The sequence below is a fragment of the Cyanobium sp. Morenito 9A2 genome (genome assembly GCF_024345575.1).
In the GTDB taxonomy this organism is placed as follows: Bacteria; Cyanobacteriota; Cyanobacteriia; order PCC-6307; family Cyanobiaceae; genus ATX-6F1.
On the sequence record NZ_JAGQBJ010000003.1, the window covers coordinates 165323 to 220944 of the forward strand.

The 55622-nt window shown below is 66.9% G+C and carries 56 protein-coding genes (2 of these 56 running past the window's edge); 25 read left to right on the top strand and 31 right to left on the bottom strand.

The features are described 5' to 3' along the window. The 5 genes from KBY88_RS05975 to KBY88_RS05995 form a co-directional block, all read left to right on the top strand. Window positions 1-15, top strand: the end of a protein-coding gene (locus tag KBY88_RS05975; RefSeq protein WP_254939000.1) for an ArnT family glycosyltransferase. It extends 1758 nt beyond the left edge of the window; 15 of the gene's 1773 nt are visible here — the last part of the coding sequence; its start codon lies beyond the left edge, outside the window; the stop codon is at window positions 13-15. Next, window positions 12-707, top strand: a complete 696-nt coding sequence (locus KBY88_RS05980; protein ID WP_254939001.1) for a phosphatase PAP2 family protein — start codon at window positions 12-14, stop codon at window positions 705-707. The genes KBY88_RS05975 and KBY88_RS05980 overlap by 4 nt, the downstream gene beginning before the upstream one ends. Further along, window positions 704-1111: a DUF1824 family protein gene (locus KBY88_RS05985; RefSeq protein ID WP_315858108.1), complete on the top strand. Its 408-nt coding sequence runs from the start codon at window positions 704-706 to the stop codon at window positions 1109-1111. Before KBY88_RS05980 ends, KBY88_RS05985 begins: the two co-directional genes overlap by 4 nt. A 71-nt stretch (window positions 1112-1182) precedes the next feature. Beyond that, a complete protein-coding gene (gene hemC / locus KBY88_RS05990; protein WP_254939002.1) occupies window positions 1183-2136 on the top strand; it encodes a hydroxymethylbilane synthase in 954 nt (317 codons plus the stop codon). Window positions 2137-2302: 166 nt separating this feature from the next. Next, window positions 2303-4219, top strand: coding sequence for a chloride channel protein (locus KBY88_RS05995; RefSeq protein WP_396102695.1), 1917 nt, complete (start codon window positions 2303-2305; stop codon window positions 4217-4219). Here the strand turns inward: KBY88_RS05995 and KBY88_RS06000 are convergent. The 4 genes from KBY88_RS06000 to KBY88_RS06015 all read right to left on the bottom strand — a co-directional run bounded on the left by KBY88_RS06000 (window position 4195) and on the right by KBY88_RS06015 (window position 7368). Continuing rightward, window positions 4195-4434, bottom strand: coding sequence for a DUF8633 family putative protein (locus KBY88_RS06000; protein ID WP_254939004.1), 240 nt, complete (start codon window positions 4432-4434; stop codon window positions 4195-4197). The genes KBY88_RS05995 and KBY88_RS06000 overlap by 25 nt on opposite strands. An 85-nt stretch (window positions 4435-4519) precedes the next feature. After that, on the bottom strand, window positions 4520-4909 hold the full coding sequence (locus KBY88_RS06005) for a L,D-transpeptidase (RefSeq protein ID WP_254939005.1): 390 nt from the start codon (window positions 4907-4909) through the stop codon (window positions 4520-4522). Between the two features lie 254 nt (window positions 4910-5163). Next, on the bottom strand, window positions 5164-5754 hold the full coding sequence (locus tag KBY88_RS06010) for an inorganic diphosphatase (protein WP_254939006.1): 591 nt from the start codon (window positions 5752-5754) through the stop codon (window positions 5164-5166). A 51-nt stretch (window positions 5755-5805) separates the two neighbouring features. After that, the gene (locus KBY88_RS06015; RefSeq protein WP_254939007.1) at window positions 5806-7368 is read right to left on the bottom strand and encodes a carboxypeptidase M32; all 1563 of its coding nucleotides are present in this window, start codon (window positions 7366-7368) and stop codon (window positions 5806-5808) included. Between KBY88_RS06015 and KBY88_RS06020 the strand changes: the two genes are divergently transcribed. After that, window positions 7367-7768 (top strand): hypothetical protein, encoded by a 402-nt coding sequence (locus KBY88_RS06020; protein ID WP_254939008.1) that lies wholly within the window; start codon window positions 7367-7369, stop codon window positions 7766-7768. The genes KBY88_RS06015 and KBY88_RS06020 overlap by 2 nt on opposite strands. Here the strand turns inward: KBY88_RS06020 and KBY88_RS06025 are convergent. After that, complete coding sequence (locus KBY88_RS06025) at window positions 7758-8168, bottom strand: OsmC family protein (protein WP_254939009.1); 411 nt, start codon at window positions 8166-8168, stop codon at window positions 7758-7760. The two genes, KBY88_RS06020 and KBY88_RS06025, sit on opposite strands and share 11 nt — an antisense overlap. Before the next feature lie 53 nt (window positions 8169-8221). On the opposite strand from KBY88_RS06025, the gene KBY88_RS06030 reads away from it, so the two are divergent. Next, entirely contained in the window at window positions 8222-8668 is a 447-nt protein-coding gene (locus tag KBY88_RS06030) for a DUF2721 domain-containing protein (protein ID WP_254939010.1), read from the top strand. Between the two features lie 13 nt (window positions 8669-8681). Here KBY88_RS06030 and KBY88_RS06035 read toward each other — a convergent pair whose 3' ends face one another. After that, on the bottom strand, window positions 8682-9428 hold the full coding sequence (locus KBY88_RS06035; protein ID WP_254939011.1) for a type 1 glutamine amidotransferase: 747 nt from the start codon (window positions 9426-9428) through the stop codon (window positions 8682-8684). A gap of 16 nt (window positions 9429-9444) precedes the next feature. Further along, window positions 9445-9684 (bottom strand): hypothetical protein, encoded by a 240-nt coding sequence (locus KBY88_RS06040; RefSeq protein WP_254939012.1) that lies wholly within the window; start codon window positions 9682-9684, stop codon window positions 9445-9447. 444 nt (window positions 9685-10128) lie between these two features. Here KBY88_RS06040 and KBY88_RS06045 point away from each other — a divergent pair, with 444 nt between their 5' ends. Both KBY88_RS06045 and KBY88_RS06050 read left to right on the top strand, forming a co-directional pair. Beyond that, window positions 10129-10434, top strand: a complete 306-nt coding sequence (locus KBY88_RS06045) for a hypothetical protein (RefSeq protein WP_254939013.1) — start codon at window positions 10129-10131, stop codon at window positions 10432-10434. Between the two features lie 12 nt (window positions 10435-10446). Beyond that, on the top strand, window positions 10447-10749 hold the full coding sequence (locus tag KBY88_RS06050; protein WP_254939014.1) for a 4a-hydroxytetrahydrobiopterin dehydratase: 303 nt from the start codon (window positions 10447-10449) through the stop codon (window positions 10747-10749). Here the strand turns inward: KBY88_RS06050 and KBY88_RS16165 are convergent. Both KBY88_RS16165 and clpB read right to left on the bottom strand, forming a co-directional pair. Continuing rightward, window positions 10715-12229 (bottom strand): bifunctional aminoglycoside phosphotransferase/ATP-binding protein, encoded by a 1515-nt coding sequence (locus KBY88_RS16165; RefSeq protein ID WP_254939015.1) that lies wholly within the window; start codon window positions 12227-12229, stop codon window positions 10715-10717. The genes KBY88_RS06050 and KBY88_RS16165 overlap by 35 nt on opposite strands. Before the next feature lie 4 nt (window positions 12230-12233). After that, window positions 12234-14852, bottom strand: a complete 2619-nt coding sequence (clpB, locus tag KBY88_RS06060; RefSeq protein WP_254939016.1) for an ATP-dependent chaperone ClpB — start codon at window positions 14850-14852, stop codon at window positions 12234-12236. A 145-nt stretch (window positions 14853-14997) separates the two neighbouring features. Between clpB and KBY88_RS06065 the strand changes: the two genes are divergently transcribed. Next, window positions 14998-15516 carry a hypothetical protein gene (locus KBY88_RS06065; protein ID WP_254939017.1) on the top strand — a complete coding sequence of 173 codons (519 nt, stop codon included), beginning with the start codon at window positions 14998-15000 and terminating at the stop codon, window positions 15514-15516. A 75-nt stretch (window positions 15517-15591) separates the two neighbouring features. Here the strand turns inward: KBY88_RS06065 and KBY88_RS06070 are convergent, their stop codons facing one another. Further along, window positions 15592-15870, bottom strand: coding sequence for a hypothetical protein (locus KBY88_RS06070; protein ID WP_396102653.1), 279 nt, complete (start codon window positions 15868-15870; stop codon window positions 15592-15594). A 56-nt stretch (window positions 15871-15926) separates the two neighbouring features. Between KBY88_RS06070 and KBY88_RS06075 the strand changes: the two genes are divergently transcribed. Further along, window positions 15927-16133: a DUF8662 family protein gene (locus KBY88_RS06075; protein ID WP_254939018.1), complete on the top strand. Its 207-nt coding sequence runs from the start codon at window positions 15927-15929 to the stop codon at window positions 16131-16133. A gap of 93 nt (window positions 16134-16226) precedes the next feature. Here KBY88_RS06075 and KBY88_RS06080 read toward each other — a convergent pair whose 3' ends face one another. From KBY88_RS06080 to KBY88_RS06120, 9 genes are all read right to left on the bottom strand, one after another. Beyond that, window positions 16227-16568, bottom strand: coding sequence for a c-type cytochrome (locus KBY88_RS06080; protein WP_254939019.1), 342 nt, complete (start codon window positions 16566-16568; stop codon window positions 16227-16229). Between the two features lie 116 nt (window positions 16569-16684). Then, a complete protein-coding gene (locus tag KBY88_RS06085) occupies window positions 16685-17692 on the bottom strand; it encodes an NAD-dependent epimerase/dehydratase family protein (protein WP_254939020.1) in 1008 nt (335 codons plus the stop codon). Between the two features lie 14 nt (window positions 17693-17706). Continuing rightward, window positions 17707-18765 (bottom strand): uroporphyrinogen decarboxylase, encoded by a 1059-nt coding sequence (gene hemE / locus KBY88_RS06090; protein WP_254939021.1) that lies wholly within the window; start codon window positions 18763-18765, stop codon window positions 17707-17709. Between the two features lie 37 nt (window positions 18766-18802). Beyond that, on the bottom strand, window positions 18803-21103 hold the full coding sequence (glgB, locus tag KBY88_RS06095; RefSeq protein ID WP_254939022.1) for a 1,4-alpha-glucan branching protein GlgB: 2301 nt from the start codon (window positions 21101-21103) through the stop codon (window positions 18803-18805). Between the two features lie 46 nt (window positions 21104-21149). Continuing rightward, window positions 21150-21887: a DUF3887 domain-containing protein gene (locus KBY88_RS06100; protein WP_254939023.1), complete on the bottom strand. Its 738-nt coding sequence runs from the start codon at window positions 21885-21887 to the stop codon at window positions 21150-21152. After that, a complete protein-coding gene (locus tag KBY88_RS06105; RefSeq protein WP_254939024.1) occupies window positions 21884-23482 on the bottom strand; it encodes a CocE/NonD family hydrolase in 1599 nt (532 codons plus the stop codon). Before KBY88_RS06105 ends, KBY88_RS06100 begins: the two co-directional genes overlap by 4 nt. Further along, window positions 23483-23719 (bottom strand): DUF8664 family protein, encoded by a 237-nt coding sequence (locus KBY88_RS06110; protein WP_254939025.1) that lies wholly within the window; start codon window positions 23717-23719, stop codon window positions 23483-23485. Between the two features lie 157 nt (window positions 23720-23876). Further along, window positions 23877-24269 (bottom strand): DUF4332 domain-containing protein, encoded by a 393-nt coding sequence (locus tag KBY88_RS06115; protein ID WP_254939026.1) that lies wholly within the window; start codon window positions 24267-24269, stop codon window positions 23877-23879. Between the two features lie 15 nt (window positions 24270-24284). Beyond that, a complete protein-coding gene (locus tag KBY88_RS06120; RefSeq protein WP_254939027.1) occupies window positions 24285-24767 on the bottom strand; it encodes a Ycf51 family protein in 483 nt (160 codons plus the stop codon). Window positions 24768-24922: 155 nt separating this feature from the next. Between KBY88_RS06120 and KBY88_RS06125 the strand changes: the two genes are divergently transcribed. The 7 genes from KBY88_RS06125 (at window position 24923) to KBY88_RS06155 (ending at window position 34292) form a co-directional block, all read left to right on the top strand. After that, the gene (locus KBY88_RS06125; protein WP_254939028.1) at window positions 24923-29329 is read left to right on the top strand and encodes a translocation/assembly module TamB domain-containing protein; all 4407 of its coding nucleotides are present in this window, start codon (window positions 24923-24925) and stop codon (window positions 29327-29329) included. A gap of 50 nt (window positions 29330-29379) precedes the next feature. Further along, on the top strand, window positions 29380-30282 hold the full coding sequence (locus KBY88_RS06130) for an ROK family protein (protein WP_254939029.1): 903 nt from the start codon (window positions 29380-29382) through the stop codon (window positions 30280-30282). A gap of 13 nt (window positions 30283-30295) precedes the next feature. Then, complete coding sequence (locus KBY88_RS06135; protein ID WP_254939030.1) at window positions 30296-31612, top strand: glutamate-5-semialdehyde dehydrogenase; 1317 nt, start codon at window positions 30296-30298, stop codon at window positions 31610-31612. Next, window positions 31609-32007, top strand: coding sequence for a dihydroneopterin aldolase (locus tag KBY88_RS06140; RefSeq protein ID WP_254939031.1), 399 nt, complete (start codon window positions 31609-31611; stop codon window positions 32005-32007). Before KBY88_RS06135 ends, KBY88_RS06140 begins: the two co-directional genes overlap by 4 nt. Beyond that, complete coding sequence (locus KBY88_RS06145; RefSeq protein WP_254939032.1) at window positions 32004-32600, top strand: esterase/lipase family protein; 597 nt, start codon at window positions 32004-32006, stop codon at window positions 32598-32600. Before KBY88_RS06140 ends, KBY88_RS06145 begins: the two co-directional genes overlap by 4 nt. A gap of 58 nt (window positions 32601-32658) precedes the next feature. Continuing rightward, on the top strand, window positions 32659-33195 hold the full coding sequence (locus KBY88_RS06150) for a hypothetical protein (RefSeq protein ID WP_254939033.1): 537 nt from the start codon (window positions 32659-32661) through the stop codon (window positions 33193-33195). A 77-nt stretch (window positions 33196-33272) separates the two neighbouring features. After that, window positions 33273-34292 carry an alpha/beta hydrolase gene (locus tag KBY88_RS06155; RefSeq protein WP_254939034.1) on the top strand — a complete coding sequence of 340 codons (1020 nt, stop codon included), beginning with the start codon at window positions 33273-33275 and terminating at the stop codon, window positions 34290-34292. Here KBY88_RS06155 and KBY88_RS06160 read toward each other — a convergent pair. The 3 genes from KBY88_RS06160 to KBY88_RS06170 are packed head-to-tail and all read right to left on the bottom strand — an operon-like array spanning window position 34270 to window position 37422. Beyond that, on the bottom strand, window positions 34270-35496 hold the full coding sequence (locus KBY88_RS06160; RefSeq protein WP_254939035.1) for an MFS transporter: 1227 nt from the start codon (window positions 35494-35496) through the stop codon (window positions 34270-34272). The two genes, KBY88_RS06155 and KBY88_RS06160, sit on opposite strands and share 23 nt — an antisense overlap. 45 nt (window positions 35497-35541) lie before the next feature. Then, window positions 35542-36213 carry a Coq4 family protein gene (locus tag KBY88_RS06165; protein ID WP_254939036.1) on the bottom strand — a complete coding sequence of 224 codons (672 nt, stop codon included), beginning with the start codon at window positions 36211-36213 and terminating at the stop codon, window positions 35542-35544. Between the two features lie 15 nt (window positions 36214-36228). Then, entirely contained in the window at window positions 36229-37422 is a 1194-nt protein-coding gene (locus KBY88_RS06170) for an ATP-grasp domain-containing protein (protein ID WP_254939037.1), read from the bottom strand. Window positions 37423-37583: 161 nt separating this feature from the next. On the opposite strand from KBY88_RS06170, the gene KBY88_RS06175 reads away from it, so the two are divergent. After that, complete coding sequence (locus KBY88_RS06175; RefSeq protein ID WP_254939038.1) at window positions 37584-39200, top strand: flavin monoamine oxidase family protein; 1617 nt, start codon at window positions 37584-37586, stop codon at window positions 39198-39200. A gap of 1 nt (window position 39201) precedes the next feature. On the opposite strand, the gene KBY88_RS06180 is transcribed toward KBY88_RS06175, so the two are convergent. The 5 genes from KBY88_RS06180 to thrS all read right to left on the bottom strand — a co-directional run bounded on the left by KBY88_RS06180 (window position 39202) and on the right by thrS (window position 47070). After that, window positions 39202-41364 (bottom strand): M3 family metallopeptidase, encoded by a 2163-nt coding sequence (locus tag KBY88_RS06180; RefSeq protein WP_254939039.1) that lies wholly within the window; start codon window positions 41362-41364, stop codon window positions 39202-39204. An 86-nt stretch (window positions 41365-41450) separates the two neighbouring features. Then, window positions 41451-43028: an NAD(P)H-quinone oxidoreductase subunit 4 gene (locus KBY88_RS06185; protein ID WP_254939040.1), complete on the bottom strand. Its 1578-nt coding sequence runs from the start codon at window positions 43026-43028 to the stop codon at window positions 41451-41453. Window positions 43029-43143: 115 nt separating this feature from the next. Further along, complete coding sequence (gene thrB / locus KBY88_RS06190) at window positions 43144-44109, bottom strand: homoserine kinase (RefSeq protein WP_254939041.1); 966 nt, start codon at window positions 44107-44109, stop codon at window positions 43144-43146. A 53-nt stretch (window positions 44110-44162) separates the two neighbouring features. Beyond that, window positions 44163-45179 carry a glucokinase gene (glk, locus tag KBY88_RS06195; RefSeq protein WP_254939042.1) on the bottom strand — a complete coding sequence of 339 codons (1017 nt, stop codon included), beginning with the start codon at window positions 45177-45179 and terminating at the stop codon, window positions 44163-44165. A gap of 49 nt (window positions 45180-45228) precedes the next feature. After that, window positions 45229-47070, bottom strand: a complete 1842-nt coding sequence (thrS, locus tag KBY88_RS06200; RefSeq protein ID WP_396102660.1) for a threonine--tRNA ligase — start codon at window positions 47068-47070, stop codon at window positions 45229-45231. 71 nt (window positions 47071-47141) lie between these two features. Between thrS and KBY88_RS06205 the strand changes: the two genes are divergently transcribed. Continuing rightward, on the top strand, window positions 47142-47564 hold the full coding sequence (locus KBY88_RS06205; RefSeq protein ID WP_254939043.1) for a DUF2752 domain-containing protein: 423 nt from the start codon (window positions 47142-47144) through the stop codon (window positions 47562-47564). A gap of 43 nt (window positions 47565-47607) precedes the next feature. Here the strand turns inward: KBY88_RS06205 and KBY88_RS06210 are convergent, their stop codons facing one another. The 4 genes from KBY88_RS06210 to KBY88_RS06225 all read right to left on the bottom strand — a co-directional run bounded on the left by KBY88_RS06210 (window position 47608) and on the right by KBY88_RS06225 (window position 50757). Then, window positions 47608-48252 (bottom strand): lysozyme family protein, encoded by a 645-nt coding sequence (locus KBY88_RS06210; RefSeq protein WP_254939044.1) that lies wholly within the window; start codon window positions 48250-48252, stop codon window positions 47608-47610. Window positions 48253-48551: 299 nt separating this feature from the next. Beyond that, window positions 48552-49565, bottom strand: a complete 1014-nt coding sequence (gene trpS, locus KBY88_RS06215) for a tryptophan--tRNA ligase (protein WP_254939045.1) — start codon at window positions 49563-49565, stop codon at window positions 48552-48554. A 4-nt stretch (window positions 49566-49569) separates the two neighbouring features. Next, window positions 49570-50202: a DUF8668 family protein gene (locus tag KBY88_RS06220; protein WP_254939046.1), complete on the bottom strand. Its 633-nt coding sequence runs from the start codon at window positions 50200-50202 to the stop codon at window positions 49570-49572. Window positions 50203-50229: 27 nt separating this feature from the next. Beyond that, a complete protein-coding gene (locus KBY88_RS06225) occupies window positions 50230-50757 on the bottom strand; it encodes a hypothetical protein (protein ID WP_254939047.1) in 528 nt (175 codons plus the stop codon). Between the two features lie 296 nt (window positions 50758-51053). Between KBY88_RS06225 and KBY88_RS06230 the strand changes: the two genes are divergently transcribed. From KBY88_RS06230 to KBY88_RS06250, 5 genes are all read left to right on the top strand, one after another. After that, the gene (locus tag KBY88_RS06230; protein ID WP_254939048.1) at window positions 51054-52385 is read left to right on the top strand and encodes a YcjF family protein; all 1332 of its coding nucleotides are present in this window, start codon (window positions 51054-51056) and stop codon (window positions 52383-52385) included. A 192-nt stretch (window positions 52386-52577) separates the two neighbouring features. Further along, the gene (gene psbA, locus KBY88_RS06235; RefSeq protein WP_254939049.1) at window positions 52578-53654 is read left to right on the top strand and encodes a photosystem II reaction center subunit D1; all 1077 of its coding nucleotides are present in this window, start codon (window positions 52578-52580) and stop codon (window positions 53652-53654) included. Between the two features lie 87 nt (window positions 53655-53741). After that, window positions 53742-54695: a metal ABC transporter substrate-binding protein gene (locus tag KBY88_RS06240; protein ID WP_254939050.1), complete on the top strand. Its 954-nt coding sequence runs from the start codon at window positions 53742-53744 to the stop codon at window positions 54693-54695. A gap of 4 nt (window positions 54696-54699) precedes the next feature. Then, window positions 54700-55491: a metal ABC transporter ATP-binding protein gene (locus KBY88_RS06245; RefSeq protein ID WP_254939051.1), complete on the top strand. Its 792-nt coding sequence runs from the start codon at window positions 54700-54702 to the stop codon at window positions 55489-55491. Next, window positions 55491-55622: the start of a metal ABC transporter permease gene (locus KBY88_RS06250; RefSeq protein ID WP_254939052.1), read on the top strand. The gene runs 720 nt beyond the window's last position; only the first 132 of its 852 coding nucleotides appear in the window; its start codon is at window positions 55491-55493; its stop codon lies off the right edge, out of view. Before KBY88_RS06245 ends, KBY88_RS06250 begins: the two co-directional genes overlap by 1 nt.

Here is a 55622-nt window from a genome sequence, read left to right on the forward strand (position 1 = left end):
GGTTCATGGCCATGAAGCTTCCGACATTCCCCCAGCTGGTCGGTGAGTTCAGGGACTGGATGCGCATGTTCGGTCTCTGGCGTCTTCTGGCCTGTTTGGTGGCCCTGGCGCTGCTGCTGGTGATTGAGCTGACGGTGGTGCCGCTGGAGCATCCTCCCCTCGACAGTGCTCTGCTCAGCTGGCTTGGTCTGGTGATCCCCGATGGCATGGGCCGGGTGCTGATTCGGGTCTACAAGGTGAGTGGCATTCAGTTCACCGGGGTGCTGGTGATGGCCTCCCTGATCTATCTGGCCTGGAAGCGTTGGTGGAATGAACTGCGCTGGCTGGCCGTGGGCACGGCGGGCATCCTGTTGATTGTTGATCGCTGGCTCAAGCCCCACTTTGACCGCCAACGCCCTGACGAGAAGTTGGTTGAGGTGTTCGGCCGCAGTTTCCCCAGCGGACATGCCGCAGGGGCTGTGGTGTTCTATTTCCTCATGTGTTCAATCCTTGTGGCCCGCTATCCCCAGTTGCGGCGCCCGCTCTACCTGGGCTCGGCCCTCTGGGTCGCCCTGATCTGGCTGAGCACGCTCTATTGCCGGGTGCACTGGCCCAGCGACATCGTCGGTGGAGCTTGCGTCGGCTTCATCTGGTTGAGCATCTGTGCGATCAGTCTTCGCTTCTGCGCGACCCGGCAAACTGGCCCATCCCCGGAGGGATCCCCTTGAGCACCCCCGCCTCGCTGCCTTCGCTCCAGATGCTTTGCGGCCTGCGCAGCGCCCCCACCCTGGACGCAGAGGCGCGTGAGCTCCTTCGCACAGAACTTGATCCACGGCTGGCCGCCTGCGAGTGGTTCACCATCGGCGTGATGGCCGCCGATTCCGCCGCCGCCCTGGCTGCCCTCCGCCAACTGGAGTCGGCCCTTGGTTGGCAGCCTCTGCAGGTTGATCCAAGCGAAGCGGGCGAGCCCCGCTCCGGTGGTGTGTTCCTCAAGGGGAACCAGACCTCCGGCCGCGTGCGCCTGCGCCAGGAGTCGGGGCTGGGCGTTGGTCTGTTGATCACAGGCCACAGCAGCGTGAATCCCGATGCCGAGGACACCTGGGGCCCTTTCCCGCTGGATTTCTTTGCCTGAAAGCTGGTCCCGCCAGTGCCTAGGCTGGGCGGCTGTGTCGGGCAGTTTCTGCCGGGTTGAGGGTTGATTTGATGGCTGGCTCCCTGTTGCGCATCGCCTCCCGCCGCAGTCAGTTGGCGATGGTCCAGACCCATTGGGTGCGCGATGAGCTGGCCAGGTCCCATGGGGGCCTGGAAATCAGCATCGAGGCGATGGCCACCCAGGGGGACAAGATCCTTGATGTGGCCCTGGCCAAGATCGGCGACAAGGGGCTCTTCACCAAGGAACTGGAGGCGCAGATGCTGCTGGATCGCGCCGATATCGCCGTCCATAGCCTCAAGGATCTGCCCACGAATCTGCCCGAGGGACTCATCCTCGGCTGCATCACGGAGCGGGAGGATCCCGCTGACGCCCTGGTGGTGCACGTGAAGCACACCGATCAAACCCTGGCCACCCTCCCCGCCGGAGCGGTCGTGGGCACCAGTTCCCTACGCCGCCTGGCGCAGCTGCGTCACCACTATCCCCAGCTCAGCTTCAAGGATGTGCGCGGCAATGTGATCACCCGCTTGGAGAAGCTCGATGCGGGCGAGTACGACTGCCTGATCCTGGCGGCGGCGGGCCTGGGGCGGCTCGGCCTTGGCGACCGGATCCATGAGCTGATCGATCCTTCCGTGTCATTGCATGCGGTGGGTCAGGGGGCCCTGGGCATCGAGTGCCGTGCAGGCGATGCCACGGTGCTTGCGTGCATCAAGGTGCTCGAGCATCGGCCCACGGCCCTGCGCTGCCTGGCGGAACGCGCCTTCCTGCGCGAACTGGAGGGGGGCTGTCAGGTGCCGATCGGAGTGAACACCCGCTTCGATGGGGAGGAACTGGTGCTCACAGGCATGGTGGCCAGTCTCGATGGCCTGCGCCTGATCCGTGATGAGGCGCGCGGTCACCAGGATGATCCTGAGGCCATCGGCATCGCCCTGGCCCGCACCCTCAAGAGCCAGGGAGCGGGAGAGATTCTGGAGGAGATCTTTGCCACCGTCCGACCCGTGGCCTGAGGCCGCCTTCCCTCTGCCTAAGGCGGTCCCCGAGGCGGGTCCAGAGCCCTCAGCGGCTTTCGTGCCCGAAGCCGAGGTCATCGCGGAGATCGAAGCAGCTGACGACAATTCTGCTGCTTCGCTGCAGGAGGGCGAGGCGTTTCAGCTGCCGTTCCAGTGGAGCCTGCTGGCCTGGGCTGCCCTGGTGGGGGTGCTCACAGGAGCCGCCGTGGTGGGCTTCCACGAGTTGCTGGGCTTCATCAATAACTTCCTCTTCGGCCCTGTGGTGGACCTGCTGCTGGGCTTCGCGGGCCACCCCGAGCCTCCGCCCTCACCCCTGGTGGAGATCCAGGTGCCCCTGGACAACGGCACCCCCCTGAAGGCCCTGCTGCAGCTGGGCCTGGGTGGTCTTGGTTTTCTTCCTCCACCTCCCCCCCCTCCGGAGCCACTGCCCCTGCCGCCGCTTGGGCCGCTCGATTGGCTCGCGACCTGGCCGGTGGTCGTCGTTCCCATGATCGGCGGGTTGGCGGTGGGGCTGCTGCGCCAGGTGAGCGGCAACCTGGGACCGAGCCTGCCGAGCCTGATGGCGATGGCCGATGGGGCGGTGAAGGCGGCGCCGCGGCTGCCGCTGCTGCGGCTCGTGGCCGCGTCCTTGAGCCTGGGGAGCGGAGCTTCCCTGGGGCCGGAGGGTCCGAGCGTGGAGAGCGGCGGCAATCTGGGGCTATGGGTGGGCCTGAAGGGAGCCCTCTCACCCCAATCCCAGAAGGCCCTGGTGGCGGCGGGTGTGGCAGCGGGTCTGGCGGCGGGCTTCAAGGCACCGATCGCTGGCGTGTTTTTCGCCTTTGAAGGCTCCTACAGCTCCATCCCAGGGCGTCCCAGTCTCCGGGCTGTGCTGGTGGCGGCGATCGCCAGCACCTTGGTCACCCAATTGGCCCTGGGCGATGATCCGATCTTCCGGCTGCCTGCCTACGAGGTGCGCTCGCTGCTGGAGCTTCCCCTCTACCTGGGTCTGGGGGTGGTGGCCAGTTTGGTCTCCTGGGCCCTGATGGGCCTGCTGGCAGCTGGCCGCAGTGAGAAGGTCCAGCGCCTGCTCAGCCGCCTGCCCAGTTGGTTGCTCACCACCCTCGGGGGCCTGGGGGTCGGGCTGATGGCCCTTGGCTTTCCCCAGGTGCTAGGGGTGGGCTACGACACGATTGAGGCACTGCTCGGCAACCAGGGAGGCATTGCCCTCACCACGCTTTTGGCCTTGCTGGCGGTGAAGCTGTTGGCCACTGGCTTGAGCAACGCCACGGGGTTCGTGGGAGGTGGTTTCGCCCCGTCGTTGTTTCTAGGGGCGGTGCTGGGGAACTGTTACGGCCAGATCCTCGGCGACAGTGGCCTGCATTGGCCCGTGGCCGAACCGCCGGCCTACGCCATGGTCGGCATGGCGGCGGTGCTGGCGGGCAGTGCCCGGGCTCCACTCACCGCTTTGCTGCTGCTGTTCGAGCTCACGCGAGACATCCGGATTGTGTTGCCGCTGATGGCGGCCGCTGGCCTGAGCGCGCTGCTGGTGGAGCGTTGGCAGGGTCTGGCGGATCCAGGCTTGCTCGGCCCCGATCCGATGGAGGAGGCACGACGCCAGCGGCTCAGAGCCGTGCCGGTGGAGGAGGCCTTTGATCCGGAGGCTCCCCTGGTGCTCGCCTTTGACACAACGGTCCAGGAGGCCCTCGCTCAACTGGTGGCGGCCCACGGCCATTGCCTGATCGTGGAACGGGAGGGCCTGGTGATCGGGCTCGTGACGCTGAGCGATCTGCAGCGGGGGCTCAGCACCGGTGACCCGAGCCTCAAGTTGGAGGCGTGCCGGCGCTCCGATCTGGTCTGGCTGCCCCAGACAGCCAACCTGGCCGAGCTTGAGGATCAGCTGCTACCGGAAGATCTTCGCCAGGTTCCTGTCTTTGGCCTTGAGAACGGCCACAAGGGAACCCAGTTGCCCCACGGCTTACCCAATCTTGGTCTGCCCCTGACAGCCCTGAAGGGATTGGCAAACCGCGATGGCATGGCCCAGGCATTGGCACGGCAGGAGATCAGCCGGGCTGGCCTTCAGGTACGCCCCCTGCCGAATTGATCAAGCAACAGATTGGCCACGGGATCGACGGCGCTGAGCAATTCCAGCAGCCTGTCGCGATCCACGCTTGAAAGCTCCCCATCCTGTCCCCATTTGAGGCTCGTGCTCACGACCATGTCGGAGGGCGTGTGACGGCTGTCTTGATTCATGGGCACCATCCAGCCTGAAACGTGTGTTGGACCATCAAAAAAAGGGTCGATGAAGACCCCTTGCATGTGGTTCAGACTATCGAGCGGGAAGGGGCTTGATCCGTGTTTCGAGACATTCCTGGGCCCAAATCCAACGAATTGCAGATTTGCTTCAGGGTTTGATCACCACCGGCGTGCCGATCTCCACCTGATCGAACAGCACTCGCACGTGCTCATTCTTCATCCGCACGCATCCATGGCTGACCGCGGCTCTGGCATCAACCCACCAGGGCCAGGGGGTGCCGTGAATGCCGTAATCGTTTTTTCCCAGGGAATGGAAACCGATCCAGCGGTCGCCGAGGGGTCCGGAGGCACCCGTGGTGTGGTTGATCTTGCCGCTCACCGTGCTCTGGTACTTGGGGTTGATCACCTTGGTCTGAACCTTGTAGTGGCCCTTGGGGGTTGGGGTTGCCGGGGCGCCGATCACCACCGGCCAACTGCGGACGACCTTGCCGTTGTCCTGGAGGCTGATCTCCCGGCGCCCCAGAGAAAGCACGATCACCTTGGTGCTCGTGACGGCTGCTACAGGCGGCGAGGCCACCGGCGCAGGGGCCCGGGGGGCGCTTCCCGCGGCCGGGAGGGCTGGTGGTGGTTGGACGGAGCTTGCGGTAGGCGAGGTGGCGGGCTCGGCCGCCTGTAGGGAGGGAGCCATGAAGGTCCCCAGGGCGGCGGCCAGGCCGGCGGAGGCACCGAGTCCAAGAACCCGTGATTGCGTCCAACGCCATGGGCGGTGGGGGGTAGGGGGGGGGAGAGGAGTCATCCGTTCACCAGCTGGGGTTCGATCTGCTCGAGGTAGCGCGTTTCGCATTCTTTGATGATTTTGACAGCTTCCTCAGGCCCAAAGAAGCCGTTCACGCGGCAGGTGCCGGGCTTTTTGAGATCTTTGTAGTGCTCCCAGTAGTAGGTGGTTTCCTTGAGCCAGTGCTCGCCGAGTTGTTCGTAGCTCGTGATGTGATCGACGCGCTTGTCATCGGCCAGCACCGCGATCACCTTGTCGTCCACTTCACCGCCATCATCGAATTTCATGATGCCGATGATCCGCGCCTCCACGAGGCTCCCCGGCACCAGCGGCTCGGTGACGTTGACGATTTCGATGTCCAGGGGATCGCCGTCCTCGTCCCAGGTGCGGGGGAGGCAGCCATAGGCGAAGGGGTAGGCCAGGGAGGAGAAACCCACCCGATCGAGCTTGAGCTGGCCGGTTTCCGTGATCAGTTCGTACTTGTTGATCGTGTTGGAGTTGAGCTCCACGATCGCGTTCAAGCGCCCTGAGGCTTCATCGGCAAAGGCCGGCAGCACATGCAGGAGATTGAGCTGAAAGCGGCTGGGGGGATGGTCGATATTGGCCATGGAAAAACGCGTTGGGCGCCGGCCGGCATCCTACGGAGCGCGATGGCACACTCAGGTGGCTTCCAACCGATTCAGCTTGTCTTCCAGATAACTCAGGAAAGGCACGGCGCTCAGCGGTGCTCCGCTCACGCGTTCCACCAGTTCGGCCCCATCCACGCTGCGGCCCAGGGGATGCACGTGCTCCCGCAGCCAGACCAGCAACGCCTGATCATCGCCAGCGGCCAGCCGCCTCTCGATCGGCCCCCCATCGCGCTCCATCGCCTGGCTGAGCTGGGCAGAGATCAGATGCCCCAGCAGATAGGAGGGGAAATAGCCGAACAGCCCTTCGCTCCAATGCACATCTTGAAGGCAACCTTCGGCATCGTTGGCGGGAGTGAGCCCCAGCAGCTCACCCATCAGCCGGTTCCACTCGCCGGGCAGCGCCTCCACCGGCAGATCTCCCTCCAGCAGGGCCAATTCCAGCTCGTAGCGCAGAAGAATGTGCAGGCCGTAGCTGAGCTCGTCGGCCTCGACGCGGTTGAGGCCAGGGTTCAGCGGGTTCAAGGCGCGCCACAGGCCCGCGGCTGAACCCCAGGGGTCGGAGCCGAGGGCCGCCTTGAACCGCGGATGCCAGCGCCGGGCAAAGGCTTCGCTACGTGCGATCCGGCATTCCCAGAACAGCGACTGGCTTTCATGCACGCCCATGGAGGTGGCATCCCCCAGGGGCCAGGCGAACCATTGGTCGCTGCGGCGGGGCAAACCCTGCTCGTAGAGCGAGTGGCCCCATTCGTGGGCCGTCGCCAGAAAGGCGGAGTAGGGGGAACCGGGCACGATCCGGGTGGTGAGCCGGAAATCAGAAGGTCCCAGGGTGCAGGAGAAGGGATGGGGGGAGCGGGCCAGCACGGCGATGCGGCCATCGAAGCCCCAATCGTCCAGGAGGGTTTGGCAGAGCTCAAGTTGCAACGCCTCCGGCAGCTCCAGGGCGTCGGGTGCCTCGGCGCCCTCGCTGCGGCGCGCTTCCACCCGGGCCAGCAGCTCCGGCAGGCGTTGACGCAGGGGGGTGAACAGGGTTCCCAGCGTTTGCTGGCTGATCTCCGGCTCAAAGGGTTGGGCCAGCGTCTCCCAGCAGCTGCGGGGCTGGCCATCAGCTCCTGTTTCACCGACCGCCAATTGGCTGGCTTGCTCGCGGCGCAGGGCGATGAGCTCGTTGAGCGCCGGCGCGAACATGGCGAAATCGGAGCGGGTGCGCGCCTCCTGCCAGAGGCTGTACCCCCGCGACTGGGCCTGCACCAGATGGCCCACCAAGGCTGGGTCCTGGTTCCGTTGACGTCGCAGGTCCTGGCGCAACAGCTCCAGGTTGCGCGGCCAGCCTGGGTGGGGCTCGCCATCGCCCCCTGGACCGGCCGGGTGGGCGAGCGCCAGCTCCTGCGCGGCGGCTTCGATCAGATCGGCGTAGGCCTCGTTGCTCTGGCGGCCATGGAGCTGGCGGGCCAGCAGGGCCAGCTGCGCCCCCCGCCAGGCGGAGCCCTCCGCCGGCATCAGGGTGTTCTGGTCAAAGTAAAGCGTGCTGGCGATGCTCCCCAGCAACCGGGTGCCATGAAGATGGGAGCGGAGTTGATCGATGGCTTGGCCCATGGCGCTCAACCTGCCACAGACGATCCTTCGGCGGGGCTTCCTGCGAACACCAACCCTGGCCAGTGCGGCGATCCTTGCGGCCCTGGCTCTGGCGGCCTGTCCGGGGGGCGCCTCACCTCTGCAGCCGACGGCCCAGGAGCTTGGCGCTTTCGCGATGGCGCGGGCGCTGACCCTTTGCTATTCCACGCGGTTGGGCATGGGCTTGAACCGCTCCCGTAGCCTGGCCCGGGAGATCCTGAACAAGACAGGCTTTGATCCCGACGGGGCCTGGGTGGCGGTGGCAGCGTCAACCGAGAGCCTGGCCGATGACCTCTACAAGGGCCTGAGCCCCTCCTGTGAGATCAGTGAGGCCTACGTGCAGGGGGCCTCAAAGCGGGCAGCGGAGACCTTCAAGCCCTGAAATCCCAGTGCAACTCCATGGCGATGGCGCCCTCCAGGCTGCGCTTGACGGGGCAGCCTTCACCGGCCGCCCGCAGCCGCCGCTGGGCGTCGTGCTCCCATGCCCCCGGCACAGTGATCCACACCTTGAGGGTCTCGATCCGGCGCACTCCCGTGCTGGTCATGAGTTTCTCCACCCGGGCGCTGCTGCCGTCGAGGCTCCAGCCATGGCGATCGGCCGTGATGCCCATGATCGTGAGGATGCAGCTGGCCAGAGCCGTGGCCACCAGATCGGTGGGTGAGAAGCGCTCCCCCTGGCCCTGGTTGTCGCTGGGGGCGTCGGTTTCGAGGGCTGAACCCGAGGGTTCGTGCAGAGCATGGCAGCGCAGGTGGCCGTCGTAGCGGCAGTGGATCGTGGTCATGGGTGGCCTCGGCTTGCCCATAGGCTGACAGTTGGAGTTGAGCGAGCCCTGTGGTGGTCTTGACCGCACCGGATGCCCCCGTGATCGGCCTGGCCAAGGCGATCCACCTCTCGGTGGCGCCGGTGTTCCTGCTCACGGGCATTTCCGGCTTGCTCGGCGTGCTCAGCAACCGCCTGGCCCGGATCATCGACCGCGCCAACGTGCTTCAAGAAGCCGAGGAACTCAGCGATATCTCGGGTAGCCGCCGCCTGAGGCTGGAGTTGGGAGTGCAGAAACAACGCATTGGTCTGATCAACCGCGCGATCACCTGCTGCACGCTGACGGCGCTGCTGGTCTCGCTGGTGGTGGCGGTGGTGTTCATCAGTGCGGTGGCCTGGATCGATCTGGCGCCGATCGTGGTGCCCCTGTTCGTGGTGGCGATGCTGTCGTTGATGGGGGCGCTGTTGCTGTTGCTGCGGGAGGTGCAGCTGGCCACCAACCAGGTGCGCCGCCGCTTCTAGGGCACCGGTCGCCTCAGGCCAGGTCCGCCTCGATCCGATCGAAGATGTTGTGGATCAGGCGACGCCCGCTGCGGGCCACCGCTCCCCCCCAGCGCCGTTGCCCGTCTCGCACGCGGTCAGCACCACCTGAGCCCAGGGCTGCAAGCACGTAGTCGTGGTCTTCAACGAGCCAGCGCTCGAGCGCCTCGCCGCCCACCTCCACGTGGAACTGCAGGCCCCAGCCGTGCTGCCCCAGGCGAAAGAACTGCTCCGGGCAATGGAGGCTGGAGCCCAGGAGGGTGGCCCCCGGCGGCAACTGGATGCGGTCGCCGTGCCAATGAAGCACCAGCTCACTGGGGGCCAACCCCTCGAGGACGGGCTCTGCCTGGGCGTCCGCCATCCAGTGGATTGCCCCCCAGCCCAGTTCCCGCAGGGGTGAGGGCGGATCGCCGGCGCTGAGCGGCACCACACCACCGCCGGCCGCATGGGCGAGGAGCTGGGCCCCGAGGCAGATGCCGAGCACCGGCTGGCGGGCGGCCAGCCGGGTGGCGATCAGGTTCGATTCCCGTGCCAGCCAGGTGAAATCGGGGTCATCCAGGTCGCCCACCCCCATCGGTCCCCCTAGGACAACCAGCAGAGCGGGATCAGCGTGGGTCGTGCTTGGCAACGGTTCGCCCTGGTCGTGGCGAATCACGCTGGTGTCCCAGCCGCGGTCGGCGGCGCAGGCGGCGATCAGGCCGGGCCCTTCCCGATCAAGGTGTTGCAGGATCTCAAGCTTCATGGCCGCGGGCACTCGATCACTTGCGGCGGCAGTAGCCACCGCCCACGTTCATCCAACCAGCCAGGCAGGCCTTGCCATTGGTGGGCGCCACGGTGTAGCTGGCCAGGCCCAGGGTGGAGCACGTGCCGTTCAGGGTGTCCACGTAGCCCAGGGGGCAGATGTTGCCCAGCTTGGGAACCACCTTCTGGGCCATCGCCGGGGTGGAGCTCAGGGGGAGAGCCAGGGCGGCCAACAGGAGCAGGGTGGGGCGTGCCATGGCTGGGGAGAGGACGACAGCAAGATTAATCAAGCTCTGGGTCCTTGCCGTCAAGGTGGTCCGCAGCCTGGGGGCTGCGACTCCCCGTGAGCTGTGCCAGCGCCCTTCGCCTGCGGCCCCAGCCGTTTCGAGCGAGGGAGGATGCGCCATCGCTCCTTCCTGATGGTCGGCAGGGCCGGGGCGCTGATCAGCCGGCCGCCGGCTGAGGCCGGGTTCTGGCGCCGTGGCGATGACCGCCGCTGGGGGTGGCTGGCTGCATGGGTGGCTGCGGATCGGGGACTGGTTGGCCACGCCGTGGCCCCCAAGTCAGCGGTCGGGTCAGGTGAGCGGCCAGGACCCGGCCCCGTCGCCCCTGACCTGGGACGCGGTTCAGCGGCAGGGGGATCGGATGGTGGAGCGGATGGCGCGGGCGGCAAGGATTGGTGGGCTGTCAGGACAGGGACCATGGGCGAGGGCTTGGAACAGGAACTGGTGGCCCTGCGGGTTGAGATCATGGAGCTGCGCCAGGTGCTCGCAGCGCTCCTCAAGGTTTTGACAGCCGAGGGGGGTTCGCTTGCAACGGCTTCCCTCGCGGGTCAGCTCGGCCAGGCGTTGCCCACTGATGCCACCGCCACACTGCTGGCCCACCGCCGTGGCCAACGCCTCAATGAAGAAGTTCTGCGGCGCACCGTCGCCGGGATCGATCCGGAGGGGGACACGACCGTCGATCTGCTGATCGATCGTCTCCATGATCTGGTGGATCCCCTTTGAACCCAGCCGGCCATGGCCGCCCAACCCCTGAGCGCTGAAGCGATCGCCAACCTGCCCCAGACCCTGCCGCTCTGGAGCGTGGTGGAGGGCAAGCTGCACCGGGAATGGCGCTTCGCCTCGTTTGTTGAGGCGTTCGGCTTCATCAGCCGCGTGGCCCTGCTGGCGGAGTCGCTCCACCACCACCCGGAACTGTTCAACGTCTATGGGCGCGTGGTGATCGAGCTCACCACCCATGACACGGGCGGTCTCTCCAACCTCGATGTGGCCCTGGCCGAGCGGATCAATGCGCTCGAAGCGACGCCGGCCCAAAGCTGAGCGCCCCCCAGATCGCCAGCAGCAGCTGGGAGCTCTCCTCACCGGGGTGGTGCTCAAGGGCATGGGCCCGTTCTTCGCCCTCCAGCGGTTCGGCCCATGCCAGCTGCTGGCGGGCGATCGCCAGGTCCGCGTCACTGGGGTCGTCATTGCTGCGCTGGCGCCGCTCCAGCCGCGCCGCCATCTGCGCCTCGGGAATCTGCAGATCGAGGATCAGCCAGGGTGAGCCGCGCTCTTCGGCGGTCTGAACGGCCCGCTGCCGGCTGGCCTGGCGTAGGTGGGTGGCATCCAGCAGCACGGTGCGGCCTTGCTCCAGGCTGCGTCGGGCCGCCGCCAGCAACGCTGCCTCGGTGCGAATGTTCGCTTCGCTCGAATAGAGCTGATTGCGCACGGCTGCGCTGGGCCTTTGCAGCGGCGCAAAGCCGTGCTCCTGTTTGCGGATCACATCGCTGCGGTGGTGGTCCGCCAGCAGCCAGGGGGCCAGTTCCCTGCCCAGGTGACTCTTGCCTGAACCCGAGCGGCCCCGCAGCAGGATCAGGGCCGGCGGCCCCGGGTGGGCGTACGCCAGGGCCAGGCTGAGGTGCGCTCGAGCCGAGACCGCCGCCTGCTGCCGCTGCTGGGCCGGCAGCTCCGGTTCGCCGCTGGTCACCGCCGCCACCTTGGCGCGCACGTGGGCCCGGTAGGCAGCAAACAACGCCAGCACATCTGGATCGATCGGCCGGCCATACCCCTCCAGCAACGCGGGCACCAGATCACCATGGCCACGGGCCTGGAGCTCCATCACCAGGAAGGCCAGATCGGAGAGTCCATCCACCTGCCGCAGAGCCGGGTTGAACTCCACCCCATCGACGATCGACAGCCGTGATCGTTCTCCGTTCCCTGGGCTGTCCTCAAGCACCACATGCTCCAGGCGCAGATCGCCGTGGCCGTCCACCCCCCAGCCGGCGGCGATCCGCCGCACCAGCTCCCGCCGCTGCCCCCTCAAGCGCCGCGCCAGGGTCCGCTCCAGCAGCCTGTGCACCGAGGTGGGAAACAGCCCCGGGCAGAAGTTGGCCGTGGCGCGCAGATTGCCGTGCAGCACCCGGGCGAAGGCACGGGCCATGGGGCGGGGGGCCGCGTCGACCAGGGGATGCTCCCGATGGAAGCGCTCGATCCGCTCCCCCAGCCGTCGCAGGTCCACGGCTCCAGCCCGGCCGCTGGCGAGCCGGGCTTCAAGGGTGTCAGTGGCGGCGAAGCGGCGCATCACCACCACCGGCTCCCGGCAGGGGCCGAGCCGTGCCACCCGCAGGTAGAGGTCGCTGGCCAGACGGCGGTTGAGCCGCAACTCCTCCTGGCACCAGTGCAGGCGCCGCTCGGGCGTGGAGTAATCGAGCAGGCCCCAGAGCGCCAGGGGCTTCTTGCGCTTGAAGGCGTGCTGCGGGGTGAGGGTGACGACGCTGATGTGGGTCTGGATCACCTCCCGGGGCCTGGGCTGCGCCGTCACCGGCTCAGACCAGGGCAGGCAGCCGGGCCGGTTCGGCCGCATCGAAGCGCAAGCGCTCGTTCTCCACCTTGACCTGAATCACGCTGCCCTCGGGGAAGGTGCCGGCCAAAATGGCCTTGGCGATCGGCGTTTCCAGTTCGCGCTGGATCGCGCGCTTTAGGGGCCGGGCTCCATACACCGGGTCGTAGCCGACGTTGGCGAGCCAATCGAGGGCGGTCTCCTCCAGTTGGAGCCCCAGCTTGCGGCTTTCCATCCGCCCCAGCAGGCGCTTCACCTGCAGCTCCACGATCTGGCGCAGTTCATCGCTGCGCAGGCTGTGGAAGATGATCGATTCATCCAGGCGGTTGAGGAACTCGGGCCGGAAGTGGCTGCGCAGGGCTTCATTCACGCGTTTCTCCATCTCGCCGTGGCGGGCCGGATCGCCGGCCAGATCGAGGATCGAGGCACTGCCGATGTTGCTGGTGAGGATCAGCACGGTGTTGGTGAAATCCACCGTGCGCCCCTGGCCATCGGTGACGCGGCCGTCATCAAGCACCTGCAGCAGCACATTGAACACATCCGGGTGGGCCTTCTCCACCTCGTCGAAGAGGATGACGGCGTAGGGGCGCCGCCGCACCGCCTCGGTGAGCTGGCCGCCTTCCTCGTAGCCCACATAGCCCGGAGGGGCGCCGATCAGCCGGGATACGGCGTGCTTCTCCATGTATTCGGACATGTCGATGCGCACCATCGCTTCCTCGGAATCGAACAGCTGGGCGGCCAGGGCCTTGGAGAGTTCCGTCTTGCCCACGCCGGTGGGGCCGAGGAACAGGAAGCTGGCGATCGGTCGGTTGGGATCGCTCAGGCCGGCCCGGGAGCGCTGGATCGCATCGGCCACCGCCGTCACCGCCTGACCCTGGCCGATAACCCGCTGGTGCAGGTCAGCTTCCAGGTGCAGCAGTTTCTCCATCTCCGACTGCACCAGCCGGGCCACGGGGATGCCGGTCCACTTGGCGATCACCTCGGCGATGTCTTCCTCGGTGACCTCCTCACGCAGCAGGGATTTCTCGCCGTCGCCCGCATTCAGTTCGACCTCCTTGGCGCTCAGCTTCTTGTTGAGCTCGGCCAGGGTGCCGTATTCCAGCTCGGCGGCCTTGTTGAGGTCGTAGCTGCGCTTGGCCTGCTCGATCTGCAGCTGCACCTGCTCGATCTCTTCTTTGATCGCCGAGAGCTCATCAATCGAGCCCTTCTCCTTCTGCCACTGGGCATTGAGGCTGCTCTGCTGCTCCCCCAACTCCGCCAGTTCCCGCTCGATCCGCTCCAGCCGGTCCTTGCTGGCCGTGTCGGATTCACGGCCAAGCGAGAGCTTCTCCATCTCCAGCTGCAGGATGCGGCGATCGAGTTCATCGATCTCCTCGGGCTTGGAGGTGATCACCATCTTCAGCCGCGCGGCCGATTCATCCATCAGATCGATTGCCTTGTCGGGCAGGAAGCGATCGGCGATGTAACGGCTGGAGAGCACGGCGGCGGCCACCAAGGCGTTGTCGGCGATGCGCACGCCGTGGTGCACCTCGTAGCGCTCCTTGAGGCCGCGCAGGATCGAGATCGTGTCCTCCACCGTGGGCTGATCCACGAACACCTGCTGGAAGCGGCGTTCCAGGGCCGGATCCTTTTCGATGTGCTGGCGGTGCTCATCGAGGGTGGTGGCGCCGATGCAGCGCAGTTCGCCCCGCGCCAGCATCGGCTTGAGCAGATTGCTGGCATCCATGGAGCCGCCGGTGGCGCCGGCCCCCACCACGGTGTGGATCTCATCGATGAACAGCACGATCTGGCCCTCGCTGGAGGTGACCTCCTTGAGCACCGCCTTGAGCCGCTCTTCGAACTCGCCGCGGTACTTGGCGCCGGCGATCAGGGCCCCCATGTCCAGGGAGATCAGCTGACGGTTCTGCAGGGCCTGGGGCACATCGCCGTTGACGATGCGCTGGGCCAGGCCCTCCACGATCGCCGTCTTGCCCACGCCCGGTTCACCGATCAAGACCGGGTTGTTCTTGGTGCGGCGCGAGAGAATCTGGATCGTGCGCCGGATTTCCTCGTCGCGGCCAATCACGGGGTCGAGCTTCCCGTCGCGGGCGGCCTTGGTGAGATCGCGGCCGTATTTCTCGAGTGATTCGTAGGTGCCCTCGGGGTTCTGGTCGGTCACCTTCTGGCTGCCCCGCACGGTTTCGATCGCTGCGCGCAGTTTGGTTGCATCGCTGCCGGCCTGGGAGAGCAGCTGGCGTCCGCAGCGCTGATCGCTGGCCAGGGCCAGCAGCAGGTGCTCGATCGAGATGAAGCTGTCACCGAAACTGGTCTTGAGGCCATCGGCGCTATCGAGGGTGGCGTTGAGCGCCTTGCCCATGTACACGCTCTCGGCCGGCGTGCTCAGGCTGGGTTGGCCATTGATGAAGGCCTCCACCCGGCCCGAGAGGTCCTGGGGATCAACCCCTGCTTTCTCCAGAACCCTGCCGGCTAAGCCGTCCTGACTGAGCAGGGCGGCCAGCAGATGTTCGGTTTCCATCTGCTGCTGGCGCTTCTGCTGCGCCAGCTGCTGGGCCGCCACGATCGAACCCCAGGCCTTTTCGGTGAACAGTTCAGCGGTGGGATGCATGGCGGCCACTCCTGCAAAGGGCAATGGTTGAACGCTATGGGGAAACGCCCCTTCTGCCGGTTGGGCAGACCGCAAAGAAATGGAGAGGGAACCGGCCCTTCGCGTTCATGGGCCGTAGCTTTGCGGTCATCGTTTGTTCGCCGCCATGCGCTCGAACCCCTTGCCGCCGCAAACCCTGATCTCTTTGGTGCGTTTGTGGCCGGTGGCGCTTGGTGCCCTGGCGCTCAGCTTGTCGCCCCTGGGGATGGGTGCAGCCGGAGCGCTGGCGGCGGACTGTCAGGCGTTGAAGGCTGTGGGTGGTGGCACGAGTGTCAGCAAGACGATTCAGTTGGATGGTCCGCTGGTTTTTCCCTTTGGACGCACCAACTTCAACACAGATTTCAGCGTCAATCGTACCAATTCCAGTTATAAGATTCATTTCCGCTCCACCTCCAAAAAGCCAGGCCCCTATCCGATCGTGGCTTTCTTGAAGTTCAGCGACGGCAGCAATCTGCAGGTCTTGAACCAGACCCTCAACGCCGCCCCCGGCCAGGCCAAGCTTTTTGGCCCCTTTTATCCGCCTCCCGGCAAGCTTGTCACCCAGGTGAACCTCAAGGTGGGCTCCGGCCTCAATGCCAACGCCACGGGCTTCAGCTATGTGATCGCCGTGGATGGCTGCCGTTAGGCCTGGCCCAGGGGGCTTCCCCCAGCACAGCCTTCGGGCCTTGGAGTGGGCCGATTCCCAGCGGTCGCCTCTCGGTCACAGGCTCAGGCCCTTGGGGTTTGGGCAGAGCTTGGTGGGGCAGCCATCGCGTCCGTAGACCGCATCGGCGGGGGAAAGGCAGCCGGCTGCATTTTTGAGTGCCACCTCATCCGGTTTCAGGCGTTTGGGTTGCAGGTAGGGGGCATCGACCGGCACCAGCAGGGGGCAGCTCTTGGCATAGCGATCGGGGAGCAAGGTCTGGGCCTGGGCCGCCGCCGCCGTGACCAGCAAGGCGCTGACCAGCACGGCCTGACGCAGGTGGGGAGTCATGGTCACGCAATCGGCGGGGCAGCCCTTAGTGTGCCGTCTCCAGCAGCGTTGGGCCGCAGACGATGGGCACGCTTTATCCGCTTGAATTGCTGGAACGACTGGGGGGTGAGGCCCGCCAGCTCGAGGCCAGCAGCCGCGATCTAGAGCGGAATGCATGGATGGTCGCCCACCGCCATGTGCATGGGGTGCTCCCCAGTGAGTACGACATCCGTGAGGTTCCCGAGGATCTGTTTCTGGCGGTGCTGGAGTGGAGCCGATGTCGCGAATGAGCTTCAGCTGGAACACAGCAAAAAGCCCCCTGCCAGGGCAGGAGGCTTGATGGAGCCACCTCGAGAAGAAGGCTGCCGCTGAGCCCGTTGGACTCAGGCCCAGCCTTTGCCGGCCTGGGCTTCGACATAGGCGGCGACGTCGGCGATGTCACCGGCGCTCAGCTTCCCTCCGAAGGCGGGCATGGCGTTTTTGCCGTTGGTGATCTGGGATTGGATGGCCTCTTCATGGCCGCTGGAGTAGTTGGCCAGGTACGACTCCAAAGCCGCTTGCTTGAGGGTGCGTTCGGCGTTCACCACGTTGCCGCCACCGATGTGGCAGGCCGCGCAGTTGGCGGAGAAAATTTGGGCGCCATGGGCGGCGTCAGCGGCGAAACTCGGAGCGGCACCGAGAACCAGCGCGAGACAGAGGGCGAAAAGGGAGAGAAGACGGCGCATCGATGCTCGTTCAACCCGCCAAAAATAGGACTTCTGCCGCCCCGAGCGTTGGCAGGCGGTGAGGGATCGAAACAGTTGTTGGGATTCGCGTTCGAGGGGCCTGGGCCCTGGGAGACTTAGCGACCCCGCTGGGGCAACCCCGCGGTTTCGAAGAGCGCTTCAAGGCTCGGAGCGTGGCTCACCAGGCCGAAGCGTTCCGGCGGGCTGATCGTGTCGTGCACGAAATGGCGGTAGCGGATCGAGAAGCGGTCCCAGGGGGTCATCTCGATGCGCAGAAGCCGAATCAGGGCATCCATGAGCCAGGGGCTCAGGTCGATGCCGAAGCCTGCTTGCCAGCTCCGGCGCCAGCGGCAGAGGCTGGAAACGGTCTGGTTCACTGTGACGGCGTTCTGGGCCAGCACCAGGCGGCGCACGGACCCCTGGCCAGGCTCCGGGTTGATCCCGTGGGGGGTGGTGGCCAGGTGCACGCAGACCCGGGCAATGTCCTCGGCGTGGATGAAGTGGTAACTGGCTTCGGTGCGCAGCCACTTGGCCAGCCACAGCCAGCGCAGCGCTTCCTTGAATCCGGCGGTGGCATAGCTGGTTGGGTGGGGATCGCCCGCTTGGATCGAGCCGCCGAACACCACCGTGGGGAACACGGCCACGATCCGGTCCGCCAGCCCATGGCGCTCCAGTTGCTGCAGGCACTGGGCCTTGGTCTGGATGTACTCGGTGCCGTGCACCAAGGCCTCCGGCAGCAGCTTCAGTTGGCGATCGAGCAGGCTGGCGGTGGAGAAATAAATCAGCTGCTGCAGCCGCTGGGGGTCCACCCGCCCCAGCAGTTCCTTGACGGCCACCACGTTCACCGCATGGGCGCGCTGGGGGTCGCCCCAGGCGGTGGCGGTGTGGATGATCCGGTCGGCTGAAGCGATGGCAGAGGCGTGGGGCTCCTGATCGCGCAGATCACCCACGAGCAGGGTGATGCGGGGGTCGTTGGCGGGCACGGTGGCCAGCTTGGCGGGGTTCCTCAGCCACAGCAGAAGCTCGGCGTCGCTGTGGCGGTAGAGCTGCTCGGCAATCGTCTGGCCGACACAGCCTGCGGCCCCCGTGATCAGGATCCGTTGCGGCCCCTGCGAGGCCCCCATCGGAGCCGCGGCGCTCAAACAGCCGCTCCGATCAGTTCATTCACCGATTTGCCCGCCTCGAAGAACACCCGGGCGTTCTCCTCGGGCGTGCCGGGCAGGATGCCGTGGCCGAGGTTGAGGATGTGACGGCGCCCACGGGCCTTGACCACGGTGTCGATGATCCGGGCGCGGATCGCCTCAGGCGTGCCGAACAGCAGACCAGGATCCACATTTCCCTGCACCCCCAGGTGCTGGGGCAGGCGGGCACAGCCATCGGCCATGTCGACGGTCCAGTCGAGGGAGATGAAATCCACACCGGTGGTGGCCATGCGTTCGAGCACGCCTGCGCTGCCGGAGATGTACAGGATCAGAGGGGTGTCGGGGTTAACGGCTTTCACCTGGTCGATCACCCGCTTTTGATAGGGAGCGGCAAAAATGTCGTAGTCGATCGGGCTCAGCTGGCCGGCCCAGGAATCGAAGAGCTGCACCACCTGGGCGCCGCTCTCAATCTGGTAATTCATGTAGGTGGCGATGGAATCAGCCAGGTGGCCCAGCAACTGGTGGAGCAGCGCCGGCTGCTGGAACGCCATTGCCTTGATCACGGCGTAGTTCTTGCTGCTCTTGCCCTCCACCGCGTAGGCGGCCAGGGTCCAGGGGGCACCGACGAATCCGAGCACCGCCGCCTGAGGGCCGACGCTCTGGCGCAGCCGTCCCAGCACTTCGCCCACGAAAGGCACCGATTCCGCAGGGTTCAGGGGGCGAAGGGCCTCCACCTGGGCCTGGCTGCGGATCGCAGGCTCAATGATCGGGCCCTTGCTCTCGATGATGTCGAAATCAATTCCGATTCCTGGCAGCGGCGTGAGGATGTCGGAGAAGAGGATCACTCCATCGGGCTCGAAGGCCCGGAAGGGTTGCATCGAGATCTCGTAGGAGAGATCGGGGTTCTCCGAGCGCTCCCGGAAGCCGGGATGGCGGTCACGCAGGTCCCGGTAGACCTTCATGTAGCGGCCCGCCTGGCGCATCATCCACACCGGTGGACGCTCCACCTGCTCGCCTCGGGCGGCGCGCAGCAGCAGGGGGAGGGTGTCGGCCATGGGGGAGTGCAATGCCAGCGGGCAACCTACCTGACGGCTAGGCCGGTTCGGCTCCGACTCCCGCGAGGCTCTGGCTGCGTCGTTCGTCGCGGCGTAACACCAGAACGCTCAGGGGTGGGAGGCACAGATCGAGGCTGTGGGGATAGCCGTGGAGCGCCCATTCCTGGCTGTATTTGCCCCCCAGGTTGCCCAGGTTGCTGCCGCCGTAGCGGCTGCTGTCGGTGTTGAAGGCTTCCTCATAGAAGCCTTCCAGAGGCACCCCCACACGGTAGTGGGAGTGGCTCTGGGGCGTGAAGTTACAGATCACGACCACCCAATGGCCCGTGGTGCTCTCCCGCCGCATGAAACTGATGACCGAATGGCGGTTGTCATTGCAGTCGATCCATTGGAAGCCGTACTGATCGAAGTCGTCGCGCCAGAGGGCTGGCTCGGCGCGGTAAAAACGGTTGAGGTCGTCCACCAGCAACTGCAGACCCTTGTGCGGGGCATGCTGCAGGAGGTCCCATTCGAGGTCGCCCCAGACGTTCCATTCGGAGCGCTGCCCGAACTCCATGCCCATGAAGATCGTCTTTTTGCCCGGGTGGGTCCACATGTAAGCCAGCAGGGCGCGCACGTTGGCGAACTTTTGCCAGTCGTCTCCCGGCATCTTGTGCAGGAGATGGCTCTTGCCATGCACCACTTCATCGTGGCTGAGGGCCAGCATGAAGTTCTCGGTGTAGGTGTACCAGATCGAAAAGGTAACGTTGTTTTGGTGGAACTGGCGGAACCAGGGATCGAGCTCGAAGTAATCGAGCATGTCGTGCATCCAGCCCATGTTCCACTTGAGGTTGAACCCCAGGCCGCCGATGGAGGTGGGCTGGGTGACCATCGGCCAGGTGGTGGATTCCTCGGCGATTGAAAGGGCTCCTGGGAAGTGCTCGAACAGCACATGGTTCGCCTGCTGCAGGAAGCGCACCGCCTCGGTGTTCTCGCGGCCGCCATGGTCATTGGCGACCCATTCGCCATCGGGCCGCAGGTAGTCGCGGTAGAGCATCGAGGCCACCGCATCGACGCGGATGCCATCGATGTGGAACTGCTCAAACCAATAGACAAGATTGGCCACGAGGAAGTTGCGCACCTCGTTGCGGCTGTAATTGAAGATCAGCGTGCCCCATTCCTTGTGCTCGCCGATGCGCGGATCGGCGTGCTCGTAGAGGTGCACCCCATCGAAGAAGGCCAGGCCATGGCTGTCCTTGGGGAAGTGGCCCGGCACCCAGTCGAGGATCACACCGATGCCCTCGGCATGGGCGCGGTCGACGAAGGCGCGGAATTCGTCCGGGGTACCGAAGCGGCTGGTGGGGGCGTACCAGCCGGTCACCTGATAGCCCCAGGAGCCATCGAAAGGGTGCTCGCTGATCGGCATCAGCTCGATGTGGGTGAAGCCCCGGGCCTTCACATAGGAAATGAGTTTGTCGGCCAGCTCGGGATAGGTGAGCAGGCGGGCGCCGGGCTTGAGGTCGGCGGCGGGCACCACCGGCCGGGCGCGACCATCGACCTCGATGAAGGGCGCATCGGCGGCGGCATGCATCCAGCTTCCCAGGTGCAGTTCGTAGACCGAAATCGGTTGATCGAGCGGATCGCGCTGGTCACGCTCCTCCATCCAGCCCAGGTCGTTCCAGTTGTATCCCTCCAGGGAGGCGACCACCGAACCTGTGCTGGGACGCACCTCGTGCTGGAAGCCGTAGGGATCGGCCTTCTGGTAACAGTGCCCCTCTGGGCTGCGGATTTCGTACTTGTAGACATCGCCAGGCTTGAGCCCCGGCACGAACAGTTCCCAGCAGCCCCCCAGTCGCTTCTGAAAGGGGTGATGGCGGCCGTCCCAGCCGTTGAGGTCACCGAGCAGCGCGACGCTGCGGGCATGGGGTGCCCAAAGGCAGAACTGCACCCCGCTGACGCCATCGCGCTCGAGCGTGTGGGCACCCATGCGCCGCCAGATGTGGTGATGGTTGCCCTCGCTGAACAGGTGGTGATCCACCTCGCCCATCCATTCCTGCCTGAAGGCCCAGGGGTCGTGCTGCTCGTGCTCGATGCCACCACGCCGCACCCAGAGCCGGTAGGTGCTGCCGGGATCGGCCTCCAGAGCGGTTTCGAAGAGCCAGGGGTGGCTCGGATTGGCGAGGGGCAGCCGCTGGCCGGCCAGCAGGAGCTCCACCCGTTCGGCCTCGGGCATCCAGACGCGCACCACCCAGGAACCATCCCCCAAGGGGTGGGGGCCCAGGAGGGCGAACGGGTCATCGTGGCGGCACTCCGCCAGCCGCTGTGCCTCCTCCGCGATCGAATCGAGCCGGCTGAGGACCATGGAGGGGAGATTGTCGATGGTTGAGGTTAGGTGCAGGTGGTGGGCCTCACGGCGTGTCGATGGGGAAATCGATGCCCACGATTCGGTTTTGCCCGTCGAAGATCACGAACAGGTTGTCGGTGAGCTTGGCGAAGCGGGTGGTGACCAGCACCAGCTGCTGATCACCACCCGCATGGGCCACCACCGTTCCCTTGATCTGCTGGAACGGGCCCACCCGCCGCTCCAATCCCCGCCAGCGGGCCTGGATCACGGCCGGGGTCAGTTCCTCCTGCAGGCGGATCGAGAGGCGGCTGCGGGCGGTCACCACTTGTCCCTCGGCCAGTTCGGCGACAAAGCTTCGGGCCAGTTGTTCGATCGGCAACTGGGTGCTGTCGAAGCGCCAGGCCACCAGTTGGCCCTCAGCGTCGATCACCAGGGTGAGCGGCCGGCGTTGGTCACCGGCCAACAGTTCGGCCCTGATGGTGCTGTCATCGGCGCCGCTGAACACTTCAAGGATTCGAACGCTCCGAATGGGCGGCACCTGGTTCAGCCGCGCCTGGATCGCCGGCAGGGAGGTGAATCGGCGCACATCAGGCGCCAGACTGGCAAACACCGCCTCGCCGTTGCGCTGGCGCAGGGCCTCCAGCAAGATTTCAGCGCGCGTTCGCGAGGCCGCTTCTCCGAGGGCCGTTGGCCCGCCTTGGGCACCGGAAGGTGGCGCCATCGCGAGCAGCGCTCCACCGCCCAGGCTCAACCCCAGCGCCAGGGTCAGAACGGGACGAACCAGGGCAGCGGGGCGGATCACAGCGGGGCGGCATTGCTTGGGGCCAGTGTGCCGGAACCCATGGCTTCGATCATCAGCTGCGCCGAATCCAGCCTCAGCACGAGGGTGATCACACGGTGCGTCGGACCGCCCCACCCCCTGGGAAGCTCTGCTGTGCCGGGGTTGACAGCGATCTGGGGCCAGGCGGCGGCGGCCAGTGACAGCCGCAACCGATCGCCGGCGGCCAGGGTGAGCAGCAGGGGCTGAAGCTCCAAGCGCCGCCGCTCGCGCCGTAGGCACGCGGGCCCCAGGAAGCGGCCCACTCCCGTGGACAGTTGCTCCACCGCTGCACCGCCGCCGCGCAGCACCGAGAGGGCAGCGCAGAGATCGAAGCCGGGCTGATCGGCCTCCAGTTCCAGCTCCAGCACCGGTCGGCCCAGCAGCTCCAACGGCTCTTCAAGCGGTGCGCTCGTGAAGCAGGCCCCATCGCTGCGCTGGTCCAGTTCGCGGCGGTCCACGGCCCCGGCGTCCAGGCCGAGGTGGCCGCCCCGGCCGGGGCGCGGGCGCCAGGGGTCGTGGACAAAGCACACCTCCCCGCCACCGCTGGTCTGGCTGATCAAACAGCCCTCCTCTGGATCGATCGCCGCCCGACCGTTGGAGCTCAGGCCCCAGGGACCGCCACGGGCCTGGGCCGGTTCGCGCTCCCGCCAGAGCCCAACGCCCAGATCGAACAGGCGTTCGCGGGGTTCCTTCGGCGGCGGCCGATCGCGCAGGTGCCGATCGAAAAAGGCCAGCTGCAGGGCATCGATGCCGCCACCCCAGTCCAGGTGGGTCCAGGGGCCGAGGCGTAACCATGGCGTGCCCCCCAGCGCCCGGGAGCGGGACCAGAGGTCGAGCACGCCTTCGAGGTAGGGATCGTGCCAACCGCCGGCCAGCAACATCGGTCGCTGCAGCAGAGCGGCCGGAGGGCTGTGGACCCTCCAGCCCTTGGCGGTGAGCGGGTCCTGGCGGAACCACTCCAGCACCATCGATCCAGGGTCGAGGCGCGCCAGCAGCTCCAGGCCCTCGTGGAGAAAACGTCCCGATTCCAGGCTGCGACGGATCTCCCACCAACCCGCCCCATCCCCGCATCGGCGGCAGTGCTCGGCCGCCAGTTGCAGACCCCAGCCCAGCCCCAATCCCCAGCGATGGGCTCCACCGGAGCTGGCCCAGTGCAGCCGCTCGTCGAGGCCCGCCATCGCCGGGGCAAGGCAATCGGCCTGCGCGGCAGCCCCACGGCCCAGGAGCTGTGTCAGGCCTTGGTAGGAGAAGCCGTAGCTGCCGAGGCGCCCGTCGGCATAGGGAAGAGTGCGCGCCCAGGCCAGGGTCCAGCTGCTGTCGGCCTCCTCCTGGGCAAAGCCCCCAAACGTGCCGCCCGACTCGCCACAGCCGCGCACATCCTGGACTACCACGGCGTAGCCCTGGGCGGCGTACCAGCGGGGGTGGGCGTAGGTGGGGGTGGAGGCGATCGCGCGGCCGTAGGGCTGGCGCATCAGCAACACGGGCCAGCGGCCAGGGGCGTCGGGCTTCCAGACCCGAGCGACCAGTTCAACCCCGTCGGGGCAGGTCAGCCGTTCCTCAACGGCGCTGACCTCCACTCAGCGCACGTCGGGGCAGTGAAGACCAACCACGTAGGTGGTGAGGATTTCGGCTTCGGTGGCGTTCAGACCCTGGCTCTTCGACACCATCGACACCGCCTGGGGAGACGTGGAGGCCACTCCCTTGGCATTGAGGGCCCGCAGTTCCCCGCAGATGTTGCGGGCGATCTGAGGGTTCTGCTTGACCCTTTCGAGCAAGGGAGAGGCGGCCAGGGCCTGGGGGGCAAGGTCGAGCATGAGCACGAGCAGGCTGACAAAGCCCAAGCGGTGGCCAAGGGTCGATCCCGGAGTCCTTCCCCCAGGAGTAAGACGTTTGACGGTTGACATCGGCCCTCCCTCCAAGGCTGATGGTTCCATTTGAAAGACCTGGCTACCGGCTTCGTGGTGTTTGGGGTCAGTTCCCCGGGCGACCGGTGATTCGGCGGGCCCGTTGGATCCAACCCAGCACCGTGGCTCGTGTGAGGCCCGTTGCGCCCTGGCCGAGCAGACTTCGCTCCAGGCGCCCCAGTTGCACCAGCAACCGCTCCGGTGTTGCTTCCGCCAGGGCCTGGCCCGTGGCGATCCCCCCGTGCAACAGCAGGGCCGCCTCGGCGGGGGCCAACTCCAGCTCCACCACCAGCCGCGCCTGGCCGCGCAGGCGCCGGAGCCGTTGCTCCGAGGCGGAGCCGGAGGCCGCCAGTCCCCGCAGCTGAGCGTCGCTGAGTGCAGCGATGGCAGGCCAATCATCAATTCCCGCCGCACTGAGGCGCAAGGCTTCAGAGCGGAAATGGGCTGGCAGTTTCAGCATGGAACACCGTTACGTTCAGGCTCCATGGGGGGTGAGTGTCACCTCCACCGTGCCATCGGCGAGCTGCCGGACCGCCTCGGCGAGCACCACCGGACGGCCCAGGCCTGGCTCCACGGCTTCGATGCGACGTAACCGCACGCGCACCAGGCCAGTGCCGTTGTTGCGGGCGTTGCCGTGCAGGTTGCGGGCCACCTGCTCCACGGTCGGGGCGAACGCGGCGGGCTCCAGCTGATCCGGTGCCGTTGCCACCACCAAATCGGTGCCGTTGTCGAACACCACGGGCACGGAGACGGCTCCGGGAATGGCCACCCGGGGGCTGTAGCTGATCGCGAAGGCGACACACGAGAACGCCAAGAGCAGGGTGAAGCTGGTAACCCCCACCAGGCGGAAGCGGATCCCCCAGCGGGCGACGAAGGAGCCCACGGTGAGCAGCGTCAGCCCCCCTCCGGCGACCCCCAGCCACTGGCCTGCGGTGATCAGCAGTGGGTCGGCTTGCATGGGCTGGCGCAGCGGAGTGAGCCCCTTATATTGCGCCCACCTCAGACGCTGATCGCCACGGTCCGATGGGGTTGAAGGGGGACGGATCGTCTGGGGACGCAGCGAGTCGGGCTTCCCGTCGCCTCCTGCTCCCTCTGGTCCTCGCCGCCGCCGGCTTGGGTGCGGCCTGGTGGGGTGCCGATCTCCTGGCCTCCCGCCTCTACAACTTCTGGCGCCCGAGGATCGAGCGCCCGGTGAGCCGCGCCCTGGGGCATCCGCTGGTCCTGGGGCCCTACGAAGGGATCCGCCCCTGGGGTCTTGTGGTGGGCCCGAGCCGCGTTCTACCGGGCGCCAACGATGCCTCCAGTGTCCAGGCCCAGCGGCTGATTGTTCGTTTTGAGCCCTTCGAAAGCCTGCGCCAGGGGCTGCCGGTGCTGGCCTTGCGCCTCGAGGGCGCCTCGGCGGACCTGCGGCGTAACGCCCGGGGGCGCTACTGGGTGCTCGGCCCTACGGACCCACACCAGTCGCCCCCTCCCCTGGCCCTGGCCCTGGCCCTGGCCGAACCGGCGGCCGTGCGGGTGGAGCCTGCCGGTGTGTCTGCCCGTCTGGGCGGTCAACTCGATCTGAACCTCCACCGGCGCAGTCTCGACATCCGTGGCCGTGCGGCCCTCTCGGATCGCGGTGTTCTGCAGTTCGCTGGCGGTGGTTCCTGGGCGCGCCGCGACTGGCGCGCCCGCCTGCGCTTCCAGCGGATCGCTCTGCCAGCGGTCGCTCGCCTGCTGCCCTGGACCCAGGTCCGTTCATTGACGGGCGGATTGAGTGGTCGTCTGGGCGGGGAGCTTGTCCTGAGCGGCCGTGGGATGGAGCCCCGGTGCGCTGGCCAGGCCCGCATCGACGATCTGGTGCTTCGGGCCCCGGCCCTGGGGCCGGAAGGCTTGCGCGCGGCTCCGATGGATCTGAGCTGCGCCGGCGCCACCATCAGCGTGGCGCGCACTCCCTGGCGCCTAGGGGACTGGACCGGCTCCGCGGATTTGACCGGCCCCTGGCGGCACCCCAGCGTGCGCCTCGAGGCCCAGCAGGCTCCATCGGCTCCACGGCCCCTGGCCCCACATCCCATCAAGCTCCGCGCCCAGCTCGATCTCGATGGACGTCGGGGTTTCCGCCTGGCCCTGCGGCAGTTGCAGGTGCGCTCCGGCGCTGCTTCAGCCCTGGCCCGGGGCGAGCTGTTGCCTAGGCTCAACGTCAGAACCCAACAGCTGGCGCTCAGCCCTGATCTCTGGCGGCGCAGCGGCTGGGGCCCGGTGCTCCTGGGCACGGGGACCACGGTTTCAGGATCGGCGACGGCCACGGGCCGGCTGGCTCAACCCCAGCTGCGTGCGCAGTTGCTGCACCCGCGCACGCCTCTGCTGGATCGGGTGGCCCTTGATCTGGCCTGGAGCAACGGCTTGCTCAGGATCGTTGAGCTGCGCGGCACGGGCTTGCGCGCCCACGGCACGTTGCCCCTGGGCTGGGGCCGTGGGTCCCAGCGCCCGGTAGCGCCCAGGGGCGCCGGGGGGCTGAGGCTGGGGCAGGTGGATCTGTCGGTGGATCTGCGACGGTTTGCCCTCTCCCGGCTGAGTCCGCTTCTGGGAACCGGTCTCAAGGGGCAACTGCGGGCCTCGGGCCACCTTCGTGGCCCGTTGAACCAGCTGCGTCCGGATCTGGCCCTGCGGGTGGAGGCGCCCGGCGCGGGTCCCTTACGGGTGTGGCAGACCTGGGCCGGCACACTCAGTTCACACGCCGGCGGCGGCGGTGCCCTCGCCCTCACCCAGGAAGGCTCGGGTGGTGCGGCGCGGATTTCGGCCCTCCTTGATCCCCGCTGGCTGCCGGGGGATGTGCAGCTCTTGCGTGGTGCCGGTCGCCTGCGCTTCCTGGGCCGTCCCCGTCGCTACCGCTGGGATGCCCAGGCTTTTCCTTTGGAGGGGCTCAATCTCGCCCTGGGCCCGAGGGCGCGCCTCCAGCCTCTGGGCGGCCAACTGTCGGGTCAGGGGGTGCTGGAGCTGCAGCCGCTGCTGATGGAAGGTCGTGTCCGGGTGGCCTCCCCGTCGGTGGCGGGCCTCGCCCTTCAGCGGCTCACCGCCACGGGGCGTTTCCACGATCGTCGCTACACCCTCACGGGTCAGGCTCTGCCCGTGGGGGGGGGGAATGTGGATGTGCAGATCCGCGGCGAACGCGGTGGGTCCTTCTGGAGCCGTTTCGAGGGGCGCCAGTTGGCGGACCCCTTCTTCGTTCAGCTGGCCGAGGCCTGGCCGGTCTGGCGCGGGGAGCCCGAGGCGGAGCGCGGCCGTGCCAGCGATCTGGGCGACCTGATGATCGACACCTTGGGCGGCACGATCGCCGATCAGTTGACGGCCCTCGATCAGGCCAAGAATCAGTTGGCGCTGGTTGAGCAGCGGCTGGGGGGACGGCCGCGGGGCGCCAGCCTGGAACGGCTCAAGGGTCTGGTGGACGCTGATCTCACCCTCTCAGGGGCGTCGATTCAGCAGCTCAGCCTCGACCTGGCCGCCAAGGGGCACCTCTGGCTCGATGGGGCTGACCAGGACAAGGCCTTGGGCCTGGAGCCCTTCGTGGCGCGCCTGCAGGGTCCGTTGGCCGCCGGCCCCGGTCGCTTCAGCCTGGAGCACCTGCCCCTCAGCCTGTTGGTGCTGGCCACCCCGGTGCCGGCGGAACTCAGCGGCGGCCTCAGCTTGAAGGGTCGCTACCGCCTGGGGGGCGCTGCGCCCAGCCTCGATCTCGACCTGGCCCTGGACAACGCCCGCTACCGCGGCCAGGCCCTGCGCCTGAACCGCGGACAGGTGCTGTTGGCCACCGACGCCTTGAACGTGGACCTCTCGCTCACCGTCGGTGCGGCGCGCAACAGCGTCGATCTGGGTGGCCGCGTCCCTCTCGATCCCACCGCCCAGGGACTGCAGCTGCGCCTGGCCAGCCGTGGCGATGGCATCACCTTTCTGAGCGCTCTGGGCGGCGAAGCGCTCCAGTGGCGCCAGGGCAGCGCCGATCTGCAGTTGCTCGTGCGTGGCAGCCTGCTCAATCCGCTGGCCAATGGCTTCGTGCGACTGCAGGACGGGGAGCTGGCGCTGGCGGGCCAGCTCGTACGTGATCTGGAGGCCACGGTGCTCTTCGACTTCCAGGAGCTCGACGTTCAGCAGTTCCAGGCACGGGTGGGGGAAACGGGCACCCTGAGCGCCGCCGGCAGGCTCAGCCTGTTCTCCCCTGAGGAGCAGGCGAATCCGCTGAAGCTCAAGCTGAACAAGGCTCGTTTCAGTCAGCCTCGGATCACGGCCCAGGCCGACGGTGACCTCAGGATCGCCGGCAGCCTCTTGCGGCCGGTCTTCAGTGGCGAGATTCAGCTGAGCAAGGGCTCGGTGAACATTCGCCCTGGCCAACTGGCGACGGTGGCTTCCGACCCCGGCGCCTCTGGATCTCGGTCGCCAGCCACGGCCACGGGGTCCGTCACAGCCCCGGGCTCTGCAACAGGAACGGCCCCGGCTACGGCCGCCGGTGCTGTGCTTGCCGGCTCGACCCTGGCGGGTGGCGCGGCGGTGCGCCCGGTGAGCGTCAGTCAGTTGCTGGAGGAGAAGTGGAACTTCCAACAGCCCCTGGTGCTGCTCGGTCCGGAGGTGCCCAGCGCCGGAGCCGAGGCGGCGAGTGCCAGTGTGCCCAACCTGCCCTTCCTCGAGCTCGATCGTCTGCGGGTGCGCCTCGGGCCCGACCTGCGGGTGGTGGTTCCCAACGTGCTCAACTTCAACACCGCTGGCCTGCTCACTCTCAATGGCCCTGTGGATGCCTCCCTGCGGGCCACCGGTGTGGTGCGTCTCAAGAGCGGACGGCTGGGGCTGTTCACCACCAACTTCAGCCTCGATCCCGATGCCCCGAACGTGGCCGTGTTCACGCCATCGTTGGGGCTGGTTCCCTACCTCGACATCGCCCTGCGCACACGCGTCTCCGACAGTCTTGGCGGGTCATTCGGGAGGGATCGCACCTCCATCTATGACTTCAACCAGACCGCCCCCACCTCCGCCCTCGATCAACTCAACCTGGTGAAAGTGGTGGTCAAGGTGAGCGGTCCTGCCGACCGGATCGGCGAATCGATCGAGCTGCGCAGCACCCCGCCGCTCTCGCGCGAACGGCTGGTGGCCCTGATCGGTGGCAACTCCCTGGCCGGCCTCGCCGGGGGCAACGCAGGCGCCGCCCTGGCCACGGTGCTCGGCCAGTCGCTGCTGTCTCCGATCGTGGGATCCCTCTCCGATGCCTTTGGTCAGCGGTTCAGTTTCGCCCTCTATCCCACCTTCGTGGCTCCGACTGCGGAGCAGCCCGATCCCAGCCGCACCAGACGGGTGCCCTCCCAACTGGTGCTCGGCTCCGAGATCGGCCTCGATCTCAGTGAGCGCTTCAACCTCTCGGTGCTGGCGGCCCCCAACCGCAGCGATGTGCCCCCCCAGGTGACCCTTCGCTACCAGGCCAGTGAGAAGCTTGGTCTGCAGGGGTCGGTGGACACTGAAGGCCGTTGGAAGACCCAGGTGCAGTTGTTCCTGCGCTTCTGATTGGCTCAGCCGATGTTGCCCCGCCCCGGTCCTGTGATTCGGACGGCCCCATGAACCAGCTGATCGGTGTTGACCTGGGGGGCACGGCGATCAAGTTCGGCCGCTTCGACAGCTGCGGCCATGGCCTGGCTCAAGTGGAGCTCCCCACCCCGCAGCCCTCGGTGCCCGGTGCCGTCACCATGGCGATCGCCGCAGGGGTGGAGAAGATTGATCCGGAACATCTGGCGCCCTGGGTGGGCATTGGCCTGCCGGGGCCGACGGATCGTGAGGGCCGGGTGGCGCGGATCGCCATCAACCTGGAGGGTTGGCGGGAGGTCCCCCTGGCGGCCTGGCTGGAGCCGCGCCTGGGGCGCCGGGTCACCCTGGCCAATGACGCCAACTGTGCCCTGCTGGGGGAGGCCTGGCTCGGCGCCGCCCACGGGGTGGCGAGCGTGCTGCTGCTCACCCTGGGTACGGGGGTGGGCGGTGGTGTGTTGATCGAGGGGAAGCTGTACACCGGTCCGGGGGGCGCGGCGGCCGAGCCGGGGCTGATCAGCGTTGATCCCGATGGCCCCCCCTGCCGCAGCGGCAACCGGGGTTCCCTGGAGCAGTTCTGCAGCATCGCTGGCCTGGCGCGGCTCAGCCCTTTCGGTCCCGAAGAACTCAGCCGCCGTGCCGCCGCCGGCGATCCGGAGGCCCTGGAGGTGTGGTGCCAGTACGGCCGTTGGCTGGGCATTGGCCTGAGCTCCCTCCTCTATGTCCTTACTCCGGAGCTGGTGCTCCTGGGGGGGGGGCTGAGCGCGGCCAGTCGCCATTTCCTGCCGAGTGTCTGGGCGGAGGTGGAGCGGCGGGTGCTGGCGGTCAGCCGCGAGGGTCTGCGCATCGAGCCCTGCGCCCTTGGCAACGGTGCCGGACGGCTGGGGGCCGCCTGGCTGGCGCGTGATCGCTTCGGGGCCATCGGTGGCTTGGGATGATGAAGCCTGAGCAATGGACCAGGCTTTGAGTGTTCCAGATCCGACCCCTGAGCTGCTGCAACGGGCCGCGGCCGTGCGCCGTGCGGCGCTTGAGCTGGGCCGCTTGGACAACGGGGCACGGCGGCGGGCGGTGGAGGCCATGGCCGAGGCCCTGGAGGCGGAATCCGAGGTGATTGTGGCCGCGAATCGCCAGGATCTCGAGAGCGCTGAAGCAGAGGGGCTGGCCCCTGCCCTGGCGGCCCGCCTCAGGTTGGATGGCCCCAAAGTGGCGAGCGCCGTCGAGGGTGTGCGCCAGGTGGCTCAGCTGGAAGACCCGCTGGGGCGCCGCCAGCTGCACACCGAGCTTGATCGCGGCCTTGAGCTTGAGCGGATCACCGTGCCCCTGGGGGTCGTGGGGGTGATCTTCGAGGCCCGACCCGATGCGGTGATCCAGATCGCTTCGCTGGCGGTGCGCTCCGGCAATGGCGCGATCCTCAAGGGGGGCCGGGAGGCCAACGCCAGTTGCAGGGCGATCCATGGCGCCCTGCGCCGGGGGCTGGCGGCCAGTGCGGTAGGGCCTGAGGTCCTGGAACTGCTCACCTCCCGGGAGGAGAGCCTGGCGCTGCTCAGGCTCGACGGTCTGGTGGATCTGATCATTCCCCGGGGTTCCAATGCCCTGGTGCGCTTCATCCAGGACCACACGCGCATTCCCGTGCTCGGCCACGCCGACGGGATCTGCCATCTGTACGTGGATCGGGAGGTGGATGGGGCCCAGGCGGTGCGCATCGCCGTTGACAGCAAGACTCACTACCCAGCCGCCTGCAATGCGATTGAAACCCTGTTGGTCCATCGCCAGGCGGTGGCGACGTTTTTGCCGGCCGCCATCGCGGCCCTGCGGGCGGCGGGGGTGGAGTTGCGCGGCGACGCCGAAGCCCAGGCCGCCGGCGTCCCGATGGCGGCCTGCGATGCCGACTGGGACACGGAGTACGGCGATTTGATCCTGGCGGTCAAGGTGGTCAGTGGCCTGGAGGAGGCGCTCGAGCACATCGCCCGCCACGGCTCCCGCCACACCGACGCCATCTGCACCAGTGACCCTGAGCGGGCCGAGCGTTTTCTGGCCAGCGTCGATAGTGCCGGTGTGTATCACAACTGCTCCACGCGTTTCGCCGATGGCTTCCGCTACGGCTTCGGCGCCGAGGTGGGCATCAGCACGCAGACCCTGCCGCCCCGGGGACCCGTGGGCCTCGAGGGGCTGGTCACCTACCGCTACCGGCTCAGGGGCCACGGTCAGATTGCCGCTGACTATGGAAGCGGTGGTCGCCCGTATAGCCACCGGCCCCTGCCCCTGTGAACGCCGAACCCCCGGTGCTGGATGCCATCCACGTGCGCGGACTGCGGCTGTGGGCCCATGTGGGGGTGCTGGAGGCCGAGCGGGAGCTGGGGCAGTGGTTTGAGCTGGGGTTCAGCCTCTGGGCCGACCTGGGCGCCGCTGGCTGCCGCGACGATCTTTCGCTCAGCTACGACTACGCCCAGGCCATCGCGGCGCTCCAGACCCTGGCGGGCGCTCTGCGCTGCCTCACCCTGGAGCACTTCGCCGAGCGGGCGTTGGATGAACTGGAGCGGCTCTACGGCCCGCTGCCCCTGCGGGTGCAGGTGATCAAGTGTCGGGCGCCGGTGAGCGGTTTTGATGGCTCGGTGGCGGTGGAGCGCTGGCGCCATGCCGAGGGGCGGCCGTCGCTGGGATGACCGGCGTCCCCCCCCTGGTGCTGGTCCACGGGCTCTGGGACACGCCACGTCTGTTCGATCCCCTGAGCCGCGCCCTTGCGGGCGAGCGGGACCGGCTTCTGGTTCCCTTCCTGCCCCACAGCTTCGGGGCGCGGCGCATGATCCCCCTGGCCGAGGAGCTGGGTCGCGCCATCGACACCGCCTACGGCCCGGAGCAGATGGTGGATCTGCTGGGTTTCTCGATGGGGGGTGTGATCGGCCGCTGCTGGATCCAGCTCCTCGGGGGACACCACCGCACCCGCCGCTTCATCAGTGTGGCCAGCCCCCAGCAGGGAACGCTCCTGGCCCAGGTCTGTCCCTCCTGGCTGCTGGGCGGCATCGCCGAGCTCAAGATGGGCAGCCCGTTGATTCAACGGTTGAACGAGGATGTGCGTTCACTCGCCTCGGTGGAGTGCCTCAGTTTGTTCACGCCCATCGATCAGGTGGTGGTACCAGGCTGGCGAGGGGTGTTGCCGGTGGGCAAGAGCCGCTCCCTGCCGGCGACCCTGCACCAGTTCGTCCTCAGGGATCCCCGTTGCCTCGCCGTGCTCCGGCGGGAACTTCTCCGACCATGAGTGGCCCTCCCGGCGGCGGCATGGGGACGTCTTCCCGCCAGCAAATGGGGTCGTGGTGATGATCCAAAACTATCTGTTTAGTCTGCTGATCCAAAACTATCTGCTTTGTCTGCTGATCGGTCTTTCGGTGGCCTCGGCCCATGGCTTCGCGCTGGCGTCCCATCGTTTCGGCCTAAGGCGCATTCTGGTGTTTCTGTTGCTAGATGCCGCCATCATTGCCATTGCCCTGGCCCTGACGCGCCTCTACTTGCTGGTGACGTTGACGACTCAGTTCCATCAGGATCTTTTTTCGCAGGATTTCCTCTCGATCGCCTTCATGGGACGGCTTCCCTTGCTGCTCTTCTTTGCCACCGCCACCCCTTACCTCGGCGATGCCATCGCCATCGGTCTGATCACCTGGGAGCACCTCAGGCTGCTGAATCACCTGATCGCTGGACTGGGTCTGCCCCCATTGCCGGTGATTCTCTTCACCTTTCCCCCGATGGCGCTGTTTCTCAGCGTGGTGGTGCTGTTGCAGCGCTACCGCTGGGACCGGATCCGGAGCCTTGTGCTGGCCAGGGCCGAGATCCACCCCCCTCCGGTCCAGGGCGTATGAGGGGAACTGGTGTTCGTGCCTCGCGGCGCCCGGCCCAGTCCGGGCGTCTGCTGCTGGCTGTCCTGGTTCTGATTTCGGTGCTGGTCTGGCTCGCTGTCGATCGGCTCGAGGTCAGCCATCGCCACCGTGCTGTATACCCCTTTGTGCATCAGGATCTGCTGCCCCTTGTGCTGGTCTCCTTGTTGCTGGCCGTCACCGCGACGGGCCTGCTGTCGTTCACCTCCAGCCTTGGCTTCTGGACGGGCTGGCTGGGGGAGTTGAGGGATCCTCTGACGCTGTTCCAGGCTCCCGCAGCCGGTGCCGCTGGAGGCTCTGATCATGTGCACGCCTATGTGATTTATCTGGATGGCATTCATACCCGGGAGGAAACGCATCCACGCCTGATCACCCAGTTCCTGCAGATGTTGGTGCGAAAAATGGGGCCTGGGGTCGAGCTGATCACGAATGTGGAGCCCTATGTGGTGATGGCGGATGGACTGAATGCGTCCAGGATCTCTGGATGGATGTGGAGAAGGCTGTTCTTTTTCTCTGAGTATCACGACAGCAGCCCTGTGAGATGGCTCTGCTCCTTTCTTGTCCAATCTTACAATCTACTTCGCGTGGCGATCTCCAGTGATAGGCGATATGGAATTATCTACAACTACGAAATCGCACTGGCCATCGCTACCCAGCTGGAAAAGGCCGGCTTTCGTCCTGGAGGAATGGCCAGAATCATCCTACTCGGTTATAGTGGTGGTGGTCAGATCGCGATCGGAGTCTCTGACTATCTTGCACGGATCTGTGGCCAGTCGATTCTCATCATCACCTTGGCGGGTGTCTTCAGTGGCAGCCAGTCTCTCCGTTCCGTCGACCGCTTGGTCTGCCTGCAAGGAAGTGCCGATGTTCTCAGTGGCCGCGTGAATCAGCTGCTCTTCCCAGGACGTTCGAGCCTCCTGGCCCATTCCTGCTGGAACAGGGCCCTGCGTTCCGGCAAGGTGGAACGGCTCGAGATTGCTCGCATGGGTCATTGCGGCCGGCGCGGCCCGTTCGGGGATTTCAGCGAGCAGCTCACCAGCCGGATCGCCGTTCGAATTCTCACCTGGGCAGGGGCCGCCTGAGTTCCTCGCTGCCCCTCACCAGGAGCAGAACCAGCAACGAGGCTCCCAGCACCAGAATCGTCGCCAGGAAGGAGGCGCCGGGATTGAGGCGGTCGTAGATCAGGCCCACCAGCGGCGGCCCGAGACAGCTGCCGAGATTCTGGATCGATTGCACCATCCCCATGCCGCTACCGGTGGCCTTGGGGTCGCTGACGCCCACCACGATCGAGCGGATCGAGGGGGCGGCCATCCCCAGGGACAGACAGATCAGGGTGACTCCCGCCGTGACCGGAACCGCCGCTCGACCGGGGCTGGCCAGCAGCAACAACAGGCAGCCGAGCGCCGCCACACCATGGGAGAGGACCAGCGTGGCCCGATCCCCGAGGCGACGGCTGAGCCGACCGATCACTCCGAGTTGCTGCACCACCGTCACCGCGCCGGCGATCGTGAAGGCGAAGCCGGTCTGGTGCGGGCTCCAGCCCAGTACTTTGGCCATGTAGAAGCTGATGATCCCCAACAGTCCGTAGCCGGCCAGAGAGAGCAGGCCGAAGGCGAGCGATGAACCGGCGAGCCCGCCCTGCTGGAACGGTCTGAGAGCGGTGCGCAGTCCGGCCACCAGCCCCTGGCGGGAGAGTGGTAAGCGCGCAACCCCGCCAGGGAGCGCCGGGTTGGTCTCGCGAAGATCGAACCAGGCGAAGAGCAGATTCAGCAGCAGCGTGAGGGTGGCGAAAAGGATTGGAACCCGCAGGCCGAGGCCGGCCAGCACACCGCCGAGCCCAGGGCCGATCACGATGGCGATCGCGCTGGCCATGGCGATCAGGCCAAAGGACTGGGTCTGCTGTTCGCTGGGGGTGATGTCGGCGATCACCGAAGCGGCGGTGGAGGCCGTGCCGCCGCCGAGGCCGTCGATCATCCGCCCCGTGAACATCAGCGGCAGGTTGGGAGCGAAGCCGAAGACCGACATCCCGACGACACCGAGGCCCAGGGAGCTCAGCATCACCGGTCGACGGCCGACCATGTCGCTGAGGTGACCGGCGAACGGTGTGATGACGAGTGAAGTGAGGGTGTAGCTGGAGAGCAGCAGGCCCATGACCAGGCCACTGGTGTGGAACTGCAGCAGCAGGTAGGGCAGCAGCGGAATGATCAGGCACCGGGCCAGGCGATCGTTCAGCAGCGCCAGAAACACGACCAGCAGCAGGCGTCGATCCCGGACTGTCTCCTTCATCAGCCCTCGAGCGGCTGCGGGCGCCGGAAGATGGGCATGGGTTGGTTACACCGAATAGGGTTCATAGCGAGCCGTCCGCAGGCCCACCCCGGCGCGAAGCTCATCGAGATCGCTGCCCCAGTGCTCTTCCCAGCGAACGGCCAGCATCGGGGTGTCCGTCGCGGCGATCTCGATTCCGGCTTCGATGGCACGCAGCAGCGGCTCGATCGGCGCTCCCAGGCCCATGGCGTGAAGCACTCCGGCGGCCACGATCAGGATCGAGAGAGGGCTGTAAATCTGACAGAGCTGAAAGGCCTGCAGCCCCAGTTCGCCGGCAAGGTCCGTGCCGAAGCCGGTCATCACATGCCAGATGTCATGGGTCTGGCGCACCCTCAGGTCCAGATAGGTGCCCTTTCCGATCACCTCGATCACCTCGAAGAAGTCCGGGTCGAAGCCGGCGGAGAGCAGCGACGACGCATAGGCATGGCCCAGGGTCCCCGGCGGATGCAGCAGCAGCGTGGTGAGGCTCGGTCGTTGCGGTTGGTAGCGCTCGTCCGCCAGTTGCTGGATGCCGGGCTGGGCGAGCATGTGCTCCACGTTTTTCATCGAGATCGCCTGATGGCTCAGGCCTCGCTGGATCTCGAACACGGAGGTGGTGGCACGGGGATCCTGAACGAAGTGCATGAAGCCCTTCAACGTCTCCAGCAGTTCCAGTTTCAGTTCACTGTTGATTTCCATTGGTTCAGATCGGCCTCAACGGGGCTCGCAGGCCAGATCATGGAAGAAGTGCTCGGCTACGGAAACCCCCAGCTGCCGGGCCTCCGCGGTGAGGGTGGCGATCATGGCCATGAAATCGACGATGGGCCAGGGGTCCAGGGGGTCGAACAGAACATCCCGGCTGAGAAGGGCTTGCCAGAGCTTCGGGTCGAACCAGCGTTGCGGTGAGGCGCGAACCGCCTGGAGCAGCTGCAGGTGATTGACCGCACCTGACGATGGCCCCAGGGGTGCCGGCGCGTCCCCTCCGCTCCCGCTGCCGCTCAGCAGGGCGGCGAATCCAGGGCGCCGCTCGAACAGGTGAAGGCCGCTGGTGCCCCGGGGATTGCATTCGATGCACTGGAGGCCATCGCCCGTGCGCAGGAAGTCGAGACCGTACTGGCCGTCGTAGCTGAGGCTGGCGAAAAGGGTGCGGGCGAAGGCCAGGCTTTCACCGGCTTCCACGGGCAGGTAGACGGCGCTGGCCCCGAGCCCCTGGCGGGCCTGGCTGCCGGTGATGAAGTCCATGTGGTAGTCCCCGTGGGCCACCACCTCACCCTGACGGCAGATCCCGTAGCTGGAGATCAGCTCCCCGCTGATCCGTTGCTGCACCACCCAGGGTTCCTCCGGGCTGGGATCGACAGTCTCCAGCGCTGATGCGGACGGTCTGATCAGCACCGAACTGGCGAAGCGGGAGAACACCGGCTTGAGCACCACGTCTTCATCCAGGGCCGCCCAGGCCGAGCGCAGGTCCGCCGCCGACTCCGCCAGCATCGTTGCAGGAACCGGCAGATTCAGGCTCTGACAATGGGCGATGAAGCGCATTTTGTCGTCCAGCAGGGCCAGCAGCTCCAACGGCGCGACGGCGAGCCGCGCGGCTGGCAACCTTGCCTGCAGCTCCTCCCGCCGCCTGGCGATCACGAATCCCTCCTCGTAGATCGGCAGCACCAGGGTCACGCCATGGTCCCGGCCGATGGAGGCCAGGGCGCCGATGAACGCCTCGGGTTGGTCCCTGGGGGAGGGGGTCGAGATCCAGTGGTTGACGCTGCGGGAGCGGCTCAGCGGCGTGAGGGGCAGAGAATCGGTGCCGATCACGGTCCAGCCGGCGCGTCTGAGGATCCGCGCCGCGGCCAGGGAGGCCGGCATGCGACCGGCTGTGATCAGGGCCACACCAACGCGGGCGGAGGCTCCCATGCGATCCCGCGGGTTTTACTGTGGGAATGATGGCCGCTGGGGCCCGTTGTCGCAACGCCAATCCAGGGTCCTGTTCGCAGGGCTCCAGTCCAGTGCTGCGGTGCAGCGGAGATCGGGCGCGAATCTGGGAGGATCGTGAGTGGATCGCTCGGCCCGCTGCCGTGAACGAGTCAGCGGGACACCGCGCGAAGAGTGCAGGATCCGGCCCCAGTTCCGGCTCCTACGGCGACAGCGCTCTGGATGTGGCCATCGTTGGCGCGGGTGTGGCCGGTACGTTCACCGCCTGGAGGCTGAAGGTCGACCGCCCCGAGCTCTCGGTGGCTCTGTTTGAGGCCTCCCCAAGGCTGGGGGGCCGGCTCTACTCCCAGCACCTGCCGGACGCCCGCGGGGTGCCGATCGAGCACGGCGGCATGCGATTCAGCCGGCAGCACCGCCTGCTGGCCGCCCTGGTCGAGCATCTGGGGCTGCCGACCCGGCCGTTCGTCTCCGTTCTGGAGGGTCGCAATCCCCTCTATCTGCGCGGGGTGCGTACCTCCCTTCAGGGACTGGCCCATGGGGAAACGGTTCCCTATGCGCTCCCCCCGGAGCTGACGAACCAAGATCCCGCCGGGATCATCCCCTTCGGCGTGGCGACGTTTCTCTCCTCCCAGGGCCTGCCGCTCACCAGCCGCGTCGGGCTGCTCGAGCAGCTGGCTCGGGCGGATTACAGCGGGCGCGCGTTCGCGGACCTGAGCTTCCTCGACTTCCTGCGCCAGGTCTGTACCCCGGAGATGCTGGCTTACTACAACGATGTTCACGGGTATTGGGTCGACACCCACAACGACGTCAGTGCTGCGGAATTGATGAAGGGCTTCCTGCCTTTCATCAGCGATGCCGAGACCCTGACGCTCAGCGAGGGCATGGACAGCCTGCCGCGGACGCTGGGCGCGCGCGCCGCAGATCGCGGCTGCCCGCTGCATCTCGGTTGTGCCTTGGAATCGATCCGTCTCGAGCACGACAGGGAGGGTTGCCCCTGGTTCGAGATCGGCATGGGGAGCTCCGCAGGGCGGCGGCGGCACAGGGCCCGTGCGCTGGTCCTGGCCCTGCCGCCGAACCGGCTTCGCGTCATCGATGGTCTTCTGGAGCTGGCGCCCTCCCTGGCGCCGCTGCTCAATCGGGTCGTCGAGATCGCCGCGATCAAGACCCATTTCGTCTACGCCGAACCCTGGTGGCGGCAGCTCGGCATCGTTGCTGGTGAGGGGCGCACGGACCTGCCGCTGCGGCAGTGCCTCTACATGGGCTCAGCTGACGCCGGCCAGCCTGCCGATGGCCCCGGATGGGCGGTGCTGCTCGCCTCCTACACCGATTCCCAGGCCACGGAGTTCTGGCGGCGGCAGCAGGCGAAGGGCGAGTCCTTCGACAGGCGGCGGGGCCATCCTGAGGATCGATCGCTGGGCTGCTCCGCTCCCCATTTCGATCACCTGAGTGCGATGTTGGCGGAGTTGCATGGGCGGGAGCTTCCTGATCCCGTCTGGGCCAGTTCCTGTGACTGGAACTGTCAACCCTCCGGTGTGGCCACCCATGCCTGGCGCTCCGGCAGCGACAGTGCGGAACTGGCACCGCGCATTCGCCAGCCGCTGCCTGGCCTGCCGCTGTACATCACCGGCGAGGCCTTCTCCCAGGAGCAGGGATGGGTCAACGGAGCGCTGCGATCGGCGGAAGCGCTGCTGCGCTCGGCTTTCCAACTGCCGTCTCCGCCGTGGTGTCCGGCGGATGCCCCCCTGGATCCACTGCCCTGAGTCAGCTCAGCAGCAGCCCCGAATGGCGGATCAGCGCCTCCGCTGAGGGCTCACGGCCCCGGAAGTCGGCGAACACCTCTGCAGGGCTGCGGCTGCCACCGAGGCTGAGCACCGTCTCGCGGAACCGTCGTCCGGTGGCGCGGATCTCGTCGTCGTTCTCCAGGCCCAGCTCCTCGAAGGCGCTGAAGGCATCGGCGCTGAGCACCTCGGCCCACTTGTAGGAGTAGTAGCCGGCGGCATAGCCCCCGGCGAAGATGTGGCCGAAGGAGCAGAGACTGGCGTCTTCCGGGATCAGGGGCAGCACCGTGGAGCTGAGGGCGATCTCCCGACGCAGATCCTCGGGGCTGCGGTCGCTGCCGCTCTGCCATTGGCTGTGAAGCCGCAGGTCGGTGAGGGCAAAGAACACCTGGCGCAGGGTGGCGCAACCACCCATGAAGGTGCGGGCGGCCTTGAGCTTGCGGAAGACGTCTTCTGGCAGGGGCTCATCCGTTTGCCAATGGCGGGCCATGCCCAGCAGGGTGGCGCGGTCGTAGCACCAGTTCTCCATGAACTGGCTGGGCAGCTCGACCGCATCCCATTCCACGTTGTTGATGCCCGCCGCCTGGGGCCGCTCGACGGTGGTGAGCATGTGCTGAAGCCCATGGCCGAACTCGTGGAAGAGGGTCTCCACCTCCTCAAAGGTCATCAGGCTGGGGGTGTCTCCCACCGGCGGGCTCTGGTTGCAGATCAGGTAGGCCACCGGCAGCACCGGCGTGCCATCCGGGGCAAGCGAGCGCCCCAGGCAATCGTCCATCCAGGCGCCGCCCCGCTTGCTGCCGGGCCGGCTGTAGGGATCCAGGTAGAAGGCCGCCATTGGCGTGTTCGTGGCCGCATCGCTGACCCGGAAGTAGCGCACATCTCCCTGCCAGATCGGGGCTTCGCCATCGGCGGACTCGATCTGGAGGCCGAAGAGCCTGCCGCAGAGGGCAAACAGCCCATCGAGCACCCGAGGCAGCGGGAACCAGGGCCGCAGCGCTTCGCTGTCGAGATCGAAGCTGCGCTGACGCAGCCTCTCGGCCCAGTGACTGACATCCCAGGGCTTGAGATCGCTGGCCTCCGGCGCGCCTTCGGCGGCCGCCAGGGCAGCGAGGGCCTTGAGCTCAACGTTGGCCACCGGCAGGGCTGCGACGCGCAGCTGTTCCAGTAACGCCTCCACGGAGGCCACCGAGTCGGCCATCTTCGAGGCCAGGCTCACCTCGGCCCAGTTGGCGTAACCCAGGCGCTGGGCCTGGAGTTGACGCAGCTCCAGAATTCGCTCGAGCACGGGGCTGTTGTCGTGCTCGCCGCTGGCGGCCCGGCTCACATGGGCCTTGTAGGCCTGCTCGCGCAGGTCGCGCCGCCGGCTGTACTTGAGAAAAGGACCGAAGCGTGGGAAGTCCAGCCCCAGGCGCCAGGGGCCGGTCTCGGCCGTGGCCTCGCTGCCGCCCGTAGCGGTGTCACCGGCCTCGCGGGCGGCCTGGGCCAGCAGCTCCAGAAGACTGGCGGGTAGGCCCTCCACCTCTTCAGGCGTGCGCAGGGTGAGCGACCAGCCGTTGGTGGCATCCAGCAACTGATTGCCGAAGCGGGTGGAGAGCTCCGCCAGCTCCTGGTTGGCGGCATTGAAGGCCTCCTGCTCTTCGCCCTTGAGCCCCACGCCGCGCAGGCGCATGTCCCGCAGTTCCGCCTCCAGGATGCGACGCCGGGTGCCATCGAGGGGCTCTTCGCTGTCTTGAAGTTTGAGCAGTGCCAGGGCCAGGTAGATGGCCCGGCTCTGGCCGAGACGGTTGCCGAAGCGCACCACGGCCGGCTGCTGGCGCTGGTGCGCTTCCCGCAGTTCGCTGGAGTTGCAGACCCCATTGAGGTGGCTGACGACCCCCCAGCTCCAGCGCAGCCGTTCACCGATGCGATGGAGTGGATCGAACACGTCGTGCCAGTCCAGGACCTCCTGGCCCTCCATCCGGGTGTCGAGGCTCTCCTCCAGGGCGGTGAGATCGGCGTCGAGACCCTCCAGCAGCAGGGGGACGCCCTCATTCACCTGGGTGGTGGAGATGGCGCTGAAGTCGGGCAGTCCGTGGCCTTTCAGCAGCGGTGCGGCGGTCGCCTCTGGGGCGGCGCAGGGAACGGAGATATCGGAACTGGAGATCATCGCTGCAAGCCTCGGGCTGATCTGCTGCCGGGGAAGCGGCCAGCCGGTTTGCCCCATTCCAGCGGAGCGTCAGCACTCCCCGTGGTTCAGCCCAGGGCGGAGATCCGGCCGAGGGCGATCTGGGCATGACTGGCCAGGTCTCCGGCCAGGGCGGTGGTGGAGGCCTCATAGATGTCGATGGCCACCCGGGGCCAGAAGCCGATCACCAGGGTGGGCACCAGCAGGCTGAGCCCGATCACCAGTTCGCGGGGATTCATGTCACCCACCACCGCCAGCGCAGGAATCCTGGGGCCGAAGAAGACCCGCCGGCACATCGAGAGCAGGTAGATCGGGGTGAGCACCAGGCCGATTGCCGCCAGCAGCACGGTGATCACGCGGAATCCCGTGGTGAAGCCGGCGTTGCTGGTGACCCCAAGAAAGATCGTGATTTCACTGATGAAACCACTCATGCCGGGTAGGGCTAGGGAGGCCAGGGAACTGGTGAGGAAGAAGGCAAAGGTGATCGGCAGCACCTTCGCCAGTCCCCCCATGTTGGGAATCGAGAGGGTCTTGGTGCGCTCGTAGAACACTCCGGTCACGAAGAACATGGCCGCGGCGATCAGGCCATGGCTGATCATCTGCAACATCGCCCCACTGAGGCCGAGGCTGTCCACGGCCCCGATGCCCAGGAGCACAAAGCCCATGTGGCTCACCGAACTGCAGGCAATGCGGCGTTTCACATTGTCCTGGGCGAAGGCATTGAGCGCTCCGTAGATGATGTTGACGATGCCGAGCACAATCAGGGCTGGCGCCAGCACCACATGGGCGTCGGGAAGCATCTGCACGTTGAAGCGCAGCAGGGCATAGCCCCCCATCTTCAGCAGCACCCCGGCCAGCAACATCGACACCGGGGCGTTGGCTTCGCCGTGGGCATCGGGCAGCCAGGTGTGCAACGGGAAGATGGGCAGCTTGACGCCGAAGCCCACCAGGAATCCGAGATAACAGAGAATTCCGAAACTGCCGGCGTAGGAGCGTTGGCTCAGTTCCTGAAGGTTGAGGGTGAAGGTGTCACCGCCGAGCGCCAGGGCCAGACCGCTGATCAGGATCAACAGCGAGGCGGTGGCTGTGTAGAGAATGAATTTTGTGGCGGCGTACTGCCGTGCCTGGCCGCCCCAGATGGCGATCAACAGATAGACCGGCACCAGTTCCAGTTCCCAGGCGAGGAAAAAGAGCAGGAAGTCCTGGGAGAGGAACACCAGTGACTGGGCCGAGGCCTGGAGCAGCAGCAGACCGAAATAGAGCTGGGTCTTGCGGTTGATGTTCCAGCTCGCGGCCACCGCCAGCAGGGTGACCAGGCCGCTGAGCACAACGAGGGGGGTGGAGAGACCATCGGCCCCCAGGGACCACTCCAGCCCCAGCAGCGGCACCCACGGCAGGCGTTCCACCAGTTGCAGGCCGCTGGTGCCGCCGTCGTACTCCTGGCTGAACACCCAGAGCATGAGCAGCAGGTCGGCCAGCAGCACCACCAGGGCGACGGTGCGTGGGCCGCGAGGATCGGTGCCATCTCCCGGCAGGAAGGGCATCAACAGGGCACCTCCCGCCGGCAAGAGCGCGATCAGGCTGAGCCAGGGGAAGCTGGAGCCAAAGAGGCTGGACGCGGCCGACAGGGGCAGATTGGCGTCCATGCAGCGGGGTTACGGGTGGAGGTGAGGCCCAACCACACAGGCCAGGTCAGGACGGGCCGAATGTATCAGTTGGCTGGCAATAGTTGAGTACAACTACTCAGCTATTGCGATTGGCTCAGGGCGCCGTGGGGCCGTGCCGGTGGGGGGCGGGCGCCCAGCGGCTTCCAGCATGATGCAGGCTCAGCACCGAGGCGCGGGAGGCCACCCCTTCGCTCTCCCAGGCGCGCACCATCGCCCGGCTGACGACCTCGGCCGTGCCGCGGGGGGCGAGGGCCAGCAGGCTCGGACCGGCGCCGCTGATCACGCAGCCCCAGGCCCCTGCCTTGATCGCCGCCTCGCGCACCTGCCGTCCCCCCTGGATCAAACCCCAGCGGAACGGCTCGTGCAGTTTGTCGTGCATGCCGTCGGCGATCAGGTCGCCGTTCCCCGTGCGCAGACCCTGCAACAGCAGCGTGAGCGAGCCCAGGTTGGTGACCGCATCGGAGATCGCAATCACCTTGGGCATCACCCGCCGGGCCTCGCTGGTGGACAGGCGAATCGTGGGGATCGCCACCACCGCCATCACCTCCTCGGACCACTCGCAGCGCACAACCCTCCAGCGGTGCGAGGCCGCCTTGGCGGTCATGCAGAGGCCGCCGAGCAGCGAGGGCACCACGTTGTCGGGGTGGCCCTCGATGTCAATCGCCAGTTCCAGAAGCTTTTCCTTGCTGAGGGGTTCGCCCACCAGGGCATTGGCCCCGATCAATCCGGCCACGATCGCCGTGGCGCTGCTGCCCAGCCCCCGGGCTGGCGGCACCCCCAGGCGCACCCGCGCTTCAAGGGCCACGGGCATTTCGCCCGCCTCCTTCCAGACCCTCTGGGCCGAGCGATAAACGAGGTTGTCGGGGCCACCGCGCAGGTGGGAGCCTTCACTCCCTTCGATGATCAGGTCAAAGTGCTCTCCATGGCCTTCGATGCAGCGCAGCTCGAAGTGGTTGTTGAGATCGAGGGCGGCTCCGAGACAATCGAATCCCGGCCCGATGTTCGCGGTGGTGGCTGGAACATCCACGACGACCCCCTGGCCGATCTGGGGCCGGGTCATGACCTATGTGCTGTTCGAGACAGTGTCCCACCCTCCGGGGCCCAGGGACGACGTCAGCCCAGCAGAGTTCGGGCCCGGCAGGCGGCGCTGAACAGCCCAGCCTCTGGATCGATCAGCGCCCGCACGGGGATGGTTTCCAGCACGGCACTGAGGCGTCCCTTGGCCAGGAAGGGTCCGAGGAAGGCCCGCGAGCGCAGATGGGGTAAGAGCTTTCCTGCCGTGCCCCCCCCAAGCCAGAGCCCACCGCGGCAGAGGGTTTGCAGGGCGAGATCCCCGGCCGCCGAGCCATAGGCCCCCAGCCAGAGGTTCAGGGCCTCGCTGGCCAGGGGATCTCCTGAGATGGCGGCCGCTGCCACGGCCGCCGGAAGATCCTGCGCCTGCTGGGCCGGATCGGCGGGGGCCAGCGGATGGCGGCCCTGGAACTGGCGGGAGGCCACGAACCAGCGGAACACCAGACCGAGACCGGTGCCGCTGACGACACGTTCGAGCGAGAGCCGCTCCAGGCCCAGCTCGGCCTGCAACCAGCGCTTCAGTTCCCATTCCTGCGGGCTGCGGGCGGCGAATTCGCCATGGCCCGCCTCGCTGGCCAGGGCCAGGAGACCCTGGGGGCCCTGGGCGCCGATGGCGACCCCCAGGCCGGTGCCCGCACCCAGGATCGCCACGGGGGCTCCCGCCACCACCAGGCCCGAGCGCAGGTCGACCTGTTGGTGGTCCGCCAGATGGGGCAGGCCATGGATCAGCACGGCGAAATCGTTCACCAGTTCCAGGCGCTCGATTCCGGTGCTCTGGGCCAGCGCCGCCTCCTCCAGGTCCCAGGGCAGGTTGGTGAGCTTCACTTTGCCCGCCTGGACTGGACCGGCGATCGCCAGGCAGCCCGCCCGTGGTTGGGCCAGATGGGGATGGAGCCGAGCTGCCTGGTGCAGGAAGTGGTTCACCAGGACGGCGAAGTCGCCCCAGTCCGCGGAGCGGTAGCGCTCGGCGTGCCACGCTTCGAGCCCCTCCGGGCCGCTGGTGTAGAGCGCCAGAAGCGTCTTGGTGCCGCCGACGTCGCCGGCCAGGAGGGTGGTCATGGTGGGCTGCACGAGGGGCTCAGGCCGATCGGGATTCAGGCGGGCCGCCTCAGGAGGCGGTCGCCAGATCGAGACCAGGGGCTCGCTGGCCGTTGGCGCTGGCGGCGGCGGCGATCAGATCAGCCACCGCCACCGTGCCCAGGTCCCCCTGGCGGCGGCTGCGCAGGTTGACGCTGCCCGATTCAGCTTCAGCGGCGCCAAGGACCCCGAGCAGAGGAATCTTCTGCTGCTCGCCGTTGCGGATCAGCTTGCCCAAGCGCTCGCCACTGCGATCGAGGCTGGCGCGCACACCGGCGGCCTTGAGCCTGGCCAGCACGGATTCGGCAAAGCCGAGCACCTCATCGGTGACCGGGAGGAGTCGCACCTGCTCGGGCGCCAGCCAGAAAGGAAAATCCCCGGCGTAGTTCTCGACCAGGATTCCGAAGAATCGCTCCAGGGAGCCGAAGATCGCCCGGTGGATCATGATCGGCTGGGCCCGGTTGCCATCGGCGGCCACATACTCAAGAGCGAAGCGTTCGGGCAGGTTGAAATCCAGCTGGATCGTGGAGCATTGCCACATCCGGCCGATGGCATCCTCGATCTTGATGTCGATCTTGGGGCCATAGAAGGCGCCGCCTCCCTCATCGATCTTGTAGTTCCAGCCCTTGCGCTCAAGGGCATCGACCAGGCCCTGGGTGGCCAGCTCCCAGACGGCATCCTCCCCGATCGACTTCGCCGGACGGGTGGAGAGATTCACCTCGTAGGAGTGGAAATCGAAGGTGGAGAGGATCGTCTCAGTGAGGTTGAGCACCCCGAGGATCTCATCGCTGATCTGCTCCGGCAGGCAGAAGATGTGGGCGTCGTCCTGGGTGAAGCCGCGCACGCGCATCAGCCCGTGCATCACCCCCGGGCGCTCATAGCGGTACACCGTGCCCAGTTCGGCCCAGCGGATCGGCAGTTCCCGGTAGGAACGCAGGGTGTTGGCGTAGGTGAGCACATGGAACGGGCAGTTCATCGGACGGAGCTGGAACTGACGCTCGTCCACGTCCATCGGGCCGAACATGCTCTCTTTGTAGAAATCCAGGTGGCCGGAGGTCTTCCAGAGGCTGAGGTCGGCCACATGGGGGGTGTAGAGCAGCTCGTAGCCGGCGGCGAAGTGAGCTTCGCGCCAGAACTCCTCGATCAGAAGGCGCATGCGGGCACCCCGTGGGTGCCAGAACACCAGGCCAGCGCCGGCCTCGTCTTCGATCGAGAACAGATCGAGATCCGTGCCCAGACGGCGGTGGTCCCGCCTCAGGGCCTCTTCCTTGCGGCGCTTGTGCTCGGCCAGCTGTTCGGGGGTTTCCCAGGCGGTGCCATAGATCCGCTGGAGCTGGGCCTTGGTCTCATCGCCGCGCCAGTAGGCACCGGCCACGCTTTCAAGCTCGAAGGCTTTGGGGTTGAGCTCACCCGTGTGGGCCACGTGGGGGCCGGCGCAGAGATCCCACCACTCAGACCCAAGGGTGTAGAGAGTGATCGGTTCCTTGAGACCGGCCAGGATCTCCAGTTTGTAGGGCTCGTTCTGGGCGCTGATCCGGCGCTCGGCCTCCTCCCTGCTCACCTCGAGGCGCTCCAGGGGGAGCCGCCGCCCGATGATCTTGCCCATCTCCTTCTTGATGGCCTTGAGATCAGCCTCGGTGAAGGGTTCGGGGTTGTCGAAGTCGTAGTAGAAACCTGTTTCGGTCCAGGGGCCGATGGTGACCTGGGCCCTGGGGAAGAGCGTTTGCACCGCCATCGCCAGCACGTGGCTCATGGAGTGACGGATGCGCAACAGCTGCGCACTTTCGCTGGTTTTGGGCAGTTGGATCGCCTGGGGATCAATGCTGGCCGGCAGGTGGGCGCTGGGTTGCCGTTCTGGAACCGTCCCTGCCACCACTGCTGACACGTTCACATCCCCGGGGGGAGCCATTGTAAGAGCCTGTTCCTTTCCGTTCTGGCCCGCGCTTGAGCCCAGCCGTTGCCCCCCAGCGCCGCCGTCCTGCCCCGGGCTTCCGTCAGCTCGGGTGGAGCGCGTTGGCTGTGATGGTGGCCTTGGCCGCGCGCAGCCGCGGGTTGCCGTTGCCCCTGCCCGGCTGTCCCCTGAGGGCGCTCACCGGAATCCCCTGTCCCACCTGCTTCTTGACCCGTTCAGTCCTGGCATCCCTGCACGGGGATCTGGGTGAGGCGCTGGAGCTGCATCTGTTTGGCCCGCCGCTGGTGGCCGGCGGGCTCTGGCTGGCCCTGGTCCAGGGGGTGCTGGGCCGTCCACTGCCCCGCTGGTCCTGGGGCCGGCTTGGGCTGGCGTTGGCCCTGGGCCTGCTGATCTATTGGCTGGTGCGGCTGCTGGGAAGCCATGGTTTCGAGCTGCTGTCCTTTCCCGCAGGTTGATCTCTATGGCCTGGTGTTGCCTACGGGATCGCCCGGTCGGCGCTCAGCTGGTGGCGCGGATCTGCTCCAGGTTGCTGGCATAGAACCGGGCCAGTTCGTCCCCGCGATGGACGGGTTGGCCGTAGACGCTGGCGCCGGAGCGGTTAGGGAAGGAGGCCCAGGTGGGGGCCAGGCGTGCCATCAGATCGGGGGTGAGTCGGCCGCGGTCGATCGCGCCCAGGGCACCGCTGCGATCCACCAGGTAGAGGGCCGCCTGGTCTTGGTTGGCGGGCCCAAAGCCCTTGAGCTTCAAGGATCCCGCGGCGGCGTTCCAGGTGTCGGGCATGAACTGGTAGGCACCGGCGGCGGCACTGGCGTAGCCCCGCACCACCACGCGGTCGGGGTGGGCCTTGAGACAGGACACCAGCTCACCGCCGTAGAGCATGCGATAGCCCTTGGCACTCCCGCGGCTCCAGGTTCCCTCGGCATAGCGGATGGTGTTGAGCAGGGCTTTGCGCTCCGGGGTGACCACATAGGGCGCCAACCAACGGGCTGGTGCAGGTCGCTGGGCCACCAACGCTGCCGTGGGCTTGGCCATGGGGCCCAGCGGCGCCTGGCGCTCCGATCGGGCCGCCGACACCAGGGGGCCCAGTACCAGGGGGGCCAGCAGCAGAGCTGCGGGCCCAGACAACTTGGGGAACAGACGCATGGGCAACAACAGGCACGCAGCGGTGTGCAAACGCTGACGGTTGGCGGTACCCGAGGGCGAGACCGCCTCAACCGAACTGGACAAATGCGACACGCTGTGCGGGTGTCAAGCCCTTCAGGGCCGGACCCGTGCAAGACCATTGGGACGACAGGGGCCTGGGTGCTTCATGGGCGCCAAGAATCCACCGCACCCCCAGGTGTCTGTTCAGGCTGAACCATCAGTGGCGCTGATCAGTGGCGCTGGGCGCGATCAGGACCCCAGGGGTGGCGCGAGCCCGAAAAAGCCGCCGGTTGTGCGAATCAGGCGGCGGGCAGGAAGCCCAGGGCCTTGCGCACGCGCTCCAGGGTGGCCACGGCCACCGTGCTGGCTCGCTCCCGGCCTTGGCGCAGCACCTGATCGATGAAACCCGCTTCCGTTTCCAGGGAGCGATAGCGCTCCTGCACCGGACGCAGCGCTTCCACCACAACGTCAGCCAGAAGGGGTTTGAAGGCCCCCCAGCCCATGGCGCCACAGTCAACCGAGGCCTGCTCGCGGCTGAGGCCAGCCAGGAGGGCGTAGAGCCCCAGGAGGTTGTCGGCCTCGGGGCGCTCCGGGTGGTCAAAGGCCAGGCCCATCACCGGATCGGTCTTGGCGCGTTTGATCTTCTTGACAATCAGTTCGGGCGGATCCAGCAGGTTGATGCGAGAGCCCTCGTTGGGGTCGCTCTTGCTCATCTTGCTGCGCCCGTCGCTGAGGCTCATCACCCGGGCGCCGGCCTTGAGGATCAAGGGGTTGGGCACTTTGAGCAGGGGCGCGTCTTCGGGGGCGAAACGACTGTTGATGCGTTGCTGGGCGATGTCGCGGGCCAATTCCAGGTGCTGCTTCTGGTCTTCCCCCACCGGCACCAGGTCGGCGTCGTAGAGAAGAATGTCGGCGGCCATCAGCACCGGGTAATCCAGAAGGCCCACCGACACGTTGTCGCCCTGCTTGATCGCTTTCTCCTTGAACTGGATCATCCGCTCCAGCCAGTTCAGGGGCGTCACGCAGTTGAGCAGCCAGCACAGCTCGCTGTGGGCACTCACGTGGCTCTGGGCGAACACCGTCGAGCGGTCAGGGTCGATGCCGCAGGCCAGGTACAGGGCGGCCGTGCGCCGGGTGTCCGCCGCCAACACCGCTGGATCGTGGGGCACGGTGATCGCGTGCAGATCGACGACACAGAAAAAGGTGTCGTGGTCTTGTTGCAGCTCCACCCAGTTGCGGATCGCCCCCAGCCAGTTGCCGAGATGAAGGGCTCCGGTGGGTTGGACACCGGAGAGAACCCTGGGCCGTGCCATCCGCTCAGCCCTCGTTGGGGCTCTCGGCTTCGCTGCTGATCGGCTCAGCGGCTGAATCGGCAGGGGGCTGGTCGGCCTCAAGCTGTTCTGCTTCGGGCTGTTCTGCTGGCGGCTGGGGCGGCTCGCTTACCGGGGCCGGGCGGCTGGGCCGCGCAAAAGGATTGGGCTTCGAGGAGGGGCGCTCACCCCGACCTTCGCCGCCGCGCTCGCTGCGGGGAGCGCGGCGTTGGCCGCCTTCGGGCCGACCGCCACTACCACCACCGGCATTCAGGCCACCACCGCCAGCGCGGTGCTGGGCCACCAGCGCGTCGAGTTGGCCCTGTTCCAGCAACTGAGCCACCGTGCGGATCGAGAGGCCGAGTGCCGCCACGGTGGAGCGCAGTTGGAAGGCCTCCTGAACGACCTGGGCGGCGCGCAGTTCGTTGTCGCTTAAACGGATGCGGAAGCCACCGGGTTCCCGCCCGGACCCCCCACGCTCGCCGCCGCGGGCCCCGCCGCGCTCACCACTTCCCCTTTCGCCGGAACTGCGCTCAATGACCTTGCGCTCGCCGGCCACGCGGCCGTGGCCAGTTGGTTCGGCCTCCTGGCCGCCGGGCTCATGCCCTTCATTCCCTTCCTGGGCTTGGATGGAACTCATCTCGTCGGCCATTGCCGCAACCTGGACTCAGGCGCAAGTGTGACGCATGGGGGTCGAAGCCTGACGGAGCCAATGGAGGTGATGGCACTCCCCAGGGCCTGGTCGCGCCAGCACGATCAGGGGCATGGCCGCCCCCTCCGGCGCCTCGAACGTCTGGCGGTAGGCGGCCAGCAGGGCGAGGTAGCGCTCCAGGGTCCAGCCCTGGTGGCCCCGGTCCTGGGCTCGCCAATAGCGCAGCAAGGCCTCCTGACAGGCCTGGCGACCGAATTCATCCCAGCAGCGCTCCTCCGCCGCGAGCATCCCGAGGCCTTCGGCCCGGAGCGCACGGAAATGCACCAGTTCCGGAGCCTCGGCGCTGGCATCGGGAGGAAACCGTTGGGCAAGCTCCGCCACCGCCACCACCTCCAGCCGCAGCCAGCAGCGATTCAGCAACAGCACCGGCAAGGCGCCATGGAAGCGCTCGGAACCCTCCACCAGAGCCCATTGCTCCCTTGCCTTGTGGCGCTGGCGCTCGAGGGGAAGCAGCGATCCGCTGATGATCAAAGGCTCAGCCATGGTCCCCCGCGGGGCCAGCGGCACCACCAAGGCCGGTGCCTGCAGGAGAATCCTGGGCGATTTCCGCCTGATCGGCCGTGCAGAGATGGCTTGCCCCCCCCGTTGAGTTGGGCCATGGGCGGATGGGCAACCGCAAGGTTCGCCCAGCCTATGGCCCAGGTTCGATCCCAGTGGTGATGGTGTCAGTGCAGGCGCACGTCTGGGCAGCCCCCAGGAGCTGAGCTAAAGATGCAGCGATCTGCGGCCTGTCCTTGACGTCTCCTGCCGCCCCCCTGACTCCCGTACTGGCCCCACCCTTGTCGCGCCTGCCCCGCTGGTGGCCGCTGGCCGGGGCGCTGGCAGGGGGCTGGGTGGTCACCGATGCCGTCCACCTACCCCTTACAGCAGTGCTGCCGCTCGGGGCAGTTGCGGCCGGCTGGTGGCTGCTTTCCGGGCGCCGCCCGACGCCCCGGTTGCCGATGCCGCGCACGAGCGCGGCCTGGATCGAGCGTTGCGAGCGTTTGCTCGAGCAGTTCAGCCGGCTGGAGGCCGGGGACCATCCCGGCCTGGATGATCACCGCTGCGAACTCATGGGGCTGCGCCAACGGCAGCAGCGCAGCGCCCTGGAGGTGGCTTTGGTGGGCTTGGAAGTTCCGAACGCGGCGTTGATGGCTGCCCTGGCCAGCGCCCTCAAGGGATCCATGCCGATTCGCCTCCACAGCACCGCGCCCCTGGCTCGAGCCAGTGCCCACTGGCTCTGGCCGGCCGCCTGTCTTCAGTGCGATCAACTCCTCTACCGCCTGAGCCTGCCCTTGCAGGCCGCCGACCTGCGTTGGCTCGAGTCGCTGCCCGCTGGACAACCCTTGGGGCTGCTGGTGGAGCTCGGGGCCAACGACATCGCTGGGTCGCTGCACCAGGAATTGCTCGCCCAATTGCCTGAGGGTCTGGGCAGGCACCTGTTGATTTGGGACGGCGAAGCGCCGTCCCTTGAGGCCGCACTGCAGCCCCTGCGCCGCCGTCTGGGAGAACCGGGACGCTGCCAGCTGGAAGCGACGCAACTCCGCTGCCTGCGTCAGTTCCACGCCCGGCTGCAGGCCGATCTCGAAACGGTGCGGCGGCGGCGCTGGAAGCAACTGCAGCAGCGCACCCAATGGGTGGTGGCCGCGGGTGTTTTCGCAGCGCCGCTCCCCAGCGTCGATCTGCTGGTGCTCGGCATCGCCAATGGCTTGATGCTCAAGGAGATGGCCGAACTCTGGGATTGCCCTTGGACGGGCGACCAGCTCAGGGAGACCGCCCTGGAGCTGGGTAAGGCGGCACTGGCCCTGGGCCTGGTGGAGTGGAGCACCCAGGCGCTGGCCGGCCTGATCAAGTTGCACGGCGCCACCTGGCTGGTAGGTGGGGCGATCCAGGCCCTGAGCGCCGCCTATCTCACCCGGGTGGTGAGCCATGCGATGGCGGATGTGCTGGCGCTTTCGGTGGGGGTGGAGGCGACGGATCTTGAACAGGTGCGGCGCCAGGCACCGCTGTTGGTGGCCCGGGCGGCCGAGACCGAGAAGCTCGATTGGGTGGCTTTCCTGCAGCAGGGCCGCACCTGGTGGCAGCAACAAGGAGCCGGCGCTGCGGGCACGATGGCCCCAGGCCGCGCCTGAGGGAGGCACCGCTTACGAGAGTGAAGTTTTATAAAGATGGCCGCAGTTCCCGTGAACTTGTTTGAAGCGATCGGAAGTTTCATTTTGTTGGCGCCTGACCTCCATGGGTGCTCCTTAGCCTTGATGTGCCGGATAACTCTGCCTTTTCGGGGGCACTGAGCGTTCGGCTTCCATCCCGTCCTCATTGGTTCCATGACCACCGCTATTCGCAGCGGCCGTTCAGGAAGCTGGGCAAGCTTCTGTGAGTGGGTCACCTCCACCGACAACCGCATTTATGTGGGTTGGTTCGGCGTGTTGATGATCCCTTGCCTTCTGGCGGCCACCACCTGCTTCATCGTTGCCTTCATCGCCGCTCCCCCCGTCGACATCGACGGCATCCGTGAGCCCGTTGCCGGCAGCCTGCTCTTCGGCAACAACATCATTTCCGGCGCCGTTGTTCCCTCCAGCAACGCCATCGGCCTGCACTTCTACCCGATCTGGGAAGCCGCCAGCCTTGATGAGTGGCTCTACAACGGTGGTCCCTACCAGTTGGTGGTGTTCCACTTCCTGATCGGCATCTCCTGCTACATGGGCCGCCAGTGGGAGCTCAGCTACCGCCTCGGCATGCGCCCCTGGATCTGTGTGGCCTACTCGGCCCCGCTGTCGGCGGCCTTTGCCGTGTTCCTGATCTACCCCCTGGGTCAAGGCTCCTTCTCCGATGGCATGCCCCTGGGCATCTCCGGCACCTTCAACTTCATGTTGGTGTTCCAGGCGGAGCACAACATCCTGATGCACCCGTTCCACATGCTCGGCGTGGCTGGTGTGTTCGGTGGCAGCCTGTTCTCGGCCATGCACGGCTCGCTCGTCACCAGCTCCCTGGTGCGTGAGACGACCGAAAGCGAGTCTCAGAACTACGGCTACAAGTTCGGCCAGGAAGAGGAGACCTACAACATCGTGGCCGCCCACGGCTACTTCGGTCGCCTGATCTTCCAGTACGCCTCGTTCAACAACAGCCGCAGCCTGCACTTCTTCCTGGCGGCCTGGCCGGTGGTGGGGATCTGGTTCACCGCCCTTGGCGTGAGCACGATGGCCTTCAACCTGAACGGTTTCAACTTCAACCAGTCGATCCTCGATGGCCAAGGCCGCGTGATCAACACCTGGGCTGATGTGGTGAACCGCGCTGGTCTGGGCATGGAAGTGATGCACGAGCGCAACGCCCACAACTTCCCGCTTGATCTGGCCACCAGCCAGGCCCTGCCCGTGGCGCTGATCGCTCCTGCGATCGGCTGATCATCGGCTCCATCGGATCGCCCAAGACGGCGATCCGGCCCCCAGCCCCTCTCCCAGCGGAGGGGGGCTTTCCTCTAGCGTTCGCCCATGGTTAGGCGGCATGCATCGGGCCCCAGGACGGCCTTCAACCGACTTGCCGCCGTGCTCCTCTCAGTCGGACTCGGGGGGTGTCAGTGGGGCGCCGACCGGCCACCGCAGCTCCCGGGCTTAAGGGGTCAGGAGAGGCCCCTGGTGCTCACCACCTTCAGCGTGCTTGCCGATATGGCCCGTGCGGTGGCGGGTGATCGCCTTCGGGTGGAATCGATCACCAAGATCGGGGCTGAAATCCATGGCTATGAGCCCACGCCGAGTGACATCAAGCGCAGCACGGGCGCGGTGCTGATCCTGGAGAACGGCCTGGAACTGGAGCGCTGGGTGCGGCGTTTCACCGACAACATGCCCGGTGTTCCCCATGTCACCCTCACCGACGGGATCACGCCGCTGCCCATCGCTGAGGATGCCTACCGGGGCAGGGCCAACCCCCACGCCTGGATGTCCCCACGCCTGGCCGAGCGCTACGTGGAGAACATCCGCAGCGCCTTCACTCGCCTCGATCCCGCCGGCGCGGCCGAGTACCGCCGCAACGCCGAGACCTACCGCGCCCAGCTCCGCCGGCTTGACCTGGAGTTGCGTGCTTCCCTGGCCCGCATTCCGTCCAGGCGGCGCGTGCTGGCCACCTGTGAGGGGGCGTTCTCTTACCTGGCCCGCGACTATGGGCTCCAGGAGGCTTACCTCTGGCCGGTGAATGCCGAGTCCCAGGTGACGCCGCAGCGCATGGCTCGGCTGGTTGACCTGGTCCGAAAGCGGGGGGTTCCGGCCGTGTTCTGTGAGACGACGGTGAGTGACAAGGCCCAGCGCCAGGTGGCTGAGGAGAGCGGCAGCCGTTTCGGCGGTGCGTTCTTCGTTGACTCACTCTCTCTTCCTGGTGGTGCGGCACCGACGCTGCTGAGGTTGCAACGGCACAATGCCCGGCTCCTGGTGGACGGCTTGAAGGGAGAATGAAGCCATGGCAGCACGTGGCCCCGATCTCCTCCACCGCCCACTCGATCGGATCGTCGTACAGGGCCTCTGCGTGGCTTACCACGGTGTGGTCGCTCTCCATGACGCTTCGCTGCGGGTGAGTGCCGGCACGATCGGCGCGCTGGTCGGCATGAATGGGGCGGGTAAATCCACGCTCTTCAAGGCGCTGATGGGCTTTGTGCGCCCGTCCCGCGGGAGCATCTCGATCAATGATCTGCCGCTCAATGAGGCGCTTCGTCAACAGGCGGTGGCCTATATGCCGCAGATGGAAAGTGTCGACTGGAACTTTCCTGTGAGCGTTGCCGAAGTGGTGATGATGGGTCGTTACGGGGGCATGAATCTGCTGCGCAGGCCCCGCCGCCATGATCATCAGTCCGTGCGCACCAGCCTGGAGCAGGTGGACCTCTGGGACCTGCGCGAGCGCCAGATTGGCGAACTCTCCGGTGGCCAGCGCAAGCGCGCTTTCCTGGCCCGCGCCTTGGCCCAAGGGGCCTCAGTGATGCTGCTCGACGAACCCTTCAACGGCGTGGACATTCACACCGAAAAACTCATGGTTCAACTCTTCCAGCGCTTCCGCCAAGAAGGCCGCACCCTGCTGATTTCCACCCATGACCTGGCCCATGTCACGGGCTTTTGTGATCAGGTGGTGCTGATCAACAAAACCATCCTGGTGTACGGCGAAACCTCCGCGGTGTTCACCCGTGAGAATCTGGCCCGCACCTTTGGCGGCGACCCGTTGGCGGCCGTCGAGCGCGCACGGCCGCAGAAGGAGTCTTGATGGATTCGCTGATCTGGCTGATCGAACCGCTGCAGCACCCGTTCATGGTGCGGGCCCTGCTGGTGAGCGCTCTGGTGGCGGCCGTCTGCGGATTTCTCTCCTGCTTCATGACCCTCAAGGGCTGGGCCCTC

Coding starts and splice junctions, on each gene's coding strand:
- KBY88_RS06115 (WP_254939026.1), bottom strand. CDS start 24,269: ATGCTGAAACTGCCAGCCCATTTCCGCTCTGAAGCCTTGCGCCTCAGT.
- KBY88_RS06050 (WP_254939014.1), top strand. CDS start 10,447: ATGGCCGCCCAACCCCTGAGCGCTGAAGCGATCGCCAACCTGCCCCAG.
- KBY88_RS06075 (WP_254939018.1), top strand. CDS start 15,927: ATGGGCACGCTTTATCCGCTTGAATTGCTGGAACGACTGGGGGGTGAG.
- KBY88_RS06015 (WP_254939007.1), bottom strand. CDS start 7,368: ATGGGCCAAGCCATCGATCAACTCCGCTCCCATCTTCATGGCACCCGG.
- KBY88_RS06220 (WP_254939046.1), bottom strand. CDS start 50,202: ATGAGTTCCATCCAAGCCCAGGAAGGGAATGAAGGGCATGAGCCCGGC.
- hemE (WP_254939021.1), bottom strand. CDS start 18,765: ATGGCCGACACCCTCCCCCTGCTGCTGCGCGCCGCCCGAGGCGAGCAG.
- glgB (WP_254939022.1), bottom strand. CDS start 21,103: ATGGTCCTCAGCCGGCTCGATTCGATCGCGGAGGAGGCACAGCGGCTG.
- KBY88_RS06150 (WP_254939033.1), top strand. CDS start 32,659: ATGATCCAAAACTATCTGTTTAGTCTGCTGATCCAAAACTATCTGCTT.
- KBY88_RS06225 (WP_254939047.1), bottom strand. CDS start 50,757: ATGGCTGAGCCTTTGATCATCAGCGGATCGCTGCTTCCCCTCGAGCGC.
- KBY88_RS06085 (WP_254939020.1), bottom strand. CDS start 17,692: ATGGGGGCCTCGCAGGGGCCGCAACGGATCCTGATCACGGGGGCCGCA.
- thrB (WP_254939041.1), bottom strand. CDS start 44,109: ATGACCCGGCCCCAGATCGGCCAGGGGGTCGTCGTGGATGTTCCAGCC.
- KBY88_RS06185 (WP_254939040.1), bottom strand. CDS start 43,028: ATGGACGCCAATCTGCCCCTGTCGGCCGCGTCCAGCCTCTTTGGCTCC.
- KBY88_RS06130 (WP_254939029.1), top strand. CDS start 29,380: ATGAACCAGCTGATCGGTGTTGACCTGGGGGGCACGGCGATCAAGTTC.
- KBY88_RS06020 (WP_254939008.1), top strand. CDS start 7,367: ATGGCGCTCAACCTGCCACAGACGATCCTTCGGCGGGGCTTCCTGCGA.
- KBY88_RS06045 (WP_254939013.1), top strand. CDS start 10,129: ATGGGCGAGGGCTTGGAACAGGAACTGGTGGCCCTGCGGGTTGAGATC.
- KBY88_RS06040 (WP_254939012.1), bottom strand. CDS start 9,684: ATGGCACGCCCCACCCTGCTCCTGTTGGCCGCCCTGGCTCTCCCCCTG.
- KBY88_RS06145 (WP_254939032.1), top strand. CDS start 32,004: ATGACCGGCGTCCCCCCCCTGGTGCTGGTCCACGGGCTCTGGGACACG.
- KBY88_RS06165 (WP_254939036.1), bottom strand. CDS start 36,213: ATGGAAATCAACAGTGAACTGAAACTGGAACTGCTGGAGACGTTGAAG.
- KBY88_RS05980 (WP_254939001.1), top strand. CDS start 12: ATGAAGCTTCCGACATTCCCCCAGCTGGTCGGTGAGTTCAGGGACTGG.
- hemC (WP_254939002.1), top strand. CDS start 1,183: ATGGCTGGCTCCCTGTTGCGCATCGCCTCCCGCCGCAGTCAGTTGGCG.
- KBY88_RS06120 (WP_254939027.1), bottom strand. CDS start 24,767: ATGCAAGCCGACCCACTGCTGATCACCGCAGGCCAGTGGCTGGGGGTC.
- clpB (WP_254939016.1), bottom strand. CDS start 14,852: ATGCATCCCACCGCTGAACTGTTCACCGAAAAGGCCTGGGGTTCGATC.
- KBY88_RS06000 (WP_254939004.1), bottom strand. CDS start 4,434: ATGCAAGGGGTCTTCATCGACCCTTTTTTTGATGGTCCAACACACGTT.
- trpS (WP_254939045.1), bottom strand. CDS start 49,565: ATGGCACGGCCCAGGGTTCTCTCCGGTGTCCAACCCACCGGAGCCCTT.
- KBY88_RS06035 (WP_254939011.1), bottom strand. CDS start 9,428: ATGAAGCTTGAGATCCTGCAACACCTTGATCGGGAAGGGCCCGGCCTG.
- KBY88_RS06065 (WP_254939017.1), top strand. CDS start 14,998: ATGCGCTCGAACCCCTTGCCGCCGCAAACCCTGATCTCTTTGGTGCGT.
- KBY88_RS06010 (WP_254939006.1), bottom strand. CDS start 5,754: ATGGCCAATATCGACCATCCCCCCAGCCGCTTTCAGCTCAATCTCCTG.
- KBY88_RS06080 (WP_254939019.1), bottom strand. CDS start 16,568: ATGCGCCGTCTTCTCTCCCTTTTCGCCCTCTGTCTCGCGCTGGTTCTC.
- KBY88_RS06240 (WP_254939050.1), top strand. CDS start 53,742: ATGGTTAGGCGGCATGCATCGGGCCCCAGGACGGCCTTCAACCGACTT.
- KBY88_RS06025 (WP_254939009.1), bottom strand. CDS start 8,168: ATGACCACGATCCACTGCCGCTACGACGGCCACCTGCGCTGCCATGCT.
- KBY88_RS06210 (WP_254939044.1), bottom strand. CDS start 48,252: ATGCGTCTGTTCCCCAAGTTGTCTGGGCCCGCAGCTCTGCTGCTGGCC.
- KBY88_RS06135 (WP_254939030.1), top strand. CDS start 30,296: ATGGACCAGGCTTTGAGTGTTCCAGATCCGACCCCTGAGCTGCTGCAA.
- KBY88_RS06245 (WP_254939051.1), top strand. CDS start 54,700: ATGGCAGCACGTGGCCCCGATCTCCTCCACCGCCCACTCGATCGGATC.
- KBY88_RS06110 (WP_254939025.1), bottom strand. CDS start 23,719: ATGCTCGACCTTGCCCCCCAGGCCCTGGCCGCCTCTCCCTTGCTCGAA.
- glk (WP_254939042.1), bottom strand. CDS start 45,179: ATGACCACCCTCCTGGCCGGCGACGTCGGCGGCACCAAGACGCTTCTG.
- psbA (WP_254939049.1), top strand. CDS start 52,578: ATGACCACCGCTATTCGCAGCGGCCGTTCAGGAAGCTGGGCAAGCTTC.
- KBY88_RS06170 (WP_254939037.1), bottom strand. CDS start 37,422: ATGGGAGCCTCCGCCCGCGTTGGTGTGGCCCTGATCACAGCCGGTCGC.
- KBY88_RS06180 (WP_254939039.1), bottom strand. CDS start 41,364: ATGATCTCCAGTTCCGATATCTCCGTTCCCTGCGCCGCCCCAGAGGCG.
- KBY88_RS06160 (WP_254939035.1), bottom strand. CDS start 35,496: ATGAAGGAGACAGTCCGGGATCGACGCCTGCTGCTGGTCGTGTTTCTG.